Here is a 57,671-nt window from a genome sequence, read left to right on the forward strand (position 1 = left end):
AGCGCACAGGGCGTGCATCTGTGAAAGTGTTATGGCAAGGATGGCTTAAGTTACAAGCCATCCTGGAAGGCTACGATTTAGCAAAATCTCTTGAGTCAGACTTGTGATCAAGAGACAGCTTTTTAGTGCCTTTTTTTATTTATTTTTAATTTTTTAAAATTAATCTCTTGAAAACAATTTTACCGTCCATATATAGTTAAGTAGGACGCCTGATGGGTCCTAAATTAAACTTAAATAATTGAAATTTATATTATTAATTAAACTTTGCTTGAGCTTGTTCAATAGAAAAGCACATGCAAAATATCGCTTAAATATGAGGATATTATTATGCGTACAGTAGACTTATCACCACTTTATCGTTCATTTATCGGCTTCGAACATTTAGCATCACTTATGGATGCGGCAGCTAATACAGATAAGCAGCCAAGTTTTCCTCCTTACAACATAGAAGCACTCGATAAAGACAAATACAGAATCACTATGGCCGTTGCCGGTTTTAGCGATAACGAATTAACCATTGAGTCAGAAAATAACACATTAAAAGTTACAGGTACTAAAGCAAATAAAGATGAAAACGCAGAGCGTAAATTTATTCATCAAGGTATTGCTGAGCGTAACTTTGAACGTAAATTCCAGTTAGGAGATCATGTAAAAGTACTTGGCGCAGATTTAGCCAATGGCTTACTAAGTATTGACTTAGAACGTGAAATCCCTGAAGCGCTAAAACCACGTAAAATTGAAATTGGTAATAGCAATCTAATAGAAGGTAAATAATCTTCTAAAGTACATATTCCCCTGATTACTTAGCCGCCTCATTCGAGGCGGCTTTTTTGTTTACAGCGCTTCTAAATTATTAAGGTAGTAGGTTGCTTGTTGCAGCGTTTGTTCTTGGAGTGTTTTTTCTTGTTTATCCCAGTTTTTATATACCATACCAATACGAGGGTTCTTTTCTAGCCTGTCTCTGTGTTTATTCATGAAATGCCAGTACAGACTATTTAGCGGGCAAGCTTTATCACCTACTTTTTGTTTTACATCGTACTGACAGCTTTTGCAGTAATCGCTCATCTTATTAATGTAGTTACCGCTTGCAGCATAAGGTTTAGTCGCAATTATTCCATCATCGGCAAACTGGCTCATTCCTCGGGTGTTGGGCATCTCTACCCACTCTATGGCATCGATATAAACACCTAGGTACCAATTATCTACGTCATCAGGGTTTATTCCTGTAAGCATGCAAAAGTTTCCAATAACCATTAGGCGTTGAATATGGTGGGCATAAGCGGTTTCAAGGCTTTGTTTTAATGAGTGGCTTAGGCAATTCATTTTTGTAGAGCTGTTCCAAAAATAAGATGGTAGTGTGTTTTTGGCTTGTAGTTGATTTTTAACAGCGTAGTCGGGCATGTTAATCCAATAAATGGCACGTACATATTCTCTCCAACCTAATATTTGCCTAGTAAAGCCCTCTACTTGCGAGAGGGATATTTCACTGGGTCTTTGTTCGTATTCTCTTATTACACGTTTGATTACATATAACGGGTGGAGTATTTTTGCGTTTAGGGCAAACGATAATCGGCTATGGTACAAGCTGGTATTATTTTTACTTTGATCTGTCATCGCATCTTGAAAGTGACCAAAGCAACTAAGTAAATGCTCGCAAAAGTATTCTAGAGATTCAATAGCTTGTTTACGCGTTGTTGGCCACTCTAGTCTCTGATCGGCTATTTCGCCAAAGTAAACGATCTTGTGCTTATTTAAGCGAGAAATGATGCTCTTGACATTATTATTGAATAGCTTAGGTTTTGGTATACACGCTAAGTCAGCTTTGGAAAATTTATTACGATTATTACTGTCAAAATTCCATTTGCCACCGGTTGGCTTAGTATCATCAACTAATATATTAAACTGCTTACGCATAGCACGATAGAAGTGCTCCATTGTCACATGCTTGTTTTTTGTAAAGCGTGTTTTTATTTCGGTGAACGGTAATAAAAAATGTTCAGTATCTGTGGCAATTACATCAAATGAGCCATCACTTTTAAACTTAGCTAATTGAGACTTAAGCCTAAACTCATCAGGGTATTGATATTCAATAGTTCCGCATTGGTATTTATCAGCAATTCGCTTGAGTAATTCAATTAAATCTTTGTCGTCAGCGGTATCGTCAAGTGTTAAATGCAAAACATTAAAACCAGCCGTTTTTAATGCAGTCGCAAAGTTTTCCATAGCATTAAAAAAAGCACATAGTTTTTGAATGTGATGCTTAACGTAGTCGGTTTCTTGTTTTAATTCTGCGATGAGATAAAGCGTGTCGTCGTCTTTTTGTTTATACCATGAATGAGATGGGTTTAGCTGATCGCCTAATATTAATCTAAGTGTTTTATGATAGGTCATAGTAAAGCCAAATTTTTTTATACGGGCATAGTTAATTAAACGATCGTTTTAATATTTTATAACAAGTAAATAGGAGTAATTAAGTGCATAACGACAATAGTTTGCTGTTTTTAATGCTGGGGATTAGTTGTTTCTTGAGTTTAATAATGGATTAGTAAAACGAATAGAAGCGTTAAATAACACAATACAGTGTGCTGTTAGCAATAGGGCAAAAAAGTTTAACCGCATATCAAGGCGTTTTTGACCATGGTGTTAAAATGAGTCTAATTAAGGGGAGATTAAGTAAATTAAGTCACCCCCCCAAAATTGAATATCTAAATTTTATTACTTTGCTTTTGCTGCATTCTTTGTTGTAACGAAACCACATTGGTAACGTTGAAAAGAACATTGCTTGCAAAGCTTTCAAAGTATCTAAGCGCTTTTTTCCAAGCGAGCTGACTCTCAGTAGTAAAATGTTTACCAAGGTGCTCTTCAAGGGTTTCGTAAAAAGCGTTAGATAAAAGGGCAATGTCACTGTGTGAAGCGCCGCTTTTTTTTAGATACATTAAATGGTGAGCTAAAAAAGGAGCTACCGATGCTGGTTTATCTAAATGCTTAACAATTCGTTCTAATACGCAAAAGAGGGTAAAGCTCTTTTCGTTAAACTGTAAGGCCGTCGGGTAATTCATCTCAATACTAGATTGGGCTAATTTACTATGAAATTTAGCCGTAAACGCATGAAAGTTAGGCTTAATAATTGTTAAGTTATTTAATAATGCTGATTGTTGTTGATTCATTTTTATCTCGTTGCAGTGAGTAATAACTATTATTATCAAGTAGGAATAATGTTGATTATAGCGGGCAGTTCAAATTCTGCACGTTTTTTTAGTGTGAAAGTATGGCTTTTTGTTATATCTATTTACTTTCTGGTAATTAGTGAGCCTTTAAAACGTATTTTAAGAGTTATTAAACTTCAGTTTATCTGATTTTTATCCTGAAATAATAAGCTACTACATTTTATGGCTCAAGTATGGGAATTTTATAAAGTTGGCTGATTACTTATGTTACTTACATATACATTAAATTAGCATCTTGACGAATTGCAAATTTTATAAACTAATTGCGTATTATAGTTGCTAATTATCCTGTACATCCTTATAATAGCGGCCATTGTTTAGTGTGTTGTATAACAGCTAACAGCGATATTAAATTTAAGGTTTGATATCTATTGGCGCGGGATGGAGCAGTCTGGTAGCTCGTCGGGCTCATAACCCGAAGGTCGTCGGTTCAAATCCGGCTCCCGCAACCAATTCTACTAGTAGGTATTACCTTACTAATTTATATCGCGCATTCTAAGTAATGCGCGTTTTGCGTTTTAGGCTATGTAGTTTAATTAGGTCAGTTTACTGACTCGCAACCAAGCTTGGCCCTCGGCCACACAGTTTTATGCTTTATTGGTGTGACGCCCCGCTTGGTTCGGGGCGTTGTTGTATCTGCACCTTACGATTTGTGGCAATTGCTATCAAATTAAAATTTAAACTCAGTATTTTAGGGCTATAAGCCCTTTTTTTGTTTGTATGGAGGATTTTCGTGACAAAACTTGAACAAGATTTAGTAACCATGTTAACGCCTGCGGTAGAAATGTTAGGCTTTGAGTTGCATGGTCTTGAATTTGTACAAGCGGGTCGCCATTCTACCTTAAGAGTATATATTGCTCATGAGGATGGGATCTCAGTTGATAACTGTGCGGATGCCAGTCGCCAAATTAGTGCGATTTTAGACGTCGAAGACCCAATTACAAATGAATATGATTTGGAAGTATCGTCTCCTGGTGTTGATCGTCTATTATTCAAACAAGATCACTACGAGCAGGCGCAAGGAGAGGAAGTACGCGTGCGTACTAAACTTCCACAGGATGGTCGTCGTAATTTTAAAGGCGACTTAGTAGCAGTTAGCAGCGATATGATCACACTATCTAGCGATGGTGCGGAGCATCTGATCATGCTTAGTAACATCGAACGTGCGAATTTAATCGCGAAGTTTTAAATTCGAGTGCGAAGGAATAGGGCAAGCGAGGCATTACCCATGGCAAAAGAGATATTATTGGTTGCTGAAGCCGTTTCCAATGAGAAAGCGGTTCCAAAAGAAAAGATTTTTGAAGCTCTAGAGTTCGCTCTAGCGACAGCGACAAAGAAAAAACACGATGGCGAAATTGAAGTACGTGTAGCAATTGACCGTAAAACCGGTGATTACGATACGTTCCGTCGCTGGCAAATTGCCGCTGTATTAGAAGATGGTTCATTAGAGAACCCATACAGCGAAATCACTCTAGAAGCAGCACAGGTTGAAGAACCTGATTTGCAAATGGGTGATTATGTTGAAGAGCAAATCGACTCAATCAAATTTGACCGTATTACAACACAAATGGCTAAGCAAGTTATCGTACAAAAAGTACGTGAAGCTGAGCGCGCTTTAGTTGTTGAAGCATATAAAGATCAAGAAGGCGAGCTGGTAACGGGTGTTGTTAAAAAAGCAACTCGCGATGCAATCGTACTTGATTTAGGTAACAACGCAGAAGCGGTAATTTACCGTGATGACATGTTGCCACGTGAAAACTTCCGCCCGGGTGATCGAATCCGTGGTCTTTTATATGAAGTTAAACCTGAAGCACGCGGTGCACAATTATTTGTAACGCGCTCTAAACCTGAAATGCTAATGGAATTATTCCGCATTGAGGTGCCAGAAATTGGCGAAGAGATGATTGAGTTACGTGCAGCTGCACGTGATCCAGGTTCACGCGCTAAAATTGCTGTTAAATCTAACGACAAACGCATTGATCCAATTGGTGCATGTGTTGGTATGCGTGGCGCACGAGTTCAAGCTGTATCGTCTGAGCTTGGTGGTGAACGTGTTGATATCGTACTTTACGATGACAACCCAGCACAATTTGTTATCAATGCAATGGCGCCAGCAGAAGTTGCTTCAATCGTAATGGATGAAGACACTCACTCAATGGATATCGCTGTAGAAGCCGATAACCTAGCACAAGCAATTGGTCGTAATGGTCAGAATGTTCGTTTAGCAAGCCAATTAACTGGCTGGGAACTAAACGTAATGACTGTTGAAGACATGCGTACCAAAAATGAAGCTGAATCTGATAAGTTACTTAACTTATTCACTGAAAATTTAGATATAGATGATGAGTTTGCATCATTACTTATTAACGAAGGTTTCTCGACACTTGAAGAAGTGGCGTATGTACCTGCGTCTGAATTTTTAGAAATTGATGGTCTTGATGAAGAGACTGTAGATTTATTGCGTTCACGCGCAAAAGATGCATTGACAACTAAAGCACTTAAAACGGAAGAAAGCTTAGATGGCGCAGAGCCAGCTGAAGACTTACTTGCGCTTGAAGGCTTAGAGCGTCACTTAGCATTTGTTATGGCAAGCAAAGGTGTTGTTACACTTGAAGACTTGGCAGAGCAAGGTATTGACGAATTAGTTGATATCACAGAACTTTCATCTGAAAAAGCGGGTGAACTGATTATGGCTGCACGAAACATTTGTTGGTTTGCAGACGAGTAATTTATTAACGGAGGTATTACACACTATGGCAGAAGTAAATGTTGAAAAACTAGCCGGCGATATAGGTACAACTGTTGATAAATTGCTACAGCAGTTTTCACAAGCAGGTATCACTAAGCAAGCAACTGATAACGTAACAGAAGCTGAAAAAGCAACGTTACTTGATCATTTAAGCAAGCATCATGGTGGTACAGGTTCAGATGGCCCAGCGCGTATGACTTTACAACGTAAGAGCAAAAGCACATTAAGTGTGACTGGTTCTACGGGTAAAGCTAAAGATGTTCAAGTTGAAGTTCGTAAAACACGTACCTACGTGAAGAAAAGCGCAATGGAGCAAGAACAAGAGCAAGCACGCTTAGCCGCTGAAGAAAAAGCCCGTCTTGAACAGCAACAAAAAGCTGAACAAGAAGCCGCAGAATTAAAAGCGAAACAAGAGGCAGAACGTAAAGCGAAAGAAGAAGCTGACCGTAAAGCTAAAGAAGAAGCTAAACGCAAAGCTGATGCAGAGCGTAAAGCGAAACAAAAGCAGATGACCCCAGAGCAAAGTGCTAAGTCTGAGAAAGATCGCATAGAAGCTGAGCGTCTGCAAAAAGAAGCAGAAGAGGCCGCATTGAAGAAAGCTGAAGAAGAAGCGAAACGTCAAGCAGAAGAGGCAAGAAAGCTAGCTGAAGAGAATTCAGCACGCTGGAAGAAAGAAGAGGAAGAACGTAAGAAACGCGAAGAAACAGCGGATCACCATCTTACGACTTCAACTTATGCACGTGAAGCAGAAGATGTTGCCGATGCTCGTGATGAGCAAGGCACTCGCCGTGCTAAGAAAAAGAAAAAAGCGCCAGCAAAAGATAAATTTGCAGCGTCAAGAGGCCGTAACAAGTCTAAATTAAAAGCACCAGCATCGCTGCAGCATGGTTTCCAAAAACCAACTGTTGATGTTAAAAATGAAGTGCGTATTAGCGAAACAATTACAGTAGCTGAGCTTGCATCACGCATGGCTGTTAAAGGCGCTGAAGTTGTTAAAACAATGATGAAAATGGGTGACATGGTTACTATTAACCAAGTGATCGACCAAGAAGCTGCACAACTAGTTGCAGAAGAAATGGGTCACAAGGTTATCATTGTTAAAGAAAACGAATTAGAGCAAACAGTACTTAACGACCGCCATGAAGATGGTAAGTCAGAGCCTCGTGCTCCAGTAGTAACTGTAATGGGTCACGTTGACCATGGTAAAACATCGACTCTAGATTACATTCGTTCTGCGAAGGTTGCTTCTGGCGAAGCCGGTGGTATTACACAGCATATTGGTGCATACCATGTTGATGTAAACGGCAATATGATTACCTTCTTAGATACTCCAGGACATGCTGCATTTACATCAATGCGTGCTCGTGGTGCTAAAGCGACAGATATCGTAATCTTAGTGGTTGCAGCAGATGATGGTGTTATGCCACAAACTAAAGAAGCGGTACAGCACGCACGTGCAGCTGGCGTTCCTTTAATCATTGCTGTAAACAAAATGGATAAAGAAGGCGCAGATCCAGATCGCGTTAAAAACGAACTAGCTCAGCTAGACGTTATCCCTGAAGAATGGGGCGGCGATACGCAGTACGTTCATATCTCAGCTAAAACTGGTCTAGGTATTGATGACCTTCTTGAAGCCGTACTTATGCAATCTGAGCTTTTAGAGCTTTCTGCCCCTACCGAAGGTATGGCTGCAGGTGTTGTTATTGAATCTCGTCTTGATAAAGGCCGCGGTCCAGTTGCATCAGTACTTGTTCAATCTGGTACGCTTAACCAAGGTGACATTGTATTATGTGGTCTTGAGTATGGCCGTGTTCGTGCAATGCGCGATGAAAACGGTAAAGACATCAAGTCGGCAGGTCCATCTATTCCAGTGGAAATTTTAGGTCTTTCTGGTATTCCTGCTGCGGGCGACGAAGCAACTGTAGTTAAAGATGAGCGTAAAGCGCGTGAAGTTGCTTTATACCGTCAAGGTAAGTTCCGCGATGTTAAACTAGCACGTCAACAAAAAGCTAAACTTGAAAACATGTTTACTAACATGACTGAAGGTGATGTTTCTGAAGTTAACGTGGTACTTAAAGCAGACGTTCAAGGTTCTATCGAAGCAATCTCTGATTCACTAACTAAACTTTCTACTGATGAAGTAAAAGTGAAGATTGTAGGCTCTGGTGTTGGTGGTATTACTGAGACTGATGCGACACTAGCTGCAGCGTCTAACGCAATTGTAGTTGGCTTTAACGTTCGTGCTGATGCTTCTGCTCGTAAAGTGATTGATACTGAAAACTTAGACCTTCGTTATTACAGCGTAATTTATGCCTTAATCGAAGAAGTTAAGCAAGCAATGTCAGGCATGCTTGCACCTGAGTTTAAACAAGAAATCATTGGTCTTGCGCAAGTTCGTGACGTATTCAAGTCTCCAAAAATTGGCGCAATTGCTGGTTGTATGGTTACTGAAGGTGTTATTAAACGTAGCGCTCCAATCCGTGTACTACGTGAAAACGTGGTTATCTATGAAGGTGAACTTGAGTCACTTCGTCGCTTTAAAGACGATGTTGCTGATGTTCGTAACGGCATGGAATGTGGTATCGGCGTTAAGAACTACAATGACGTACGTGTTGGTGACCAAATCGAAGTATTTGAAACAGTTGAAGTACAACGTACTCTTTAATTGTTAGCTCGCTAAACTAATAAATGGGGGCTTAGCCCCCATTTGTGTATCCATTATTTAATTAGCTTATTATTAAATTTCAATAAGTTATGATTTTAGGACAAATGCAATGAGAGAATTTTCTCGCACTGATCGTGTTGCACAGCAAATCCAAAAAGAAATTGCTGTAATTTTACAACGCGAAATTAAAGATCCACGCTTAGGTATGGTGACAGTGTCAGCGGTAGAAGTATCGCGTGATTTATCTTATGCCAAAATTTTCATCACTGTGTTTAACACACAAGATGAAGATGCAGCTAAGCAAAGCGCTAAAGTACTTAACGAAGCAACGGGTTATATTCGCTCGTTACTTGGTAAGCGTATTCGTGCTCGTATAATGCCTGAGTTAAAGTTTGTAGTTGATAATTCACTGATGGAAGGTATGCGTATTTCTAATTTAGTGGATTCTATTATCCGCGAAGATAACGCAAAGCATGTCGATGAAGATGTAGAAAGTGTTGATGCTGATATTTCAGATAGTGAACAAAGTACTAAGCACGTAGAAGATACAGATAGCGAAGAAGGCACTGATACAGATGGCAAAGCGCAGTAAAGGCCGTGCAGTTGACGGTATTTTGTTGTTAAACAAACCGCAAGGCATTTCATCAAATAAAGCTCTGCAGCAAGCGAAAGGTGTTTATTTTGCACAAAAAGCTGGCCACACTGGGGCTTTAGACCCGCTTGCTACAGGTATGCTGCCAATTTGTTTTGGTGAGGCGACTAAGTTTACGCAGTTTTTACTCGATACAGATAAAACCTATATCGTTCGTGCAAAACTGGGTGAGCGTACAACAACATCAGATTCTGATGGCGAAATCGTAAGCACGAAAGATGTGAATGTGACGCGTGAGCAGTTAACAAAAGAAATTGCAGCTTTTGTTGGAGAGTCAGATCAATATCCATCAATGTACTCAGCACTTAAGTATCAAGGTAGACCATTATATAAGTACGCACGAGAGGGTATTGAAGTCCCTCGTAAATGCAGAAAAATAAATGTGTTTAGCTTATCGTTTGACGAATTTGATGAACAAAACAACGTATTACAAATGACGGCTCATGTATCAAAAGGGACGTATATTCGTACAATCGTTGATGATTTGGGCGAAAACCTAGGGTGTGGCGCACACGTTATAATGCTTCACAGAACTGCTGTTGGTCAGTATCCGGCAGATAAAATGGTTTCGCTTGATGAAATTGAAGCGTTGCTTGCTAAAGCGAAAGCAGAAGAGCTTGCGCCTTCTACTTATTTAGACTCGTTGTTATTACCTATAGACACTGCTTTAACTGATTTACCTGTTATTGAAATTTCGAAAGAGCAGGGCAAAGTATTTAGTCATGGGCAAGCAGTCGAGTTACCTGAAGCTTTACCTGAGGGGGCAATTAAAGTTGTTGCGGATGGTGTGTTTATTGGTACTGGCGAGCGCAACTCAAGTGGCCATTTAAAGGTTAAACGTGGTCTTGCTAGCCAGCAAGATGATTACGTAAAGCCTGAATAAGCAATTAGTGTGCCCAGCAGTGGCTTATTAGTTGTAGATGGGAATAATTAACTTGTAGTTATTCCCACAGTTGGTAGAATACGCCGGCTTAATCGTTTTGGCTGAATTAGTGATCGGCTAAGACACCTTTTAAATTTAATTTTTGGAGTTACTATGTCACTAAGCAATCAAGAAAAAATCGATATCATTGCTAAATTTGCACGTGCAGAAGGCGATACAGGTTCATCAGAAGTACAAGTAGCATTACTTACTTATGATATCAACAAGCTTCAAGGTCACTTTGCTGATCACAAGCATGACTTCCACTCACGTCGTGGTCTGCTTCGTAAAGTAAGCACTCGCCGTAAACTACTTGATTACCTTAAAGGTAAAGATATCACTAGTTATACTGCACTAATCAAAGAACTTGGCCTACGTCGTTAAGAACTAGATTATAGAAATGGGAGCTTTTTAGCTCCTTTTTTTGTGCCTAAAATTTGTGTTTGAAAATAAAACAAATTTATAAACTTATTGAATTATATTGTAAAACTCCTATTTCATAGCTTATCAAGCATCGTTGTATTTACCCACTCATTAGCCCAGCTTAAATCTAGTAGCTAGTGTGTGTTGACCTTTCGTGATTAATTTTGCAGCTGTATGTTTGGTCTTTAGGCAAGGCAGCGCCTATGTAGTGTGGTTATTCCCCATAAATAGACGATAACGCAGCATAAATGCCAAACATGCGCTGCCTTGCGGGTTCATCCTAGGGGCGATTAACTCTTTGTTGCTCGATTTTTACTTAGCCCACTAGGTTACAAATCTCGCGCCGTGATTAAATCGCCCCTAGATTGAACAAATTTCAATCCACAAAGATCAACACACCCTAGACTCGCATTTTGAAGTAGCTTTGGTATATACTATGCGCGTAGGTAAAAAGGTTTATCTGCAATTATTCACATCATTGCCAATTGTAGTACTTAATTGATTTCCAACTGAATACAATTATGTACTGTAATTGGTACTTTGATGACAACTTATTAGAATACATTTAAGGAATATTTTAAGTGCAAGCAATTATTAAAGAATTCAAACTAGGTCAACATACAGTGACTCTAGAAACTGGTGCAATCGCTCGTCAAGCAGACGGCGCTGTACTTGCAAGCATTGGCGACACTTCAGTTTTAGTAACTGTTGTTGGTAAGCGTGAAGCACAACCTGGTCAAGACTTTTTCCCACTAACAGTTAACTACCAAGAGCGTATGTACGCTGCTGGTCGTATCCCTGGTGGTTTCTTAAAGCGTGAAGGTCGTCCTAACGATGGCGAAACTCTTATTGCACGTCTTATTGACCGTCCAATTCGTCCACTTTTCCCAAGCGGCTTTGTAAACGAAGTACAAGTTATTGCTACTGTTGTTTCTGTTAACCCTGAAATCCAACCTGATATGGTTGCGATGATTGGTACTTCAGCAGCACTTGCTATCTCTGGTATCCCATTCAGTGGTCCAATTGGTGCATCTCGCGTTGGTTACATCAACGGCGAATACGTACTTAACCCTACATTAAAAGAGCTTGAAGAAAGCCAACTTGATTTAGTGGTAGCCGGTACTGATAAAGCGGTACTTATGGTTGAATCAGAAGCTAACGTACTTGCAGAAGACGTAATGCTTGGCGCTGTTGTATATGGTCATGAGCAATCTCAAGCGATCATTACTGCAATCGAAGAATTTAAAGCGCAAGCAGGCAAGCCTACTTGGGATTGGACTGCACCTGAGAAAGATGTTGCACTAGAAGATAAAGTAGCAACTATTGCTGCTGAAAAAGTAGGCGCAGCTTACTTAATCACTGATAAAGTAGCGCGTAAAGAAGCTCTTGGTGAAGCTAAAGATGAAGTTGTTGCAGTATTAACAGCTGAACTTGCTGAAGGCGAGTCTTTAGACAAGCAAGAAATTGGCAAAATCTTCGGTTCACTTGAGAAGAAAATCGTTCGTGGCCGTATAGCTGCTGGCGAAAAACGTATCGATGGTCGTGAACCAGATATGATTCGTGCACTAGACGTAATGACTGGCGTATTACCGCGTACTCACGGTTCTGCTATCTTTACACGTGGTGAAACTCAAGCGTTAGTAACAGCGACACTTGGTACAGAACGTGATTCACAGTTAATCGACGATTTAACTGGTACTCATAAAAACCACTTTATGCTTAACTACAACTTCCCTCCATTCTGTGTAGGTGAAACTGGTTTTGTTGGTTCTCCTAAGCGTCGTGAAATAGGTCATGGTAACCTTGCTAAGCGTGGCATTTCAGCTGTAATGCCTACACTTACTGAGTTCCCTTACTCAATCCGTGTAGTATCTGAAATTACTGAATCAAACGGTTCTTCTTCAATGGCGTCTGTTTGTGGTACTTCTCTAGCACTTATGAACGCGGGTGTACCAATTAAAGCATCTGTTGCTGGTATTGCGATGGGTCTAGTTAAAGAAGACGATAAATTCGTTGTTCTTTCTGACATTTTAGGTGATGAAGATCACTTAGGTGACATGGACTTTAAAGTTGCCGGTACTGCTGCAGGTATTACTGCACTTCAAATGGATATCAAAATCGAAGGTATCACTCAAGAAATCATGCAAATTGCGCTTAAACAAGCAAAAGCTGCACGTTTACATATCTTAGAAGTGATGGATGAAGCGATTTCTGCTCCTTCTGAAGAGCTATCAATGTTTGCTCCTCGCATATACACAATGAAAATCCCACAGAAGAAAATCGCTGAAGTTATTGGTAAAGGTGGCGCAACTATTCGTCAGCTTACTGAAGAAACTGGTACCACGATTGAAATCGGTGACGACGGTACAATTAAAATTGCCGCTACAGATGGCGAAAGTGCAGCTAATGCAATTAGCCGTATTGAGCAATTAACAGCTGAACTTGAAGTAGGTACTATCTACGAAGGTAAAGTTGTACGTATCGTAGACTTCGGTGCGTTTGTAAACATTCTTCCTGGTAAAGATGGTCTAGTACACATTTCTCAAATTAGTACTGAGCGCGTTAATAACGTGGCTGATCACCTTTCTGAAGGTCAAGAAGTTAAAGTTAAAGTACTAGAAGTAGATCGCCAAGGCCGTGTACGTCTAAGTATTAAAGAAGCAATGGAATCAGCAGCACCTGCAGCTGACGCGCCAACTGACGCGTAATTGCTAACTTATTAATCTAGTTATATTAGCTAGATAGTAAAAAAGGGGCTGTTTAGCCCCTTTTTTTATGCTTTAATGAAACCTTATTGGACAAGGTCTGTCTTATATTAATCGCGATATATCTTGGTATTAAGGATTTTAATGATACTCAAACATTTAGCTTTGGCATCTTTTGCTATTTTGTCTTTAAGCGCTTGCCAAACTACAACAGAATCAGAACCAACCCCGATTGTTAATGTGCCATTTACTGCACCTTTAGCTTCTGACTTTAGAAGTGAAATTGCTATTGCACGCTACTCAGAGCTATTAAATAGAGCCGACTTAAGCGAAGAACAACAAGCTAAGCTTTATTACGACCGTGGTGTACTTTTTGATAGTCTAGGCATGACAACTCTTTCGCGTATTGATTTTAATCGCGCAGTAAAGCTTAAGCCTGATTTAGCTGAAGTGTATAATTTTTTAGGTATTCAACATACGCTTATGCAGCAGTATGAAAAAGCCTATGAGTTTTTCGATTCTGCCCTAGAACTTGATGAAGAGCATGAATACGCCTATTTAAATCGTGGTATCGCACTGTATTACGGCGACAGAGCAGGCCTTGCTAAAAATGATTTTAATGAATTTTTAGCTCGCTCTCCAAAAGATCCGTACCGAGTTTTATGGGTTTATTTAGCACAAGCACAAGAGGATAAAGCCGTTGCGCTTGATGCACTTAAACAAAATGCCACTGCGCTTGATGAATCACAATGGGCGTACCAGTTAATTTCTCTTTATACGGGGGATATGAGTGAACATGCATTTTTATCTGGCATTAGTGATGGTGTTAGAACTGAGCAAGAATATGCGCAGCGTTTATGCGAAGCTTATTTTTATTTAGCTAAAATGCATCAAGCAGCAGGTGAGCTGTATTTAGCATCAGACTACTTTAGGCTTGCGCTAGCAACTAATGTACACGAGTTTATTGAGTACAAATATGCGCGTTTAGAGCTTGAGTTGATGCAAGGTGTTGACGCAAGTTAAGCGTTTTAAATTAATAGGTGTATTACTATGTTGTTTGTTAATTACAGGCTCGAGTAATCACCTAGGCGCTATTGGCTTTTGGCATGTTTTAAACGCAAAAGCTAATGTGCTACAAAGTTATTGGAAATCACCTGGTTATTTTTCTGATCATTTAGAGCAGTTACCAAATACCTCTTTAGCTATACTAGCCCGCAGTAAAATTTCTTCAGCCCAATATATGTATTCTCTTAAGCTTATTAAAAACAGTCAGAGCGATACTGCAAAACAATTTTGGCTCAGAGCATTAAATGATTTAACAATCCCAGAGCGTAAAATATTAGCAGCAAAGTTACTTGAGCACTCACGTTGGAGCGATTTAAAGTTACTAGCTAGTAAAAAAAAATTACCAGCTGGGGATGTGCTAAATCATCTAAAGCTTCAGTTAAAAACACCACAGAGTAAAGTATCTAGTGAGTTTATCCACGCTCTCGGTTTTTCATCTTTAATAAATATAGGTAAACCTAATAAGCAATGTATGTTTAACGTGCTGACTATGAGCGATCATCGTAGTGGCTTATATAAACTCACCGAGTTTATTAATGCTTATAATAAACAGCCAGAGCCCCGTGAAAATATATTTTGCTTTTCAAAACCTGTTTACGTTGCAGGTATGCTTGAGTGTAAAAGTAGCACTAATCAAATAGCAAAGTGTGACTGGCAATCAGCTAAACTAAATAACCAGCTTCCTAACAATTTTGATTTTATAGTAATGATGCCAAAAGATGGAACGGCTAATGTTACTAAAGGAACAATGCTAATAAACTCAAAAGCAAAATACAGTGTGTTTTTGCATGAGTTGATGCATTTTAACGGTTTTGAAGATGAATATGCTTTGCCTAAAACTAAACAAGCATGGTTGTGTGCAAAAACAGGTTTTGTGGCACCTAATTTATTTATTTCTCATGATGAGTCGCCCCCAATAGGCTGGCATAAAGCAAAGAGTTGCCAGATAGGTGGTGTTGCATATAAACCTAGTGAAAATTGGTCTATTATGCAATATCAGCAGTTAGGGCTCTCGGCGCAGTATAGAGAGATTTGGTTGAAGCATTTAGATATGACCAATGGTAATTCTTATCGCCACTCCAGCGCGCTTACATTTGCAAATAAGGCCATATTAAATTAACAATTATCACTATTAATTAATTGTTTTTGTAGGCTTAATAAATTGTTAGTTCATGTTTAAAAAACACCCATACAGAACCGCTTTTTATAGACAAAATCAGTGTTTTTCAGTATAACTATAGTCATTAATGTCGTTTAAAAACAGGCAGTAAAAGCATCCCTTAGTATTAAAAAGAGATGCCCTGATAAACTTATGATTATAAAAGGCCCTACATTATGACTTTGCTCTGGATACCCTTGTTATCCTTAATTGGCAGTGTTATTTCTGCATGCACAGGTAAGTTATCCCGCAATTTAAGCACTAGTTTAACGGCTCTTGCGCCTTTAACGGCTTTGGGAATAACTTTATACCATGCACCTGCAGTTTTAGCGGGCGAAACCATTCGTTACTCTTTCGCTTGGATCCCGTCAATAGGGCTCGACCTATCTCTGCGGTTAGACGGCCTCAGTTTATTGTTTATGTTTATGATTTTAGGCATAGGCTTGCTCGTTATCCTCTACACGCGTTACTACCTCAGTGCCAACGACTCAATGGCTAAGTTATATAGTTATTTAATGCTGTTTATGACCGCAATGCTTGGCATTGTTATGTCTAACAATGTTATTCAGCTGTGGTTGTTTTGGGAATTAACGAGCATCAGCTCATTTTTATTAATTAGTTTTTGGTGGCATAAGTCTGAAGCGCGAAAGGGTGCTCGTATGGCTCTTGCTGTAACAGGCGCGGGCGGCTTAGCGTTACTTGCAGGCTTAATGCTATTAGGTGATATTGTTGGTAGTTATGACCTAGATGTTATCCTAGCGAGTAAAGCGATAATTCAATCTCACGATTTATACGAAGTAGCATTAGTATTGGTGCTATTGGGTGCGTTTACTAAATCGGCACAATTTCCATTTCATTTTTGGCTTCCTCATGCAATGGCAGCGCCTACGCCAGTGAGCGCGTATTTACATTCTGCAACCATGGTAAAAGCCGGTATATTTTTATTAGCACGTTTTCATCCTGCTTTAGCTGGCACCGATACGTGGTTCTTACTTGTTGGGTTAACAGGTTTAGCTACGCTGTTGTTTGGTGCTTACATAGCATTATTCAAACACGATTTAAAAGGATTGTTAGCTTACTCAACAATAAGCCATTTGGGTTTAATAACGCTATTACTCGGGCTTGATACTGAGCTTGCGACTGTTGCTGCTATATTTCATATAATTAACCATGCAACGTTTAAAGCGTCGTTATTTATGGCCGTTGGTATTATCGATCATGAAACAGGCACGCGCGATATGCGTAAATTAAATGGTATGTGGCGATACTTACCATACACTGCAACGCTTGCAATGGTCGCGGCGGCTGCTATGGCAGGGGTTCCATTACTTAATGGTTTCTTGTCTAAAGAGATGTTTTTCGCAGAAACGCTGCATCAGCAAGTGCTTGGTTCTATGTCGTGGTTAATTCCAGTACTGGCAACGGTTGCAGGCGCATTAGCTGTTGCGTACTCCGCACGCTTTATTCATGACGTGTTCTTTAATGGTGAGCCAATCGATTTACCTCGCACGCCGCACGAACCGCCACGTTATATGCGTGTACCAATAGAAATATTAGTTGTGATTTGTTTACTAGTGGGTATGTTCCCACACTTTACAATTGATGGCATTTTATCTGCGGCGTCTTTAGCTGTACTTGGAAAAGAAATGCCAGTTTACGAATTGGCTATTTGGCACGGGTTTAACTTGCCTCTATTAATGAGTGCAATGGCGATTGCTGGCGGTTTATTTATTTATATTAATCGTAAATATCTATTTCAGTTTCAAGCGTCATTACCACCTTTAAATGCTAAAAAAACCTTTGAACGTGTAATTTTAAGTGTTGTTGCTTGGTGTCAGTCAAAGGTAAGCAGTATCGAAAATGGATCGCTGCAGCGCTACCTAGTAATTATGTTAGCGGTAGTCTTACTGTGTGCCGGTTGGCCATTATTTGAAATGCAACAACTTGCTGGCAGCATGCCACTTACCCCTGTTGATGTGCACAATGCAATTGGTGCGGGCTTATTGATTATTGGTGCTCTTGCTACCGTTATTTGGCATCGCTCTCGAATGGTATCGTTGTTAATGCTCTCAATCGTAGGGTTAATGGTATCGGTTGTATTCACACGCTTTTCTGCTCCTGATTTAGCACTTACACAGTTAACTGTTGAGGTTGTTACTATTATTTTACTTATGCTGGCATTGTTTTTCTTGCCCCAGCATACGCCAAAAGAATCAAGTTCATTACGCGTACTTCGAGATTTAGGAATTGCCTCTACGTTAGGTGTAGTTATAGCGAGTATCTGTTATGCATTACTTACACGTCCATTAGATTCAATCTCAGACTTCTTTATTGCTAACGCTAAAATTGGTGGCGGTGGTACTAATGTAGTTAACGTTATTTTAGTCGACTTTAGGGGCTTTGATACGCTTGGTGAAATTACCGTATTAGGCATTGCCGCATTAGGTATATTTAAAGTACTTTCTCGAATCCCATTATTTATGCCAGCAAGTGACAGCGAAGGGCGCCCATGGGCACGAGAGCGCCATCCAATCTTACTGGCGAGTATTTCACAAAGTTTATTACCGCTTGCGTTATTGGTTTCTGCATATATTTTCTTACGCGGACATAACTTACCTGGCGGTGGCTTTATTGCTGGACTGGTAACGTCAATCGCGTTTATTTTGCAATACATGGCGCATGGTACAGCATGGATAAACGGACGTTTTGATGTTAATTATCGTAAAATCATAGCTTCAGGCATTGGTATTTCACTGTTCACTGGTGTGGGTAGCTGGTTCTTTGATAAGCCATTTTTAACAACTTGGTTTGACTACTTTGATATTCCGTTTGTCGGTAAAACAGAGCTTGCCAGCGCGATTGCATTTGACCTAGGTGTTTACTTAACGGTTGTAGGCGCTACGCTAATGATTTTGGCAAGCTTAGGTAATATGACGGCAGATACCCAGAAAAAAGAGGTAAATATTTAATGGAATTATTGTACGCATCTTGCGTTGGAGTATTGGTCAGTTGCGGTGTGTTTTTACTGCTAAGAGCTCGTACGTTCCCTGTAGTACTTGGGCTTACTATGATTTCATATGCTGTTAACTTATTTTTGTTTTCAGCAGGTCGTCTTACTATTAATAAAGCGGTAGTGCTTGGTACTGGTACAGAATACGCCGATCCTCTACCTCAAGCTTTAGTGCTTACAGCTATTGTTATTGGTTTTGCGATGACCGCATTCGTGGTTATTTTGGCAATACGTGGACGCGCCGATTTAGGTAGCGACCATGTTGATGGTTATGTGCCCAACACCTCTGCAGATAATAAGGAGCAAAAATGATCCAACATTTAGCTTCGCTCCCTATTTTATTACCTATGCTGACGGCTGTTATTTTATTGCTGCCACCATGTGGTAAAAGCGTTAAAATTCGCCGCTTAGTTTCAATTGTAATGGCAATAGCTACTTTTGCCATTAGTGTGCTTTTACTTGTACATGTTAATAATACAGGTATTAACGTTTACGCTATTGGTAATTGGTCTGCACCATTTGGAATAGTCTTAGTAGCCGATATGTTGTCTACCTTATTGGTTACGTTAACTTCATTTTTAGGTTTGGGCGCTATTTTATATGGTAGTGCTGGCGATGATGAAAAAGGCAGCTTTTATCACCCACTTGTTCACTTTTTGATATTAGGTGTAAATGGCGCGTTTTTAACTGGCGATTTATTTAACCTATTTGTATTTTTTGAAGTGCTACTGATTGCATCTTATGCATTGTTAATGCACGCAGGTGATAAACAAAATACTCGCGCGGCATTGCAATATGTAATATTGAATTTAGTTGGCTCAAGCGTATTTTTAATTGGTTTGGGTATTTTGTACGGTGTGCTTGGTACGCTTAATATTGCAGACATGACGCAAAAGGTATCACTACTTACAGGTGATGATGTATATCTAGCAAAAGCAGGCGGCTTACTGCTATTAATAGTATTTGCTTTAAAAGGCGCACTATTACCTCTGCATTTATGGCTTCCAAATACTTACGCAAGTGCTAAACCTGTGGTTGCTGCATTGTTTGCGATTATGACTAAAGTAGGCGTTTACGCTATGCTTCGTGTTTATACGGTGATATTTGGTGAACAAGCCGGAGCGCTTGAACACATGGCGCAGCCTTGGCTTTGGGGCTTAGCAATTGCGACCATTATAGTAGGTGCAATTGGTGTGATGGCAGCACAAGACTTACGTAAACTCACCTCTAACTTAGTATTAGTATCGGTAGGTACGCTGGTTGCGCTAATAGCATTGCAAAATGTAAATGCCACTGCTGCACTTTTATATTATTTAGTGCATTCAACACTTGTTAGTGCCGCACTATTTTTACTAGCAGACTTAGTTTCAATCCAGCGCGGTAAAGTTGGCGATAGACTAGTAGCAGGTCGCTCTGTAAAACAGCCATTTTTATTAGGTGTGTGCTTTATTATTGCGTCTTTAACGGTAGTTGGTATGCCACCACTGTCAGGCTTTGTAGGTAAAATTTGGATACTTAAAGCGACATTAAACAGTGAGCAAGCTTTACTATTTTGGCCAGTATATTTAGTAACAAGTTTTGCGTTGTTAGTAGCGCTTTCGCGCGCTGGCACAACTTTGTTCTGGGAGCATAGAAGCAAAAGTAGCGAAAATGCCGATTGTGCAAGTGCACACCCGTTGCAGGTAACTGTAATTATAGCTTTACTTGCATGTTCGCCATTGCTAGTTATTTTGGGCGGACCAATAAGTGAATATATGCTAAATGCTGCTACTCAGTTACATGATCTAAGCGGCGGTATTAATGCTGTACTTAAAGGAGGCATGTGATGAGATTACAAGCCCGTTTTCGTTGGTTACCAACGCCATTTCGTAGCTTATTTTTGTTTATGGTTTGGTTATTGTTAAACAATAGCGTATCGGTAGGGCACTTAGTATTAGCGACTATTTTTGCGATACTTATCCCTATATTGAGTTTTTCGTTTCGAGACCCTCAGCCACTGATTTTAAAGCCAGGCTTGGCGCTTAAGCAGTTACTTATAGTGCTATACGATATTGTTGTTGCAAATTTACAAGTGGCTTTACTTATACTTGGACCATCAAAAAAATTGCGTCCGGCCTTTATAAAAGTTCCTATAGATTTAACACACGACATGCCAATTACTATATTGGCTAGTTGTGTATCGCTTACACCTGGTACTGTGAGTGCAGAGGTTTATCCAATTGCTGAGTCGTTACCTGAAGGTGAAGAGCCAACGCAACGCTACTTACTGATACATGTGCTTGATCTTAAAGATGAAGAAGCACTTATCAAACAAATAAAACAACGCTACGAAGCTCCACTAAAGGAGATATTTCAATGTTAGATACTGTATTACTCATTGTTTTTTCGATGATTGGCTTATCATTATTGCTTAATTTATGGCGATTGATCATCGGTCCGTCAGTGCCTGACCGTGTTTTAGCGCTCGATACTATGTACATTAACGTCATCGCACTGATTATTTTATACAGCATTAGTATGGATACAGGGCTTTATTTTGAAGCTGCACTGCTCATTGCCATGCTCGGCTTTATAAGTACGGTTGCAGTGTGTAAGTATTTACTACGTGGCGATATAATTGAATAAGGTGAAAACATGATCAGCGAATGGGTTGTATCAATATTATTGTTATTTGGTGGTACGTTTATTTTAATTGGCTCAATAGGTTTAATTAAACTACCTGACTTTTTTATGCGTTTGCATGGACCAACTAAAGCAACCACGTTAGGCATGGCGAGTATGTTAATTGCGGCTATGGTTTATTTTGCAAGTTCAGAGCATGGCCTAAGTGTTAAAGAAATACTCATTACTATATTTTTACTAATTACAGCACCGATTAGTGGTTACATGCTAATAAAGTCAGCTATTCATCATAAGCTAAAAGCCAAAGAAGGCACTAAAGGCCTAGATAATGTAGAAGACGACTAACGCAAAAAGTAATTTATAAAAGGCCGAATAAATTCATTTTATTCGGCCTTTTTAATGATTGCTTGTACCCTTTACAATACAAACTATTCATGTGACTATAAATCCATTATTTATATGAAAGGATATTATTATGGGTAAAGTACTACTTTTATCATTACTGATTTTTTCTAGTAGTTTATATGCTGAACAAAATACTAAGCAGCAAAAAATAGATGAACTCATTAGTGTAATGAATTTAGATTCAATGGTTGATTCTATGTACGGCCAGGTTGAAGGTATGATGAAAGGCATGTCAGACCAAATGGGTGTTAAGCCTTCTGAGCAAGCAATTTTTGATAAGTACTACGGCGACATGACGACGGTATTAAAAACTGAGATGAGTTGGGCTAAAATGCAGCCAATGATGGTCAATGTATACGACAAGCATTTTAGTGAGCAAGAAATTGCCGATATGTTAGCATTTTATAAAACAGATACAGGGCAAAAAATACTCGAAAAAATGCCTGTTGTAATGCAAGAGTCTATGCAAATGTCACAAAGCTTAATGAAAGATGCTATGCCTAAAATACAAACTTTGGCGCAGCAACTAAGCGACGAATTAGAGCAAAGCCGTAGCGAATCAAACTAGGGCAGCGCATGTTTGGTATTTATGCTGCGTTATCGCCTGTTTATGGGGGATAACCACACAACATAGGCTCTGCCTTGCCTAAAGACCAAACAGTCTGCATAAATTAAATCACCAATGATCAACACGCTCTTAGATTAATACGCGCCTTACTTAGGCGCTTCTCTGCTAAATTACATCCCCTTCAGATAATACACGGCCAATATCAGCTTAAGTTAATTATGTTTGTGTCATTATGCCAATGAGCAACAATACTTAATCAATTTGAGGGATTAAGTACGGCGCTAACTGCATAAAACATTTTTTATATACGACTGCATGAATGCAGGGGCAATTAATAATAACAACTAAATAACGAAACCTTTGTCTTGTTATCCACTCGATTTATTGTCTTTAAATAGAGCACTTAATTAAGCCAATTAGTATTATTTTGTTAGTTTTAAAATAGCCATTGACCTATGTGTTGCACCTAGGTTTATTATGAAGCTATTGAAACACGACGGAGTTAAATTATGTATGTTAAACAACTCGCCAAGTTAATGGGCGTGACTGCAGATACTGTTCGTCATTACACACGAATTGGGTTACTTCATCCAATACGCAGTGAAGAAAATGGTTATCAAGAATATACAAAGCAAGACCAGCAGCGTTTAAAGTTTATTATTAGCTCTCGTCAACTTGGTTTTTCTCTCAAAGATATTCAACACATTATAGGCGAGTCTGAGCAGGGGAATTGTCCTTGTCCGTTAACGCGTAAACTCATTACTAAACGCCTAGAAGAAACCGAAGCACTATTTCAAGAAACATTAAAATTACGAAATAGAATGCATGCAGCTCTGGCGCAATGGGATACATCAGCCGATGGTGCAAATGCCAGTGACGTGTGTAGTTTAATAGAATCTTTTGTTGATCCAATAAACGATTCTGCAAATAAGGAGCAGCGTAATGACGACTAATCCAAAAGACACCGCGCAAAACTTTATTATTGAAGGCGCTAATTGCGGCAGTTGTGTGGCTAAAATTGAAAAAGCCCTTAATAGCGTGCAAGGTGCGCAAAATGTAGAAATGAACTTTGCACAGCGTACAGTACGTGTAGAAGGTAAAGCCCGCGAAAGCACGCTTATTAAAGCAGTCGAAAACATTGGTTATTCAGCTAAGCCAATGAGTAACGAGTCTGATCAAGATGCACTTGATGAAAAAGCAAAATCGGATGAGGCACATTACAAAAAGCTAATGCGTAATATGATATTAGCGTTAGGGGTCGGTGCACCGTTAATGATATACGGGCTTATTTTTGATATGAGTGTGACCACCGACACACAACGAATAGCCTGGTTTTTAGTGGGTATAGTCACGCTTGTGGTTATGGCTATATCAGGTAAACAATTTTACAACGGTGCATGGCAGGCATTCAAAAACCATGCTGCCAATATGGATACATTAATAGCGCTTGGTACAGGTACTGCGTGGTTGTATTCAATGTTTGTGGTAATAGCACCAAACTTATTACCACAAGTCGCAAGACACGTATATTTTGAAGCATCATCGATGATCATCGGTTTAATTAGTTTAGGGCTCGCTTTTGAAGTAAAAGCACGTGGGCGCACCTCACAAGCAATTAAACGCTTAATTGGCCTGCAACCAAAAACTGCACGCGTAATTCGTGATGGTCAAGAGCAAGACATCGACATTAGTGATGTTGTAAAAAATGATGAAGTACGCGTACGCCCGGGTGAAAAAATCCCTGTGGATGGCGATGTTATTGAAGGCAGCAGTACGGTTGATGAGTCAATGCTTACTGGTGAGCCAATGGCTGTAAGCAAAAAAACGGGCGACAAAGTCGTTGCCGGAAGTATTAATAAAAGTGGCACTTTATTATTTAAAGCCACGCACATTGGTAGCGAAACCACACTTGCCAATATTATCAATATGGTAAAGCGTGCACAGAACTCAAAGCCATCAATAGGGCGCTTAGCTGATGTTATATCAGGAATATTTGTACCAACAGTCATGATTATTGCGGTGCTTGCAGGCCTTGTATGGTTAAACTTTGGACCTGAGCCATCAATTGCTTATGCCGTTGTTGCAGTTACCACTGTACTTATTATTGCTTGTCCTTGTGCGCTAGGACTCGCAACCCCTATGTCGGTTATGGTGGGTATTGGTAAAGCTGCAGAGTCAGGAATATTAATTCGAAATGGTGAGTCGCTGCAAACAACATCTAAAATCACCACCATGATTTTAGATAAAACAGGCACTATTACTCAAGGCACACCGCAAGTTACCGATGTAGTTACCTTTAATAACAGTGATGAAAATACAGTAATGCAACTTGTTGCAAGCCTTGAAAGTAGCTCAGAGCATCCACTAGCCCAAGCAATTACGGCACACGCTAAAAAGCAGGGCTTAGCTTTAAGTAAAGTAGCCGACTTTAATGCAATTACAGGTAAAGGTGTCACTGGCAGTGTTGACGGGCAAACATTGTTGTTTGGCAATAAAGCGCTAATGGATAAATACAACGTGGCCGTTGATGATGCAATCGAGCAAGCTCAAACACTTGCCAGTGATGCTAAAACGCCCATGTATTTTGCAAGTAATAATAAGCTCCACGCTATTATTGCAGTAGCCGATCCAATTAAAGAGGATTCAGTTGAAGCTATTAAACGCCTGCAAGATAAAGGTATCCACCTAGTTATGCTAACAGGTGACAACAAAGCCACTGCACAAGCCGTTGCTAAACAAGTTGGTATTGATGACTTTATTGCAGAAGTAATGCCCGATGATAAAGTAAACGAAGTAACCAAACGCCAAGCAAATGGTGAAATAGTGGGTATGACAGGTGATGGTATTAACGATGCTCCCGCACTTGCACAAGCCGACGTAGGATTTGCAATTGGTACAGGTACCGATGTTGCAATAGAAAGTGCAGACATTACCTTAATGCGTGGTTCATTACATGGCCTTGCTGATGCAATTGCAGTGAGTAATGCAACTATTTCAAATATTAAACAAAACCTATTTGGTGCCTTTATTTATAACGTGGCGGGTATTCCGATTGCAGCCGGCGTGTTGTATCCATTTTTTGGCATCCTACTTAACCCTGTTGTTGCAGGTGCAGCTATGGCACTTTCATCGCTTACAGTGGTAAGTAACGCTAATCGCTTACGTTTTTTCAAACCAAATAAATCGTAATTTAAGCTAAGGAGTACATTATGTTGATGATTAATATAGGTGGTGCACTGTTAATAGCTGCAATTATTTATTGGTTTTGGCTATACAAACCAGAGCAAACACAAAGTGATGACAACAAAGAAACGATAGTCGTTGATAACGGTGTTTATAAGCCAGGACACATTAAAGTGGCAGCCAACAAAGAGGTTGTACTTACCTTTGATAGAAAAGACAGCGCGCCGTGCGCCGAAACAGTGGTATTTCCACAGCTTGATATAAGTAAAACGCTGGCAATGGGTGATGGCAATAAGGTTAAACTACCTGCGCTTGAAGCCGGTGAGTATGACTTTCATTGCCAAATGCAAATGTACAAAGGCAAGCTAGTTGCAGAGTAGTCTGAACTAAGTAGGTGTTGGGGTCGTATAGTTGCCTTATATAAGCTATGAGTAGGAGTGGTTACATTAAATGAATAAACTAAACCCTAAAAAATTATTGAATAGTAAATGGACCGCAACACCTGCTATAAATAAAGAAAAACACTTCATTATTGTTGAGGTGGAATTTGATGAAGACGGCAATGTAATTGAATGTATTACTGAGGCTGTTATGTCAAAAAATCAATATCCAATTAGTTGGCGAGATTTAAAGGATAACCAAAAGTGGCTGCAAGGGTGGAAGTAGTTTAAATCTATATAATTTACCTTACTCCAATAGCTGGCACACGATGTAGGTTTGCTTAATTTAAGCAAACCTACATTTTACAGCGCATTAAATTATGAGTTGAATGCTACAACTTAGCTTTAGCATTGAAACCTTCCTAGATAAATTCGCCATTTGGCAACAAAACAATTAATTTCAAAATATCCTTTCAAAATTTTTATAATAAATCTCAAAAAATAATGTAACTTACTGATTAAAAATAAATTAATTATTTAGTAGCCGAAAATAAATCCGATGTAATTTCAATGTTCATATTCAGTTTATTTTGAAGGCTAACCTAAACGCCCCCTTTATTGGCTTTTTAGCCAAAGTGTGTCTTTTTAATTAAACTTAACCAATTGATTTATAATGGTTTAATATTTTTAGTTAAATGGCTGTTGCTAAATAGCAACAATAACACCTCCGCAAATTAAGCTTTTCTCGCTTTATATCATTTAGCTCATTGTTTTTAAATGATAAATAAAAAGTGGCACCGAAGTTGTAATACCTACAGTGTATTAAGCAAAACGTGATGAAAGCCAAAGGCCTTAATCGCAACAACCCAATGAAGGAATACTATTATGAAAACATTTCAATCAACATTAGTACTAATGGCGCTAGCTTCTTCATCAGCGGCTTTTGCAGCAACAGATTTTGATACGCTAGACGTAGATGGTAATGGCGCAATCAGCCAAGCCGAAGCTTCAGTAGATGCTGAGCTTTTAAGCAAATTTGAAGAACTCGATACAAACCAAGATGGTGAGCTATCTGAAGATGAGTTTTCTAAGGCCTAAAATTAAAGCCTTAAGCAGTTAATGCTCTGTGATGTTATCTAAATTCTGAGTTGCCAAAGACAACCTAAGTAGGCAAGGGAGCCTACTAAAAAGAATAACCAGGAAGTGACTAGAGAGCACTATAGAGCAAATTTATTTAGGACACCGCATACTTTTGAAGGATTAAATTATGAAAAAGCTACAATCAACATTTGTACTTATGGCTATTGTTTCTTCGTCAGTAGTATTTGCAAACACAGACTTTGAAACACGCGATGCAGACGACAACGCTTCAATTAGTCGCTCTGAAGAATCGGCGCAAGTGATACAGCAATTTGACGAGCTGAATGTTCAAAGTAGCGGTGGTCCGACAGAAAATGATTTTTTTGAATATTAATTTATAGACATTTTACTCCTAAAGGATCTTTGAAAAGGACTTCTTACCCCTAATCAGGCCCAAAGCCTAAGGAAACGATTATGAAAACATTACATAAAACTCTAGCTCTTGTAGCCCTAGCTTCTTCTTCAGCGGCGTTTGCTGCGGTAGATTTTGATTCTTTTGATACAGATGGCGACGGCGTAATTAGCAAAACAGAAGCCCAAGTAAACTCGCAACTAGTACAGCTTTTTGAACAATTAGATACAGATGGAAATGGCGAGTTATCTAAAGAAGAGTTTTCGAAGGTTCAGTAATAAGCTCTATGTAGAACCTTACCAGTCATACTCACAAAGCAGCTAAGTAATTAATACTTAGCTGCTTTTTTGTGCATTTAATTTAATATATTACTATTTAGTCACCAAAGTAGTGCAAAGCTTGAGTTTGAATAGTGTCAAGTTACTGATTATTAAGTTATTTTATTGTTGGTTTTAAACTTGCAAATCTATTTATAACTTAGGTTAATGAGTATTTAAAATGGCGCGGATGAGTTATATCAGTAGTGTTGAGCGCTACCACGAATATGAGCATGTAATACACAGTTTACTTGAATCTATTTTAATGAGTATTGAGGACGGATTAACTAAAGAACGTGATACTCGCTATCTGATTAAGCAGTACCCATTTTTAGAATTACAATATTGTTTAAATGCAGAAGGTTTGCAGCAGGGTAATAACGTCTGCTTTAAACGCGCATACAGCAAAAAATTAGGTGAAAGTGGTAATCAACAAGATTTAAGTGAGCGACCCTATTTTTTGAACGCTAAAGCAAGTGATAAAGTGTGCTTTACTGATCCCTATATTTCTATAGCGACTAACCATTTATGTATATCGGCGATTAAAGAGCTAAAAAAACCAATTAATAATCAACATTACTTGGTTGTTGATGTGAGCTTAACGCAGCTTATTGAGTTTGTAATGGGTGATACTGCGCGCGCTAATATGTCGCCTTACTTCAAGGCGGGTTACGGTATTATTGTGGCGTGCTTATTTTGCTTAGTATTATTTTTACTAAATATCGTTTTTAGTGATATATACGCTCTATTAACTCATGTAGATACCTCATCAGACCCACTTGAACCCTTTAGCATCATTATTTACATCACCCTAGCATTAGCAGTATTCGATTTAGGTAAAACAATACTCGAAGAAGAAATCCTGATGCATAAGGATATTTTTAGGCACTCGTCTACGCGGCGCACTATTACACGGTTTATCTCTACTGTGTTGATTGCTATATCAATTGAGGCGCTGTTAACTATGTTTAAAGCGGCGTTGGGGCAATCGGAATATTTAATGCCTGCCATAGCGATGATGCTGGCAGTGGTAGGGCTTTTAATTGCACTGGCTATTTATGTTTATTTAGGGGCAAAGGCCGAAACGCTATTAATGCGCGCTCGTTTAAAACAAAAATCCTCCAAGTAGGAGGATTTTTATATTACATAACTATTTAATAGCTATTTATTGCTTATCTTGCGCGCGTTTGGCTTTAAAGTCAGACTCGCTCGTCCACTTTGGCCAATCGCCATTATTTGCAAGCTGTGTGGCTATATCAACAATAAGATCTATATCTTGCTTAACACCACCTAACGACCAATCAGCTGAGTAGTCGTCTGCTTCTTTATGGTATTTATGCGCAATGTACTCAGGGTCGGTATCGCCCAGGCTCATAAATAATAAACTAGGCACGCCTTGCTTAGAAAGCGAGAAATGATCAGATCTAAAAAACAAGCCATTTTGCGGGCGAGGATCCATTTTAACAACACGGCCTTGTGATTTTGCAGCCTTTGCTAAATAGTTTTCCATTGTCGATAAATCTTTACCGTATTGTAAAATGTAGTCAGTGCCATCAAGCACGTTCATGCCATCAATATTTAATAGACCGACCATTTGTTTTGTAGGTACAACCGCACCTGATGCAAATTCTTCAGAACCAATTAACCCCGTTTCTTCTGCTGTAAAGTTAGCAAAAATAATTGAGCGTTTAAATGGTTTTTGCTTGTTCATTTTGCTCATTATACGTGCTATTTCAAGCGTGGCTGCAGTGCCTGAAGCGTTATCTACCGCGCCGTTATAAATCTTAGGGCCGGTATCAGTTTGTTTAGTACCAAAGTGGTCCCAGTGAGCGCTAATAACAACGTATTCGTCAGGTGATTCGCTACCTGTAATTTGTGCAACTACGTTATGCGATTTTGCATGTGATACTTCGTTTTTAAAGGCAAGGTTTGCTTTTAAGTTAAGTGGCGTCGCTTTAAAGTCATCATTTAATGCTGCTTGTTTTAAATCTTGGTAGTTAAGCTTTGCGGCGTTAAACATTTTCTCAGTCGCATCAAGTGTTAGCCAGCCCATAACCGGTAATTTAGACGCGTTTAAATTGTTATCCATTAACGTGTATTTAGTGCCGGTGTTTGAACTTTCAACTACGCCCCAAGGATATGCCGCAGGTGCTGTTTCATGAACAATAAATACAGCCTTTGCACCTTGGCGAGCGGCTACTTCATATTTATAAGTCCAACGACCGTAGTAGGTCATTGCATTACCAGTAAAAAGGGCGTCGTTTTGAGTAGCAAAGCCTGGATCGTTAACTAGCACAACCACAGTTTTACCAGTTACATCGATATTTTTATAGTCATTCCAGTTATATTCTGGTGCATTAATACCATAGCCAACAAATACAACGTCAGAATTGCGTACATCAATTAATGGCTGAAGTTGCTCGGTACGTGCGGTAAAGTCTTTACCTGATTCAAAGCTTAAATCACCTACCTTTAACTGCATATCCTGATTAGCTGTCACCATTGCCATTTTTACAGGCTGTAAGTATTTACCTTTATAAGCACCGGTTAAACCCAGCGCTTTATATTGCTCGCTTAAGTAGCCTACGGTTTTTACTTCACCATGAGTAAGCGGGCCTCGGCCTTCAAAGTCATCAGAGGCTAGCGTTTTAATATGCTGTTTAATATTGCTAAGGCTTACACCTGCTGTATTTTCTAATGGAGTTTGTTCGCTTGCAGGCTCTGAGCAGCCAAAGAGTGCAACTAGCAAGCTTAGGCTAGCGCTTTTTAAAAGAGTAGATGCCATAGTCTTCATATTGTTATTTAATTAGGCTTTCAATATAAAGGAAGCACCGCAGCGATGTCGAATTTTTATAGAGAACTTTTCATTCAATTGCAGATTGATATTATAAGGCGTATAAATAACGAACAATCTAAAGGAGCACATAATGGGCCAATGTAAAAAAGTGGGTATTTATAGCTAGTGGCATTGCATTTTTTGCTGCTGCAATATTAGCTGAGCAGGAGACATTTTTTGTGCTGTCTGCTTCTTTTATAATACTGGGCACTATAAGTATAAAAAAGCGATTTAATAACCGCTTAGTTTTTTTAGCTAAATATAAAGCTTAAATACAATACTTGGCACTAAAAGCAAAAAACCAGCATTAGCTGGTTTTTTTGCATAGGTTGCAGTTAGCTTTATGCGTCTGCAAGTTTTACGCGGATCTTACTTTTATCAACAGTAGATTGGTTAAGTGCAGTAATTGCGCTTTTACTTTCTATGTCGTTTGGCATTTCTACAAAGGCAAAACCTTTAGATTGGCCAGTTTCTTTATCAAGTACCAAGTTACAAGTAGTCACTTTACCGTGCTCTGCAAATAAAGTACGAAGCTCATGCTCAGTGGTAGCACGAGACAAGTTACGAACTAATAGTTTCATAATGAACCTAAATAATTATGTCAGTATTAATTATCTCAAGTAACTCAGGTTTAACCTAATTTTATTTTAAAACAAATATAAATAAACACTCTATAGAAATATTTTTATGTATCACTTTGAAAATAATAGATTTTATAATTAAATTTAAAATATCAGTAAATTGGTAATATTAATTGGTAATTGAATTGTGGTTATTTGCACAATAAATTGGTAAATTCATATTTAATTAACTTACTATTAACCACAGAACTACTCATGTCTAAATATACCCTTAAACCCTGTAATACAGTTACAGCTATACTTCTATCTTGTTTAGTTACTGGTTGTGGCAGCTCAGGCTCTGATCCTACGGTGCAAAATAATGAAGCGATTTCTTCACAAACTCCTGCAACAATTGGTGGTAACACTCTAGGTGAAGTTATTAGCGATAGTAATGATGCAATAACAGGCTCGTTAACTATTACGGATCAACAATCAGGTGAAGGTGCTTTTGTAGCACAAGAAAATAGCGCTACAAGCTATGGTTTTTTTAGCTTAAATGCTGGTGGAGATTGGTCATACACACTTGACGATTTAAACGCTTCAATAACATCTTTAAGTGAAGGTGAAACACTACAAGATACAATAACAGTAAACTCTGTAGATGGTACCAGCGCACAAATTATCATAACAATTGTAGGTGCACCAATAGCTCAAGCTGATGGCTTTGAGAAAATATCACACGTTTTATTGCGATCAGATGGCGTTAATTCGGGGCTTGACGCATACACGCTTATTGAAAATGCCTTCGGCGAAGGGTCAATTGAATCTCCAGACTTATATGCTGGCAATCATCAAAGTGTTGTCCATATTCTTGAAGATACCGATACGATAATTGGTAACCATTTTGTCTTTTTAGCTCACCGAGATGATGACCAAGATAAAGACAAAGGCGTAAGTGATAGACAACGTAACGAAATAAAAACCTACGATAAATCACCACAAGAAACACTGGCGTTTGAGGGGGAGACATTTCAATATAGCTGGAAATTTAAAGTAAGCAGCGAGCTTGAGCTTACGAGTAAGTTTAGCCATTTTTTTCAAATAAAAGCTCGAAATGACAGCAACGATAATACTAATGGTAATGACGACCAGCCTATTATCACACTCTCAGGAGCACAAAAAAACAGTACAGGCAATCAACTGCAAGTGCGATATAGTGCAGGCTTTGATGAAAACGGTAACAGCACAGGGCTTGATAAAAACCTCATTGAAACCGACTGGTCACTCATTACAGATGAATGGGTCAAGGTATTTGTACAAGCTACATTTAGTGAAAACGGTAAGTTTGATATGACGTTAACGCGCTTAAGCGATAATGCAGAGATATTTAATATAAGCGAGCAAAACATAGATATGTGGCGCGGCTTTAGTGATGCTGATTTTGCTCGTCCTAAGTGGGGAATTTACCGCTCGATTGTTGAAACCGACAGCCTTCGCGCTGATGAAGAACGTGTTAGGTTTGCTGATTTTTCTATTACAAAAGGTAAGATAGCGCAGTAAGCTATTTTATCAATTAGCATGAAAAAGCCGTTAATAATTATGCATCATTAACGGCTTTTTTAATTTTTTGATAAAAGTGATTATTTCACTTCTTTACCCGCTGCTTGTTGATCAGCATGGTAGCTTGAACGTACAAACGGGCCAGAAGCCGCGTGAGTAAAGCCAATTTCGTCTGCATACGCTTTTAAGCCGTCAAACTCTACTGGTGGCACGTAGCGCTTAACCGGTAAGTGATGCTTAGAAGGTTGTAGGTATTGGCCTACAGTTAGCATGTCAACGTTGTGAGCACGTAAATCGCGAAGTACTTCTTCAATTTCGCTAATTTCCTCACCTAAACCAACCATTAAGCCTGATTTAGTTTTTACTTCTGGGTGAGCTTCTTTAAAGCGACGAAGTAATTCTAAAGACCATTTATAGTCAGCACCTGGACGAGCTAGTTTGTATAAACGTGGCGCAGTTTCAAGATTGTGGTTAAACACATCTGGTGGCGTCTCGATTAGTATCTCTAGTGCGCGGTCCATTCGGCCACGAAAATCAGGTACTAAAATTTCGATAGTAATAGTTGGATTATGTTTACGAATCTCGCGAATACAATCGGCAAAATGCTGTGCACCACCATCACGTAAATCATCACGGTCAACTGAAGTGATTACAACGTAGCTTAGCTTCATATCTTTAATAGTAAGTGCTAGCTTTTCAGGTTCAGTGGCATCAGGTTTTAATGGGCGACCGTGAGCAACATCACAAAATGGGCAACGACGAGTACAAATAGCACCTAAAATCATAAAGGTAGCTGTACCGTGGTTAAAACATTCAGATAGGTTAGGGCACGAAGCTTCTTCACATACCGAGTGTAAGCCATGCTTACGTAGCGCTTTTTTAATACCGTCAATACGATCGGTTGATTTAGGTAAGCGAATTTTTAACCATTCTGGCTTACGCAACATTTCAGTTTTTTCTGTAGGTAAAACTTTTACTGGGATCAACGCCATTTTTTCTGCGTCGCGTAGTTTTACACCTGGTTCCATTTTGACTGGTTTATTCATTCGTTTTCAAACCCTTCAGTATGCTTAACCTGTGTTGCATTAAGCTTCTTGATCATGTGTTTCACCAATCCTTCACCCGCACTTTCTAGGTTTTGAGGACCATCTAATTCTTTAGTTTGCACCATATTCATGCCCGCATAACCACATGGGTTAATGCGTAAAAATGGACTTAGGTCCATGTTAACATTTAATGCTAAGCCATGAAACGAGCAACCACGACGAACCCTTAAACCAAGGGATGCAATTTTACTGTCATTAACGTATACACCTGGTGCATCAGCTTTAGCATAAGCTTCAATACCATACTCGGCGAGTGATTCAATAATACACTCTTCAAGCCAAGTAACCAGTTCACGTACACCAATCTTTAAACGACGTAGATTAAATAATACATACATCATTTGCTGACCTGGGCCGTGGTAAGTTACTTGCCCGCCACGGTCAACTTTAATCACCTCAATGTCGCCAGGAGCTAGTAAGTGTTCGTCCTTACCAGCCTGACCTTGGGTGAATACACTCTCGTGCTCTACAAGCCAAATTTCATCTGGCGTATTTTCATCACGGGTGTCGGTAAAGTCCTGCATTTTTTGCCAAATTGGCATATAACGCTGACGACCCAGTTGGCGTACGATCAAAGTGTTTTCGTTCACAACAAATCTCAACTATGGATTAAAGCATGTGGCGTACGTCATCAATATTGCTGATCACGTTGTAAATTTCTTCAATGTGTTTGCCACTAGTAACTGTTGCTACAAGGCTTACTGACTCGTAATTACCTTTGCTGCTTGGTTTTACTTTAGGGGCGTAATCGCCAGGTGCTATTGGTTGTAACTTAGCTAAAATTTGATCAGTTAAGTTTACGTTAGCTAAACCCATTATTCTGAATGTAAATGGGCAAGGGTACTCTAGGTACTCATCAAATTTAGTATCTTTAACAGGTTGAACCACGACGGTGACTCCTCATACAAAAGTGTGGACTCTATGCAAGCTTGAAGCTTAGTACAGATAGGCAATTAGCAGTCTTGCTTATATGGGGCGCATTCTAACATTTTTCAAGCAAAAAAAAACGCCTCACAGTGGAGACGTTTAAATTAGTTACCTAGTTAATAGGGGAGATATAAATTACTGCATGATCTGTAAGCGTAAGTAATCATAAATTTTGCTAAAGAAGCTGCCTTCTTCCACTTCTTCAAGTGTAACTAGTGGGTATTGAGCAATATCTTCGCCCTCTAGTTGTAAGAATAACGTACCTACTTTAGTACCTTTAGCAAGTGGTGCTTCAAGCGTATTATCTAGCTCAAAGTTAGCTTTAAGGTTTTTATGCTGACCACGTGGGATAGTAATTGGTGTATCTTCTAAAATACCTAAAGATACGTTCTCTTTGTTACCCATCCAAATACGTTGTTCTGCAAAGCTATCGCCTGCTTTGTACGGAGTAATTGTTTCATAAAAACGAAAACCATAGTTAAGTAGCTTTTTACTTTCTACTTTACGAGCTCGTTCGCTTGAGGTACCCATAACAACAGCAATTAAACGCATATCGTTTTTAGTTGCTGAGGTAACTAGGCTGTAACCAGCTTCTGATGTATGCCCTGTTTTAATGCCGTCAACATCTAAGCTTTCATCCCATAATAATGAGTTACGGTTGTATTGCTTAATGCCGTTATAAGTAAATGACTTTTGCTTATAAAGTGCATATTCATCTGGCACATCACGAATAAGAGCAGCACCAAGTGTCGCCATATCGCGTGGAGTTGTGAAGTGCTCGTCAGTATCAAGGCCGTGGCTGTTGATAAAGTGACTGTTGCTCATACCTAATTTAGCAGCATGGGCATTCATTAAATCAGCAAATGCGCTTTCGCTTCCAGCAATATGCTCAGCCATTGCTACACATGCATCATTACCTGATTGAATAATAATACCGTGGTTAAGCTCATCAACACTAATTTGTTTACCTACTTCAATAAACATCTTTGAAGATTCTGGAAAGTTTTTAGCCCATGCTTTTTCGCTTACCGTTACCATATCGGTAGTGGCAATATTACCTGCTTTAATTTCAGTACCAATTACATAACTGGTCATCATTTTAGTTAAACTTGCAGGTGCTAGCTGTGTATCGGCTTCACCTTCAGCAATAACTTTACCTGTTGTAAAGTCGACTAAAAAATAACCTTTCGCATTAACTTGAGGTGGTGCCGGAATAATTTGGGCGCTGGCTGAGAATACGGCGGCTGTACAAACTAGGCCGCATACACCTTTGAGGATTTTATGTTTAATAGATTTCATCATACTCATTAATGGTTAAAGTTAAAGATTCGCGTTACGCCATTTTATACCCAAACTACCCCGAGATGCGAGCATCTTGGGCTGGTTTGGGTATTAGTCTTACTGAGTGTAAAGCAAGAACGCGTTTTGAAATTGATTTTGTTTTAATTTTTTTAATACTTCGTCTGCATGAGGGGTGTCTTTTATTGGCCCTAAATGCAATCTGTAAATATCGTCTTTTTGCACAATATTTGTTGGTAATTTGTATTGCTCTCGCAATGTGCTGGCAAGTGCTTCAATATTAGCAAGTGTACTACCTGCAGCTACCTGAATATAGGTTTGACGCGCAGTTGCGCCCGCAAGCGTAACGGCCTCTAGCTTAACCTTTGCTGTACCATGGGTGTAGTAGCCAAGCTTATAAGCGGCTGCGTACGAAAGATCAATTATTCTATCGTCATGAAATGGGCCACGGTCGTTCACGCGTACGATTACCGATTTACCATTTGCTGTATTGGTTACTTTAACAAAGCTAGGTAGTGGCAGCGTTTTATGCGCTGCGGTCATGGCAAACATATCATACGTTTCACCATTTGAGGTGTGATAACCATGAAATTTACGACCATACCAAGAGGCAATGCCTTCCTCACTATAACCCGTCTCATCAAGCATGGGCGAATAGCTTTTACCAAGCACTGTGTATGGGCGGCTAGCGCTAGCACTTTTAGTGGTTTCGGTAACTATAGCGTCTTGCATCTCAAGTGTAGTTGGAGCTCTTAATGGCGCTGCATCATGACGCATACTATAACGGCTACTTGGCCCACTACTACAAGCACTTAAAAGTAAAATTAATAATGTAGTAAATATAAACTGATTCGTGTGTCGCATTATTTTAAAAGCATCCTTTTATCTGTCGCGATTGACATAATAATGCCAAATCCTGCCATTAACGTCACCATCGATGTACCACCATAACTAATCAGTGGTAAAGGTACGCCTACAACAGGTAATAAACCCGATACCATGCCTATGTTTACGAATACATATACAAAAAAGGTGAGGGTGAGTGCGCCTGCGAGCAATTTACCAAATGCATCTTGTGCATTAACAGCAATGTATAAACCACGACCAATAATAAATAAGTACAGGCTAAGTAAAACACATACGCCGAATAAGCCAAATTCTTCGCTTAAAACCGAAAATATAAAGTCGGTGTGGCGCTCTGGCAAAAACTCTAATTGCGATTGTGTACCAAGCAACCAGCCTTTACCTTCTATGCCGCCTGATCCAATAGCAATTTTCGATTGAATAATATGATAACCCGAACCAAGCGGATCGCTCTCAGGATCTAAAAAGGTGAGTACACGTTGTTTTTGATAATCGTGCATACCGTAGTGCCAAAATGGCCATGCAGCAAGCGCTACAATCGAGCTTAAAAACCCTATTAAACGCCAACTCAACCCAGACAAAAATAATACAAATATACCTGAGCTTGCAATAAGTATAGCGGTACCTAAATCGGGTTGTTCTTTAATTAATAATGTAGGGAGCATTACAATCATAAAACCAATAATTAAATGTAGCGGGCGAGGTGGTAAGTGATTTCTACCTATATACCAAGCTACCATCATCGGGACTGCCAACTTCATTAATTCTGCAGGTTGAAACCGTGTCACCCCTAAATTGAGCCAACGCTGCGCGCCTTTTGAGCTTACTCCAAATAAAAGTACACCGACTAGCATTAATAACCCAACACAATAAAGTGGGATCACTAACCGCTTTAACGTGGCAGGCGAAAACTGGGCTAAAACAATCATAGCAACAATCGCACCGCCCATGCGGGTCATATGCCTAATCATCATAGAAGACTCTTGCCCGCTTGCGCTGTAAACAACCATTATGCTGCCAGCCATCATTATAAGTAGTGCAATAAGCAGCGGTAGGTCGAGGTGCATACGCATCCAAATAGAGCGTTTATCGTGCAAAGCGGTCATGGTGTCTCGTTCCTTGCAAGATTAACAGGGTTGGCTGCAAAGTAGTAATCCATAAGTTGGCGAGCTATTTGAATGCCGCCGTGGTTGTTTTCTAATACAACAGAAACCACAATTTTAGGATCGCTATAAGGTGCAAAGCCTACATAAATTGTATTATCTCGTTGGCGCTCTTTAAGAGATTCTGCATCGTAACGCTCACCTTGGGCAATACTAACTACTTGCGCGGTACCGGTTTTACCAGCCGAGTCGTAGTTAGTCCCTTTAAATGCTTTGTGGGCTGTGCCTGATATTTTTTGTACTGTATTATGCATTGCATCTAACGATACTTGCCAATGGCGCGGATCTTTTAAAATAACAGGGGGTTTTTCTTCGTTGTTAATTTGCGTTATGTCGCTATCTTTTTTTATTACTTGCACCAAATGAGGGGGATGATTAATACCACGATTAACTAATATGTTAGTTGCATTTGCAATTTGAATTGGTGTGGCAGTCCAGTAACCTTGGCCAATGCCTACCGAAATAGTATCACCAGGCCACCAAGACTCTTTAAAGCGTCCTTCTTTCCATTCTTTTGAAGGGAGAATCGCTGTGGTTTCTTCGTGAATATCAATACCTGACAAATCACCGTAGCCAAAACGGGCCATAAAATCGCTTATTTTAGTAATGCCTAATCGATAAGCCGCATCGTAAAAATAGGTATCGCACGACTCTTCAATGGCTTTGTATACATCTACATGACCATGGCCCCAACGTTTCCAGTCACGCCATTTATGCTCTACGTTTCGTATTTCAAAAAAGCCTGGATCCCACATTGATGTTGTTTCATTTACTATATTTTCTTCAAGCGCTAATACAGCCATTAAGGGCTTTACCGTAGAGGCCGGCGCATAACGACCTTGCGTAGTACGGTTTATTAATGGCCGGTCTTGGTTAAGCAGCGCTTTATAATTTTTGCTGCTAATGCCGTGTACAAATAAGTTTGGATCGTAACTTGGGTTTGAATAAAGTGCCAGCACGCCGCCATCTTTGGCGTCCATAACTACAACAGCGCCACGCATATCTTTAAGCGCATGTTGTGCTATTTGTTGCAAGCCCACGTCTAAAGTAAGTACTAGGTCGCTACCAGGTTGCGGTTGGGTCATGCTCAGGGTGCGTATTACACGGCCACGGTTATTAACTTCTACCCGTTGTGAGCCTACTTTACCGTGCAGTGTTTCTTCGTAATATTTTTCTATGCCGAGTTTGCCAATGTCGTGCGTAGCGCGGTAATTGGTTGCACGGTCTTCTTGTTCTAATTGGTTTAGCTCTTTTCTATTAAGCTTGGCAACGTAACCGAGCGCATGCGTTAGTGTGTCGCCAAATGGGTAGTAGCGTGCAAGGCGTGCCTCAATGCTAAAACCAGGGAATTTATGTTGATTAACCGAAAATTTCGCCACTTCTGTTTCGTCTAAGCGAGCTTTTAATACTTGTGATTTAAAACGACGGGTGTGTTTTATATCTTTTAAGAAGTCTTGTTTGTCTTGCTCTGTAATCGCAATTATTTTACTTATTTGATCAAGCGATTCGTCAAGGTCGTCTACCTCTTCGGGGATGACCTCAAGGTTGTAAACAGGTTTGTTTTCAGCAAGTAGCACACCGTTACGGTCGTAAATTAAACCACGGTTGGGTGCAATAGGAATAACTTTAATACGATTATCGTTGGAGCGGGTTTGGTAGTCTTGGTGATCTTCGACCTGAATAGTATAAAGATTAGAAAGCAATACTGCGACTAATCCTAATACAAAAACAAAACCCACGAATGCTCGCCTAGCAAATAAGTTTGCTTCTGCGGAGTGGTCACGAATAGTGGGTCTATGTTTTAGCATGGCAAGGGGTTACTCGCGATGATAAGGATGGTTGTTATTTAAGCTCCAGCCTCGGTAAAGGCTCTCTGCAACAATTATACGCACCAAAGGATGCGGCAATGTTAGATTAGATAACGACCATTTTTGCTCAGACGCTGCAATACACTCTGGAGCAAGTCCTTCAGGTCCGCCAATAAGTAAACTTACATCGCGGCCATCGAGTTGCCATTTTTCCATATTTTTAGCAAGTTGGTGAGTATCGAGTGCTTTCCCTGTTACCTCTAACGTTACAATACGATTGCCTTTTGGAATAGCCGCTAATGTTTTTTCACCTTCAATGTGTAAAATACGCTTTATATCTGCATTTTTACCACGTTTACCGGCTGGAATTTCGATTAACTCTAGCGCCATATCCTTAGGGAAACGGCGCTGATATTCTGCAAATCCCGTTTCTACCCATGCTGGCATTTTAGTACCAACAGCAATCATTTGTATTTTCACGTATTACTTCCAAGCATTGTCTAAAATGAGTGAGCGTTTAGCCCCACAGTTTTTCTAGATCGTAATAGCTACGTGCTTCGTTTTGCATCACGTGTACAACCACATCACCTAAATCAACCAGTGCCCATTCGCCGTCGCCTTCACCTTCATAACCTAGTGGCTCTGAATCTGCATGACGCGCTTCTTTTGCTAAGTGATCGGCAATTGACTGTACGTGGCGTTTAGAAGTACCAGAACAAATTACCATGTAATCTGTAATATCTGATGTTTCAGTTACGTCAATATGAACGATGTCACGCGCTTTCATATCGTCAATTTTGTCCATAGCAAAGGCGAGTAGTTGTTTTGAATCCAAGGTTTTGTCTCAATTTAAAAATTTAATGGCGCGCATTTTAACACGCTAGGAGTTTTTAAGCATCAATTTGATAGAGCTGATGCACTTCTATGTAATGACTCACTGCATCGGGCAATAGTTCATTCTTTTTATTACTTTTTTTTAGCTGCTTGCGAATTGTACTTGAGGCCGCATCGAGCATTTCGCCCGGTAAAAAATAAAGTTTACCTGCAAGTGAGTGTTTAAGTGCCGCTACTTCGCCAGTATTTGCGTGTTGCATATAGCTTTTGAGCTCACCTTTTACAGTGCAATGTTGAGCTGGGCGCTGGTACACCACAATATGGCAAAGCTGTGTTATTGCCTTCCACTCAAACCACTTATCGAGATTGTTAAACGAGTCCATACCAATTAAAAATAAAATAGGTGTAGTGGGGTGCTCTTTACGAAGTTCTTGCAAACTAAGTAGCGAATACGATGGACCAGCTCGGTTAAGCTCTCTTAAATCGAGTTCAAAATGAGGATAAGGTGCAATAGCTGCGTTTAGCATATTAATACGGTGCTGCGTACTAATTCCCGGAGCTGCTTTATGTGCAGGGAGTGCACAGGGCATAAAATAAAGCGTATCTAAATTAAACGCATTAACGCATTGCTGCGCCATATTTAGATGGCCTAAATGGACGGGGTCGAAAGTGCCACCAAAAATTGCGATCATTTAACACCCATTATTTATTAATTAACCGCGTGGCACGGCATAGGAATGTTGAGCGGCTGGCAAAATTTAATACAAATATGAGAAAGCGCTTGGTAAGGTGCAATTAAATTACCTTGCTTGTAACTGGCATCAAACAACGCAACATCACTGTTTATTTGTTCCAGTGTGTGCATATTTAAACGGTTAATTGCGTTTTGAACTGGACCTTGTTGGTTTTTCCAAATTGCTTTTTGTTTAAATAAATTAGCGATTGGTTCGCCATTTAATAAACCAAGTTGCACGCTTATAAGTGTATTGAGCTCTTTGGTTATAGCCCACAAAATACTCACCACTTCGGTGTTATCGCTGGCAAGTTTGTTTAGTACTTTTATAGCTTGTTTAGCGTGGCCATTTAATAGTGCATCGCTTAAATCAAAAATATCAAACTTGGCTTGATTTAACAGCCCTTGCATAACTAGTTGCTGAGTAATTAATGCATTGCCGTGTAGTAGCGAGAGCTTTTCAAGCTCCTGAAAACAGGCTAATAAGTTGCCTTCAGTGGCATTTATTAAGCTTACTTTGGCGTCGCTTTGCATATTAAGTGATAAACGTTGGCATTGCTCATCAAGCCATCGTTTTACATGAGAGCCCGTAAGTGGGTAGCAAGGTACGAACACGCCTAGTTTATCAAGGGCTTTAAACCACGCACCACGTTGTACTTCTTGACTGGCTTTAGCGCCTTTAACAATTAAAATAGTATCGGGATTAACCAGCTCAACTACTTTTTTAAAGGTATTGCTGCCAATAACGCCTGGCTTTTGTTGGTTTAAATCAAGCTCAATAATAGTGCGGGCGCTAAACAGCGACATGCTCTGATACTGGGCTATGATTTCTTGCCAATCGAATCCTTGCATTAAAGTAAACTTAATTACTTCATCAAAACCTTGTTGCTTAGCACAGTCGCGAATTTGTTGTACGCACTGCGCTTCTTGAAAAGGCTCTTCACCAAATACTAAATAAAAGGGCTTTAGCCCTTTATTTAATTCACTCGGTAGTTGATTAGCGTAGCAGCGCATTATAGTTGCGACAGCTCTCTAACAATACGACGACTGGCTTGCTCACGAATCTCGCTAATGAGTAGCTCAAGCTCTTTTGCTTTTGCTAATGCATGATCCGGATCGTCTTGGTAATTACGGTAAAGCTCAAAACGTTTTTCTATCGCTTTTTCGCCTGGGAGTTTAACTACATACGACACGCCATAAGCAAGTTCGTATTCAGCAACCTGACCATTTTGAAACAGCGAAAGAGTTTGGCGTTCAATACTTTCTTTGCGTAAATACAATTGGGCTTTATCTTTAGCTGACGATACTAGCTCTACGTTACTCGCTTTAAGCTCTTTTTTAAGCTCAGTAAATAAAGTCGATTTTTCATCATCGCCTACAAGTGTTAGCTGTTTTAAGTTATCAGGCAAGCTAGAGGCTTTTTTTAAATGAAAGCCACAGCTTGATAACAAAAAACAGACTAGCACTAAGGCTAGTCCATTTTTAATGGCGTTAAATGCAGCCATATTAGTTAGCTACCACGTTAAGTAGTTTACCTGGAACGTAAATAATTTTACGAATAGTTGCGCCATCCGTAAATTTAGTTACGTTAGATTCTGCAAACGCAAGGGCTTCTACTTGCTCTTGAGTGGCATCAGCTGCCACTGTTAACTTAGCGCGAAGCTTGCCGTTTACTTGTACGATGATTAGTTTTTCATCTTCAACAAGAGCCGACTCGTCAACTTTTGGCCACTGCGCATCTAAAATCTCGCCTTCTTTACCAAGCTCTTTCCAAAGCTCATGTGATAAATGCGGAGTAATAGGTGCAAGCATAATAACTAATGCTTCAAGTGCTTCGTTAGCAATCGCTACATCTTGTTTGTCGCTCAGTGGTGCTTTTAATAACTTATTAGAAAGCTCCATAATGGCTGCAATAGCGGTGTTAAAGGTTTGACGACGTTCAACATCATCAGTCACTTTAGCAATTGCTTTGTGTAAGTCGCGACGTAGTACTTTTTGCGGGTTAGTGAGCGCTGATTTATCAAGTGCTTGGTAACCTACTGTTTTAACATCTACTGCGTATTTCCATACACGTTTTAAGAAGCGATGTGCGCCTTCAACACCTGAGTCTGACCATTCAAGCGTTTGCTCTGGTGGTGCTGTAAACATCATAAATAAACGCACTGTATCTGCACCGTATTGGGCAATTACTTGTTGTGGGTCTATACCGTTGTTTTTAGACTTCGACATTTTACTCATGCCTGATGAGAATACCGGCTCACCGTCTTCTTTATGCCATGCTTTAGTTACGCGGCCCTTGTCGTCGGTTTCGGTATTTACATCGCTTGGCGAAATCCATACATCGCCGCCTTTTTCATCTTTACGATAAAATGTTTCAGCAAGCACCATACCTTGACAAAGTAAGCGGTCGAACGGCTCGTCTGAATTTACTAAACCAAAGTCACGTAATAATTTATGGAAAAATCGCGAGTACAATAAGTGTAAAATAGCGTGCTCAATACCACCAATGTATTGGTTTACTGGTAACCAATAGTTAGCAGCCGCTGGATCTAGCATGCCTTCGTCGTAGCGTGGGCTACAGTAGCGTGCGTAGTACCAAGATGATTCCATAAAGGTGTCAAACGTGTCAGTTTCGTGAAACGCAGGTGCGCCATTTACTGTAGTTTTAGCCCATTCAGGGTCTGCTTTAAGAGGTGACGTTACACCATTCATTACCACATCTTCTGGTAAGCGAACTGGTAGCATATCTTCTGTTGCTGCAAGTTCTTTGCCTTCTTCGTCGCTAAGCATTGGGATTGGAGAACCCCAATAACGCTGACGGCTCACACCCCAGTCACGTAGACGGAAGTTTACTTTGCGCTCCCCAACACCGAGTGCTTCAAGCTTGTCGGCAATGGCTTTAAACGCGGCGTCAAAATCAAGACCATCAAATTCACCTGAATTTACAAGTACGCCTTTATCGGTAAATGCTTCTTGCTCAAGGTTTACTTCAAGACCTGAGCCTTCAACCGGTGCAATTACTTGTTTAATATCTAGGCCGTAAGCCGTTGCAAATTCAAAATCGCGTTGGTCGTGTGCAGGTACCGCCATAACAGCGCCTGAGCCGTAATGCATTAATACAAAGTTAGCGACCCAAATTGGTACTTGCTCGCCCGTTAATGGGTGAGTTGCGTAAAAGCCTGTTGCTATGCCTTTTTTCTCCATTGTTGCCATGTCTGCTTCGGCAATTTTGGTGTTTTTGCATTCTTCAACAAACATTGCAACAGCATCGCTATTTTTAGCGGCTTCTTGTGCAATAGGGTGACCACCAGCAACAGCAACATACGTCACACCCATAAAGGTGTCTGGACGAGTTGTGTATACACTAAAAGTTTCGTCGTTATCGGTGCGTTTAAATTCAATATCACACCCTTCAGAGCGGCCAATCCAGTTACGCTGCATTGTTTTAACTTGCTCTGGCCAATCTTCCAACTTGTCTAAATCGTCAAGTAGTTCTTGTGCGTAGTCGGTAATTTTAATAAACCACTGTGGAATTTCTTTTTGCTCAACCACAGCGCCTGAACGCCAACCGCGACCGTCAATAACTTGCTCGTTAGCTAATACTGTTTGATCCACTGGATCCCAGTTAACCGTCGACATTTTTTTATACACTAAGCCTTTTTCGTAAAGCTTAGTGAAAAACCACTGCTCCCACTTGTAGTATTCTGGATGACATGTCGCTATTTCGCGATCCCAGTCATAACCAAAACCTAATTGCTTAAGCTGTGTACGCATGTAATCAATATTTTCGTATGTCCACTTAGCAGGTGCTGTTTTGTTTTTAATAGCAGCGTTTTCTGCAGGTAAACCAAACGCATCCCAACCCATAGGTTGCATTACGTTTTTGCCTTGCAGGCGCTGGAAACGAGAAACAACATCACCAATGGTGTAGTTACGTACATGACCCATATGCAGTCGACCACTCGGATAAGGAAACATAGAAAGGCAATAATACTTTTCTTTGCTCTCATCTTCAGTGACTTTAAATACCTGGTTTTCTTCCCAGTAGCTTTGTACTTTTGACTCTATATCTTGCGGGTTATATTGCTCTTGCATCTATGGTTCCAGACTTCTTGCAAACTAATAAAAAATTGCCATTAGGATACCCCAAATAAAGTGCTATTCACAGCGTCAAAAACGCGGTTTTGATAAATTCTAACCTTCAGTTCAGGTTAACCTATACTTATCTAAGTTATAGGGTGATTTAACAGCAATTTTGAAGGAGTAAAAAATGGCAGATTATAAAGCATGGCTTGGCGATTTAACCAAATGGCTAAAAGATGTAAAAGATCATGAAGTAAAAGACGCAGTTACTCGATTTGTTGAATCTGAGCAGGCACTTAAAGATTTAGGGCAAGAAAGATACGCTTTATATAAAAGTTATTTACAGCGCGATATAGAACATGTCCAAGAAAACGAATCGCACTATAATTCGCTTGCATGGCAAGAGCTTAAAGAGTCCTTATGGTTTGAGCTTTCGCACATAGAAGATAAAACTCAGCTTGAGTGGCAATCTCTTAGTCAAGATTTTAAGCACAATGGTGTGTATCACGCAGGCGAATGGATAGCCATGGGCACATTAGTATGTAAGAATTGCACCCATAGTTACGATGTTTATCACGCGACACAAATTACACCGTGTATTGAATGTGATGGAATCTATTTTAGTCGTAAGGCGCTGCACCCTTAAATATAATTATTAAGTGGCTGCGGGCCACTTAATACGCCCAAAGGCCAGCGAATATGTTGGTAAAAAAAGAAGTTAGAATGACGAAAAAATTGCTGCCACTATCTGTTTCAAAGCTCGCACCGAGTATTTCTACTAATCACGTACATACGTGTATGAGCAATCCATACCCCGAGCAACTAACATTTATAGGCCAACAACGCGCCCAAAGTGCCTTAGATTTCTCTTTAGGGATGGAACTACCTGGTTACAACGTTTATGTAATGGGCGAGGCTGCCCATGGGCGCTTTACGCTTGTTAAAGATAAACTTAAGCAACACGCAAAAGACCGCCCAACACCAAACGAATGGTTATACGTAAATAATTACGATGATCACAGAGAGCCTATCGCGCTGTTTATGCATGCAGGTCAAAGCAAGCAACTTAGTGACGACATAGATTCATTTTTAGATGAAGTACTCGACACATTTCCTGCTGCATTTGATAACCCAGGATACCAACGCAAAAAAAAATCAATCGACCGTGAATTTAACGATGCCTACGACAGCGCTATTACTGCAGTAGAAATTGCGGCATTTGAGCAAAGTGTTGCATTAGTCGAAGAAAAAAATTCAGTTGGGTTTGCACCGCTTGTAGATGGTAAACAATTAAGCGATAGCGAATTTGGCGAACTTGAAGAAACGTTACGCGAAGAGTTTTTTGAAAAAATTGAAAAGCTAGAAGATGCATTAATAGAAGCGTTAATTGAGCTGCCACGCTGGAAGCGCGAATCAAAAGAAAAACAGCGTAATCTTAAAAAGTCGACTGCAGAGCAGGCCACAAAACCGCTTTTAAAAGACTTAGAACATAAATATGCAACTCATATTGGTGTACTGCGTTATTTAAAAGATATACGCGTTGAAATTATAGACGCGGTACTTGAGTGGCTCGATGACGAAGACGAAAGCGAAGAAAGCAAAGAAGACTTTGATCGTAAAGGCATGCTTACCGACTTTTTTGCACCTAATATTTTAGTTGAGTTTAAAGAAGACGATGCAGCACCCGTGGTGTACGAGCCCAATCCAACATTTGGTAATATATTTGGTAAAATTGAGTATTCCACATCGCAAGGGTCTTTAATTACCAGTTATCGCTCTATTCAGCCGGGAGCATTGCACCGTGCTAATGGCGGTTATTTAATTATGGATGCTGAAAAGGTAATGGCTAACCCTCAAGTGTGGGATGGTTTAAAACTTTCGCTTAAAACGCATCAAATTAAAAACGACTTACCGTATCAAGATAGCTCAGTAGGTAGTAGTTTTACACTTCGCCCGCAGCTTATACCGCTTGATGTAAAAATTATTTTATTAGGCTCGCGCGAACTGTATTACACCATAGGTGAATACGATGAAGAGTTTGCAGAGTTATTTAGAGTATTAGCTGACTTTGATTACTACTTACCAAGTAGCGATAAATTACAGTACCAATTTATAACTAAAGTTACCGAGTACTGCGAGCAAACATTAAAGTGCACTACCACACAAGCAGCTATGGTGCGTTTACTTAAGTTTAGCTACCGCCAAGCAGAGCATCACAATAAGCTTTCTGCGCGCTTTGCTGATGTACTTGAATTAGTTGCAGAGGCAAGTTACTACGCAAAACAAGATAAATTAACTGTTGTAGATGCGCATCATATTGATGAAGCCATTGAAGGTAAGCAATACCGTACCGGCCAAATTAGTGAAAATATGCTAAGCGATATAAAAGAAGGTCACACACTTATTGCAACCGACGGCCAAGCCATTGGTAAAGTAAATGGTTTAACCGTATTACACATTGGCGATACCTCATTTGGTACCCCTGCGCGTATCACGGCAACGGTTTATGCTGGCGCCGATGGCGTAATAGATGTTGAACGTGAAGCCGAGCTTGGTAAAGCAATTCACTCAAAAGGGGTAATGCTACTTACCGGTTATTTAGGTAATAAATACGCGCAGCACTTTAGCTTAACGCTTAGCGCTAATATCGCTATTGAGCAAAGCTACGGTTATATAGATGGCGATAGTGCATCTTTGGCAGAGTTGTGTGCGCTTATTTCGTCTATTACAAGCCTACCTATTAGCCAATCAATTGCACTGACAGGCTCTATTAACCAACATGGTGATGTACAGGCTATTGGTGGCGTAAACGAAAAAATAGAAGGCTTTTTCAAACTGTGTAAAATGCGTGGCTTAACAGGTTCGCAAGGCGTTATCATTCCTAAATCAAACCAAGTTAACTTAGTGCTTGATGATGAAATACTTAATGCAGTTGAAGCGGGTAAATTTAATATTTACGCAGTTGAAACCGTAGACCAAGCGCTGAACCTGTTAATGGATATAGAAGCTGGCGATATTATTGATGACCAGTATCCAGAAAACTCAGTAAACGGAATTGCGCTTGCTCGCCTTAAAGAAATTGCCGACATAGTTAATGGCGATAACGATGACGAAAAAGACGAAGAACTAGATAACGAAAAAGGTTAATAATGATCAATATAATTTTGGCGGTGGTTATCGCCATTTTTTGTTTTTTAATATTTCAAAATAGTAAAAAAGCAAAACAACAAGCAGGCATAAATGCACAAATAGGGGCCGATTACTTAGCCGCTAACGCAAAAGTAGAAGGTGTAGTAGAAACAGCTTCTGGCTTGCAGTACAAAATAGTACACAAAGGTGAGAGTGAAAACACACCAAGCCCAACAAGTATGGTTAACGTGCATTACCACGGCACACTAATCGACGGCACGGTGTTTGACAGCTCAGTAGAGCGTAAAACACCGATTAGTTTTGGCTTGCACCAAGTGATTAAAGGCTGGACTGAGGGCTTACAACTGATGAGCCCAGGTGATAAATACATTTTTTATGTACCGCACCAATTAGCATACGGCGAAAAACGTGTAGGGAGTATTCCTCCTGCCTCAGTACTTATTTTTGAAGTAGAGTTACTGGCAATTGAGTCTTAGTGATTAAATAACAAGGAAGTAAATTATGAATAAAGATGAATTACTTAAAATAGCCAAAGGTGATATTAACTTTACCTTTCAATCTATTATTTATGCATTAGCGCTATGCTTACTAGTTGCAGCTGTTTTTTTACTAGAGATGAGCGTTAACCTACAAATGGGTTTAATAGTTTGTATTATCGGTGTGTTTGGAATGACTATTTATAATAATTTAAATACTCGTCTAAATGCGGCGCTTGTACTTATTGCGCTCTCACAAGATAACCAAAGCACTGAGTAAGCAATGAGTTAGTTTAATAAATTGGTATAAGCCTTACTTTAATAAAGTGGGGCTTTTTGCTTTTAGCTAACAATAAAATTTACTCAAGGGTTTTAATACGAGGTCGATACCTATAATAGTTACAAAGCTATTTTAGGGATAAAATAATGAAGATTTCAGCGGCTTCCATTCCATACCAAGTACACAGCTCAAATACTCAACCTTTAGCGCAATCAGATAAACTACCTGTTGAAAAAGCGAGTGAAGAAAAGAGCGAGGAAGAGAATGAGGAAGAGCCAAAATATGTGTTATCAAAGTTTTTAGATACCAAAGCCGAAGAGTATAGTGAAGATAATGCAACGTTTGGCAGTCAGTATAAAAACCTAGAAAAAGTATACAAGCACTTCGCTGGGCGAGTTATTGCGCTGCAAGAGCAAATTAATAAACTTAAACAAAGCCCCGTACAACGTAGTATAACTATAAACACTTCTGTAAGTGAGCCGAATAAAAGTGATGCGAGTTTAACTTTAGATGCTGAGCACCTAGGTGTAAAACAATATAAAAACACGCAACAGCAAGAACAAATAGATATGTTAGAGCTGCAATTATGGGAGTTAAAATCAGAGCAAGCGGCAATAAAGCAACAAATGGTTGAACTGGTTATTAATGAACTAAAGAGGCGGGGCGACGACTATACTATTTAGCGCGACCAACATGCTGTTGGGTTAGCTTTTAAACTCAATTTTACCCACTTCAAGTTTAAACTTACCTTCTTGCTTACCTGCAATCATAAAGCCTAGCTGTTTTATATCGTCAAAATCAATAATCGGTTGTTGCTCAAGCACGCGGCCGCGATACGTTAAAGTAAAATCACTCGGAGCAAAGTTTATATCTACCCATTCATTTTTTACTGTTTTAAATGAGTGAGTGTACGCTGCGCCATCAAGGTAATTGGTAGTTCTGAGCCTAAGCTGATAGATTTGTCCATCACCTTTAACACGCAGCGCTATAGCTTTAGTATTTTGGCTTTGTGTACTTAGCTCTGTACGTATTGATGCAAAACCGCCGTTATTATCAAGCGAAACATTGCCTGTAAAAAGCAAACTTTCTTGAGTTTGTGTTACTTGGCTATTAGATACACCGCCCATTACTGAGTCGTTAACAACGTACCAGCGCTGATTTGCATTAGCTTGTGCACTTACAACTAATAAATTAAATACAAAAAGTGAGGATAGTTGTTTGGTGATCATGGCTTACTCCTAATTACTTTAAGCTTATCAATACGGATAAACATATTATTTGTTCACTTATTTAAAGTTAATTATTTTTACGGCTCCATTTTTTCATGATTTTTTCAAACATAATTTCTTTATCAGTTTTATCCTCAGGACAGGGTTTACCGCTACCTTGAGGCATGCCATTACTACCAAATACGGTTGAAGTATCAATTAAATAGCATTTACCGTTAAATTTTTCTAATCGTCGTGTGCCTGTTGTATTTTGGTTAATAACTTCTGAATTATCAGATTTTACTGGTGTTTTAATTGTGGGCTTATTGTTTATCTCTTCATTTTCAGAGTTTTTATCTTCACCAAAGGAGACCATTTTTTTATGAGTCATATTATTTACAGGAGAGCCAAATAGCGGCGCGTATGGATTTAGCTTTTTAAATGTTTGAGAAGCTTTTGTTGTAGGCTCTGAAGGCGCCGCTACCTGGGGGGCAACAGGTTTTACAGGGTCTTTTTTAAGCTCTGTTTGTGCCTTTGGTAACGTGATGGTTTTGGCTTGCGTTTTTTTAGTTACCCTTACTTTGGCTTTTGTAGAATCTTTTTTTATAGGTGTAGTGTTAGAGGTTGCTGAATTTGGTGCATCAGTTTTAGTGTTTACAGGTTTTATATCAGGCGCATTGGTTGTTGTAACAACTGAGCTTGGCTTAGGTAGGCTTGCTAAACTAACCGCAACATAGGCCTGTATTATTGCGTTTTTTTCCTCCTTTGGCGGCGCAACTTTAATAGATTGCGAAAACAAAAAGTACAACGCAATAGCGTGTATACACAACGAGATAACCCACGGCCATGCATTCCCTTTATTCACATCAAACCCTCAACTTAATAGTGCTGTTAAGAGTCAATAAAATACATTTAGTTCACCTAAAGTTAATGTGTTTTACTTTGTGGCTTTATTGCAGATTCAACAAAACTATTTTGCAGTTTTTGTTGTTTTTGCATGTGCTTGGTTACGTTATTATGAGCGCAATCAAACTTAGGAGGCATTATGACATTACTTTTTGAACCAATAGAACTTGCAGGTAAAACATTAAAAAACCGTATTGTTATGCCCCCAATGACTCGCTCGCGTTCAACACAGCCTGGCGATATAGCTAACGACTTAATGGCAACATATTACGCACAGCGCGCAAGTGCCGGGCTAATTGTAAGCGAAGGCACACAAATTAGTGAGCTTGGTAAAGGTTACGCTTGGACTCCGGGTATTTATTCAAATGAGCAAGTTGCAGGCTGGAGTAAAGTAACAAACGCAGTACATAGCGCTGGTGGAGTGATGTTTGCTCAGCTTTGGCATGTTGGCCGTGTTACCCACAGTGACAACACTGGTGGCGTGCAGCCTATTTCTGCATCGGCCATTGCCGCAAAAGACGTAAAAGTATTTGTAGATACAAACGGCGCACCGGGGTTTGTAGACACCCAACTCCCACGCGAAATGAGCAAACAAGATATTACGCATGTCATAGGCGAATTTCGCCAAGCAGCTAAAAATGCAGTTAATGCAGGGTTTGATGGCATAGAGCTTCATGCTGCAAATGGTTACCTTATTAATCAATTTTTAGACTCAAAATCAAATGCTCGCACCGATGAATATGGTGGCAGTGTGCAAAACCGTATACGCTTTTTAATTGAAGTGGTACATGCTGTTAGCGACGAAATTGGTAGCAGCAAAGTAGGCGTAAGACTTGCCCCGTTAACAACTCTTAATGGCACAGTAGACGAAAACCCTGAAGAAACTTACTTAGCGGTTTCTGAGGCACTAAATAAAGCCGGTGTAGGTTACATGCATATAGCCGAAGCCGATTGGGATGACGCACCCTTAATGAGTGTTGAATTTAAAAAATCGATTCGCAAAGCCTACAGTGGTGTATTAATTTACGCAGGTAAGTACACCAAAGAGCGCGCAGACAAAGCACTTAGCGAAGGCTGGGCCGACATGATTGGCTTTGGTCGCCCGTTTGTATCAAACCCAGACTTACCAGCACGCTTAAAGCAAGGCAAGCAACTTAACAGCCACAACCCCGACACTTTGTTTGGTGGCGCAGAACAAGGCTACACCGATTATCCAACGGTATAATTGCTAGTAAGTAATTAACATTGAGTAAAAACATGAAGGGCTGCATTTTATGCAGCCCTTTTTTGTGCATTGATTCTAATAGCTTTACCTTGAGCAAAAAATAAAAAACGCGTAAGTTAACCGGGTTACCTATTTTAATAACAAGAAAATAAATGAAAGCCACAGAAATAGAACAATTAGAATTATCAAATTCTGAAACCCGAGAAGTTATTACACCCTACGCTTTTAAAATTGACAGCGCTTTACTGGGCTTGCCTTTAGCTACACCTATTCAGCGTGCACTAGCGATTATTATTGATGTTGCACTGATATTTTTAGCGGCCAAGCTTAGCGCTGCTTTAATAGCGTTTGTTGCTGCAATGGCTTTTTATAAAGGTACGGCCCAGCAATACCTTCCAAAAATGTCGAATGTGTGGCGAAGAATCTTAAAAATAACGGCAGCAAGTATTTTATTTGTAAGCGCACTTACTGTGCTTTCAATTGGCATTGATTACTTAGAAGACGATAACGCTGATCAAGCTTTAGCTGTTCAGGGCCTAAAAATACAAGATGAAATTCAGCTTACTCCCACAGAAAAGCAACGGGTAAATACTTATTTAGCGCAAACAGCTGATGAAAGCTGTGAGCAACCTTGCCAACAAAACGCGTTTGATAATTTAATTGGGCAAGTTCCCAAATTAGCAGAAATGGACGACCTACAAAGCCCACAACTTGCTACCGTACTTTTACAACTATTAGTGCTCAGTGAAAATAACGAAATAAAGCCTGCACAGTTAACAGAAGAAAAACCTGCACAAACAAGCACAAATAGTATTTTGCAGTGGAGCAAAGGCATTATTCAAGACTTAGGCTTAGGTTTTGGCTGGGCTGCTGTTTACTTTACGTTGTTCTCGTTACTTTGGCGCGGCCAAACCCCGGGTAAAAAGGTTTGTAATATCCGTGTTGTAGCCCTAAGCGGCGAGCCATTAGGTTTATTAGATTGTTTTGGTCGCTACGGCGGCTACGGCGCAGGCTTTGCCACAGGCTTGTTAGGGTTTTTACAGATATATTGGGACCCAAACAGACAAGCCATTCAAGATAAAATATCAGCAACAGTGGTTATTAAAGGCAACTTGAATCAAGTTGTAAATGTTGAAACGGTAGAAGAGACTGTAAAAAGTTAAGTTTGCTCTTATTAATTACAAGGATGGTTATGAAAGCTTTATTAATGGCGTTTAGTTATCTGTATTTTATTACAGCTTCGTATGCGTCAGAAAATATTGTGTTAGCAAAAAAACATCAGTTTAAGTCTATTATTTTAGGTGAGCAGCGCAGTTATAGTGTTTATTTACCGCCAAGCTACAAGCAAAACCTCGAACGAGTATATCCTGTTATTTACTTGCTTGATGGCGACCCAACCCATTTAAAAGCCTTAGCGGGGCTTGTTGAAGCACTCAGTACTGAGCGGCTAGAAAAACAAATTCAACAAGCAATTATTGTCGCTGTTCCTAATAGTAAAAATGCGATAAGAGAGCGCGACTTTACCCCTACTAATGTCGATTGGACTTTTAACGGTAAGCTACTCGAAAAATTTGAAAACATTGGCAATGCCGCAAACTACACCGCTTTTTTTGAAAAAGAACTTATTCCCTTCATTAATAAAAATTACCGTACATCAAATAAGCGGGTATTAATTGGGGAATCTTTCGGTGGCTTGTTCGCAAGCTATGTTTTACTTACCAATCACTCTTTATTTACTGATTACTTAATTATTGATGCAACCTACCTTTGGGATAATAATTATCTCAATCGTTATTTTGACGAGCAACAGCTTATAAACAAGCAGCTTAAAGGCAATGTATATTTTACTTTTGCTAATAATGCAGCTTTTGGTGAAATTGGAGAGGCTAATTATAAATGGGGCTTAGAGCTTGCTAAAAAACTAAAAGTGCACCCGAGTAATAGTTTATATATAAATCAACGTTACTTTGAAGAAGAAACTCATGGCACGGTGGCAGCGCTTAGTTGGTATTATGGGTTGAGAAAATTATTACAGCTATGAAGTGTTAATAATCTTTAATTTATTTAAACTAAAGCCACCCTTATTATTAAACAAAAAAGATGGAGCGTAGTTAAGTGATTGAACCAGTGAAAGAGCTAAACAAAGCAATTAATGCAGATTTAAATTTAGCTCCGCCTATCGATCCTGCTTTAGCAAGTTGTAAAAAAACGCTAATAATTATTTCATCAGTGCTATTAGCGCTTACTTTCTCAGGCGCGAAGGTTACAGAGGCAAATACTTTTATTTTTAAAATTATATTTACTAACCCTACAAGTATTAATACTCTTTTACTGTTATCGATTGGATATTTATTACTCCGATATAATTCTATATCTCACTTCTATACAGATAATTATAAAAAACAATTCGCTACCAGAGTTTTGGATAATAAGTTTTTTAGACGGTATGACAGTCACAATGATGTAGTTGATGGATTTATCCCTGATTTGCTTAAACCCAAAATATATATTAATGATGATAAATACAAACACAGCAATCATAGCTATTTAGACTATGACCTTAAAGTAAGGTTATTTTTTAATGCTTATATCGACCTTACTGAATATGACGAGCAGAGCAACCCATATCTATATAGGTTTTATTTAATAGGCTCGAAAGATAAATTTCAGTATTTATTTGCACTCGGTATTATGTTTTCTCATTGGTTTCTGGAACAATTTCGTCAACGGGACTTTTTAGAGTTATATAGCCCAATGTTTATCGGATTCATAGCAGTATACAGTAGTGTATGGGTGAGGTTAGTATCATAAATTTTGAGCTTTGACTTCTAGTTTAATACTGAGAGCTGAACTTCAACAGCTATCAGTATTAACTTTTACTTTCTAAACCTAACCCCAAATCCGGCAAGCCCCATCAACAACACAAATCCCCACACAAACACATTGCCGTATTGGCTGTACACGCTGTCGCCTTTTATAAGCTTAATGTTGGCTTTCAATATGGTAGCTTCAAACTGAGGCATGGTTTGTTGTGTGTGGCTTATAGGGTCGTATACGGCGCTTACACCATTGTTAGTAACACGCACTAGAGGGCGTTGTAGTTCGAGCGCGCGCATACGGGCTATTTGCATGTGTTGCAAAGGCCCAATAGAGTCACCAAACCAGGCATCGTTACTTACTGTAAAGAGTAGGTCGGAATCGCTTTTGTAATTACCGCGTACTAAATCTGCAAAAACAATTTCGTAGCAAATAGCAGGGAGTAGGTTATAGCCATTGGCGCGCAAGTTGTTTTGCACTTTGTCGCCACGGGTAAACGATGACATAGGCAAATCGAATAATGGGGCAATAGGGCGCAAAAAGTCTTGAAACGGTACAAATTCGCCAATAGGTAGTAGCTGGTGTTTTTGATAGCGGTTTTTATCAAGGTAATGGTAATGCCCATGCTCGTCGCCACGTTCTTTATTACCGACCACAATAAGTGTGTTGAATATATTTTTGGTGTCTCGCTGGTAGTCAACAATACCGGTTACAAGGGCGGTTTGATTAAACGAGGCGGCACTGTCTAAATTGGCTAGGTAGGAATCGGCAAGCATTTCTATTTCAGGCACTGCGGCTTCTGGCCATACTATTAAGTCGGCATCCCAATGTGGACGTGTCATGTCTTGGTATTTGCTCATTGTGGTCCAAAACTCACTTGGCTCAAAGCGCAGGTGTTGCTGTATGTTCCCTTGTACGAGCAATACTGACATGTTTTTATCTGTGTAATGAATGCTGCCTGTGGTATTTGCACCTGTAAAAATAAGCGCAACAGCTGTCGCAGTAACCGCCGGGGTTTTAAAATCTTTTTGGGTAAGTCTATATAGTGCAAAGCCAATAGCCACACATGTTAGTGTTAAGCCAAACTCGCCAATATAAGGGGCGAGCAGCCTTAAAGGTCCGTCGGTTTGTGTGTAGCCAAAGCTTAACCACGGGAAACCGGTAAGTACGGTGCCACGTAAATACTCACTAATTGCAAAGCAGGCAATTAGTAATGCGCCAAAGCTTTTAGGGCCACTAGCAAAGCGTGTAGTTGCCCAAAAGGCAAGTGCGGGAAATAATGCTAAGTATGAGCACAAAAAAGCCATTAACGAGAGCGACGCTATAAGCGGCATACCGCCAAAGGTGGCAATAGAAACATGTACCCAGCTTATACCTGCACCAAACCAGCCTAGGCCAAATATAAAGCCATATTTAGCGGCGGTTTTTGCGTGTGCTTTACCGGTATTATTGGGATTAATGCAAAAAATTATGGCGCCAAGACTAATAAATACGATGGGCCAAATTTCAAAAGGGGCATAGCCAAAAGTTAAAACAAGGCCCGCAACGAGTGCGAGCCATGCTTTTTTATCTTTTGCTAATAGGGTAAGTCTAGTTAGCAGTTTCTTCACTGTCGTTATCATCAGCCTTAGGAACGGTGACTTGCAGTTGCAAAATACGACGATTGTCGGCGTTGGTTACTTTAAATTGGTAACCTTCTATGTCAATCGTTTCACCACGGCTTGGCATATGGCCAAATGCGTGCAGTACAGTTCCGCCAATAGTATCGGCTTCGTCTGTGCTGTAGCCTGTTTTAAAATGCTCGTTAAAGTCATCTACAGGTGTGAGTGCTTGCACTACGTGGACATGTTTAGCAAGTTGACGAATATCTTGATGTTCTTCTTCTTCGTCGTGCTCATCTTCGATTTCGCCAACAATTATTTCAAGAATATCTTCAATCGTTACTAAGCCCGATACGCCGCCGTATTCGTCAATAACAACAGCCATATGGTAGCGTTGCTGACGGAATTCGTTTAGCAATGTATCAACACGTTTGCTTTCAGGTACTACCATTGCTGGGCGTAAATAATCGCGTATTGATGGTAAATGCTCGTCTTTATTTAAGATCAGTGGCAATAAATCTTTAGCGAGTAAAAAACCTTCTACATGATCTTTGTCTTCAATCACAACTGGAAAACGTGAGTGAGTTGAGTCAACCATCATTGGAATTAGTTCTTCAAGCGGGCTGTCGATCTCAAGAGTGATCATTTGTGAGCGCGGAACCATTATGTCTCGCACTTTAAGCTCAGA

General features: G+C 39.7%; 56 protein-coding genes and 1 tRNA gene (1 of these 57 running past the window's edge). 36 read left to right on the top strand and 21 right to left on the bottom strand.

Translation table 11 applies throughout. From position 1 onward, the window contains the following. The first annotated feature begins 327 nt into the window (after nt 1-327). A complete protein-coding gene (locus H5160_RS07450; RefSeq protein ID WP_024595972.1) occupies nt 328-774 on the top strand; it encodes an Hsp20 family protein in 447 nt (148 codons plus the stop codon). 60 nt (nt 775-834) lie between these two features. Here H5160_RS07450 and H5160_RS07455 read toward each other — a convergent pair whose 3' ends face one another. Together H5160_RS07455 and H5160_RS07460 are read right to left on the bottom strand one after the other, a co-directional pair. After that, nucleotides 835-2,391 (bottom strand): cryptochrome/photolyase family protein, encoded by a 1,557-nt coding sequence (locus H5160_RS07455; RefSeq protein ID WP_182737171.1) that lies wholly within the window; start codon nt 2,389-2,391, stop codon nt 835-837. 314 nt (nt 2,392-2,705) lie between these two features. Then, on the bottom strand, nt 2,706-3,167 hold the full coding sequence (locus tag H5160_RS07460) for a globin domain-containing protein (protein ID WP_002958480.1): 462 nt from the start codon (nt 3,165-3,167) through the stop codon (nt 2,706-2,708). A gap of 435 nt (nt 3,168-3,602) precedes the next feature. On the opposite strand from H5160_RS07460, the gene H5160_RS07465 reads away from it, so the two are divergent. From H5160_RS07465 to H5160_RS07585, 25 genes are all read left to right on the top strand, one after another. Continuing rightward, nucleotides 3,603-3,679 (top strand) — tRNA-Met (locus H5160_RS07465). Nucleotides 3,680-3,960: 281 nt separating this feature from the next. Continuing rightward, nucleotides 3,961-4,416 (top strand): ribosome maturation factor RimP, encoded by a 456-nt coding sequence (gene rimP / locus H5160_RS07470; protein ID WP_002958482.1) that lies wholly within the window; start codon nt 3,961-3,963, stop codon nt 4,414-4,416. A 39-nt stretch (nt 4,417-4,455) separates the two neighbouring features. Then, nucleotides 4,456-5,955, top strand: a complete 1,500-nt coding sequence (gene nusA / locus H5160_RS07475) for a transcription termination factor NusA (RefSeq protein WP_002958483.1) — start codon at nt 4,456-4,458, stop codon at nt 5,953-5,955. Between the two features lie 25 nt (nt 5,956-5,980). Continuing rightward, nucleotides 5,981-8,641 (top strand): translation initiation factor IF-2, encoded by a 2,661-nt coding sequence (gene infB, locus H5160_RS07480; protein WP_002958484.1) that lies wholly within the window; start codon nt 5,981-5,983, stop codon nt 8,639-8,641. Nucleotides 8,642-8,750: 109 nt separating this feature from the next. Beyond that, nucleotides 8,751-9,233: a 30S ribosome-binding factor RbfA gene (gene rbfA, locus H5160_RS07485; protein ID WP_002958487.1), complete on the top strand. Its 483-nt coding sequence runs from the start codon at nt 8,751-8,753 to the stop codon at nt 9,231-9,233. Then, nucleotides 9,217-10,176 (top strand): tRNA pseudouridine(55) synthase TruB, encoded by a 960-nt coding sequence (gene truB, locus H5160_RS07490; protein ID WP_002958489.1) that lies wholly within the window; start codon nt 9,217-9,219, stop codon nt 10,174-10,176. Before rbfA ends, truB begins: the two co-directional genes overlap by 17 nt. Before the next feature lie 153 nt (nt 10,177-10,329). Continuing rightward, nucleotides 10,330-10,599 carry a 30S ribosomal protein S15 gene (rpsO, locus tag H5160_RS07495; RefSeq protein ID WP_002958490.1) on the top strand — a complete coding sequence of 90 codons (270 nt, stop codon included), beginning with the start codon at nt 10,330-10,332 and terminating at the stop codon, nt 10,597-10,599. A gap of 620 nt (nt 10,600-11,219) precedes the next feature. Beyond that, nucleotides 11,220-13,346, top strand: a complete 2,127-nt coding sequence (gene pnp / locus H5160_RS07500; protein WP_182715660.1) for a polyribonucleotide nucleotidyltransferase — start codon at nt 11,220-11,222, stop codon at nt 13,344-13,346. A gap of 141 nt (nt 13,347-13,487) precedes the next feature. After that, nucleotides 13,488-14,366 (top strand): lipoprotein NlpI, encoded by an 879-nt coding sequence (gene nlpI / locus H5160_RS07505; RefSeq protein WP_002958493.1) that lies wholly within the window; start codon nt 13,488-13,490, stop codon nt 14,364-14,366. Next, entirely contained in the window at nt 14,353-15,528 is a 1,176-nt protein-coding gene (locus H5160_RS07510; protein WP_182737221.1) for a hypothetical protein, read from the top strand. Before nlpI ends, H5160_RS07510 begins: the two co-directional genes overlap by 14 nt. A gap of 215 nt (nt 15,529-15,743) precedes the next feature. Further along, nucleotides 15,744-18,536 carry a monovalent cation/H+ antiporter subunit A gene (locus tag H5160_RS07515; RefSeq protein WP_024603510.1) on the top strand — a complete coding sequence of 931 codons (2,793 nt, stop codon included), beginning with the start codon at nt 15,744-15,746 and terminating at the stop codon, nt 18,534-18,536. After that, on the top strand, nt 18,536-18,889 hold the full coding sequence (locus tag H5160_RS07520; RefSeq protein WP_010554685.1) for a Na+/H+ antiporter subunit C: 354 nt from the start codon (nt 18,536-18,538) through the stop codon (nt 18,887-18,889). The genes H5160_RS07515 and H5160_RS07520 overlap by 1 nt, the downstream gene beginning before the upstream one ends. Next, complete coding sequence (locus tag H5160_RS07525; protein WP_024595965.1) at nt 18,886-20,403, top strand: monovalent cation/H+ antiporter subunit D; 1,518 nt, start codon at nt 18,886-18,888, stop codon at nt 20,401-20,403. Before H5160_RS07520 ends, H5160_RS07525 begins: the two co-directional genes overlap by 4 nt. Next, entirely contained in the window at nt 20,403-20,939 is a 537-nt protein-coding gene (locus H5160_RS07530; RefSeq protein WP_002958499.1) for a Na+/H+ antiporter subunit E, read from the top strand. The genes H5160_RS07525 and H5160_RS07530 overlap by 1 nt, the downstream gene beginning before the upstream one ends. Then, nucleotides 20,933-21,202 (top strand): K+/H+ antiporter subunit F, encoded by a 270-nt coding sequence (locus tag H5160_RS07535; RefSeq protein ID WP_007378493.1) that lies wholly within the window; start codon nt 20,933-20,935, stop codon nt 21,200-21,202. Before H5160_RS07530 ends, H5160_RS07535 begins: the two co-directional genes overlap by 7 nt. 9 nt (nt 21,203-21,211) lie before the next feature. Further along, nucleotides 21,212-21,544, top strand: coding sequence for a Na+/H+ antiporter subunit G (locus H5160_RS07540; RefSeq protein WP_002958501.1), 333 nt, complete (start codon nt 21,212-21,214; stop codon nt 21,542-21,544). A gap of 130 nt (nt 21,545-21,674) precedes the next feature. After that, the gene (locus H5160_RS07545) at nt 21,675-22,172 is read left to right on the top strand and encodes a DUF2059 domain-containing protein (protein WP_024595964.1); all 498 of its coding nucleotides are present in this window, start codon (nt 21,675-21,677) and stop codon (nt 22,170-22,172) included. 509 nt (nt 22,173-22,681) lie between these two features. Continuing rightward, nucleotides 22,682-23,125 carry a MerR family transcriptional regulator gene (locus H5160_RS07550; protein WP_024595963.1) on the top strand — a complete coding sequence of 148 codons (444 nt, stop codon included), beginning with the start codon at nt 22,682-22,684 and terminating at the stop codon, nt 23,123-23,125. Continuing rightward, nucleotides 23,115-25,361 (top strand): heavy metal translocating P-type ATPase, encoded by a 2,247-nt coding sequence (locus tag H5160_RS07555; RefSeq protein ID WP_182737172.1) that lies wholly within the window; start codon nt 23,115-23,117, stop codon nt 25,359-25,361. Before H5160_RS07550 ends, H5160_RS07555 begins: the two co-directional genes overlap by 11 nt. Nucleotides 25,362-25,381: 20 nt before the next feature. Then, a complete protein-coding gene (locus tag H5160_RS07560; protein WP_182737173.1) occupies nt 25,382-25,735 on the top strand; it encodes a cupredoxin domain-containing protein in 354 nt (117 codons plus the stop codon). A 70-nt stretch (nt 25,736-25,805) separates the two neighbouring features. Then, the gene (locus H5160_RS07565; protein ID WP_002958506.1) at nt 25,806-26,021 is read left to right on the top strand and encodes a TIGR02450 family Trp-rich protein; all 216 of its coding nucleotides are present in this window, start codon (nt 25,806-25,808) and stop codon (nt 26,019-26,021) included. A gap of 599 nt (nt 26,022-26,620) precedes the next feature. Next, nucleotides 26,621-26,833 carry a calmodulin gene (locus H5160_RS07570; protein ID WP_007585535.1) on the top strand — a complete coding sequence of 71 codons (213 nt, stop codon included), beginning with the start codon at nt 26,621-26,623 and terminating at the stop codon, nt 26,831-26,833. Between the two features lie 169 nt (nt 26,834-27,002). Next, nucleotides 27,003-27,209: a calmodulin gene (locus H5160_RS07575; protein ID WP_182737174.1), complete on the top strand. Its 207-nt coding sequence runs from the start codon at nt 27,003-27,005 to the stop codon at nt 27,207-27,209. Nucleotides 27,210-27,289: 80 nt separating this feature from the next. Further along, nucleotides 27,290-27,505, top strand: a complete 216-nt coding sequence (locus H5160_RS07580) for an EF-hand domain-containing protein (protein ID WP_182737175.1) — start codon at nt 27,290-27,292, stop codon at nt 27,503-27,505. Between the two features lie 220 nt (nt 27,506-27,725). Beyond that, on the top strand, nt 27,726-28,673 hold the full coding sequence (locus tag H5160_RS07585; RefSeq protein WP_024603579.1) for a PDC sensor domain-containing protein: 948 nt from the start codon (nt 27,726-27,728) through the stop codon (nt 28,671-28,673). A gap of 36 nt (nt 28,674-28,709) precedes the next feature. Here the strand turns inward: H5160_RS07585 and H5160_RS07590 are convergent, their stop codons facing one another. Next, nucleotides 28,710-30,329 (bottom strand): M28 family metallopeptidase, encoded by a 1,620-nt coding sequence (locus H5160_RS07590; RefSeq protein WP_182737176.1) that lies wholly within the window; start codon nt 30,327-30,329, stop codon nt 28,710-28,712. A 392-nt stretch (nt 30,330-30,721) separates the two neighbouring features. Then, nucleotides 30,722-30,961 carry an RNA-binding protein gene (locus H5160_RS07595; RefSeq protein ID WP_002958513.1) on the bottom strand — a complete coding sequence of 80 codons (240 nt, stop codon included), beginning with the start codon at nt 30,959-30,961 and terminating at the stop codon, nt 30,722-30,724. Between the two features lie 255 nt (nt 30,962-31,216). Between H5160_RS07595 and H5160_RS07600 the strand changes: the two genes are divergently transcribed. Then, nucleotides 31,217-32,503: a VCBS domain-containing protein gene (locus H5160_RS07600; RefSeq protein WP_182737177.1), complete on the top strand. Its 1,287-nt coding sequence runs from the start codon at nt 31,217-31,219 to the stop codon at nt 32,501-32,503. An 80-nt stretch (nt 32,504-32,583) separates the two neighbouring features. Here the strand turns inward: H5160_RS07600 and lipA are convergent, their stop codons facing one another. The 13 genes from lipA to leuS all read right to left on the bottom strand — a co-directional run bounded on the left by lipA (nt 32,584) and on the right by leuS (nt 45,332). Further along, nucleotides 32,584-33,549, bottom strand: a complete 966-nt coding sequence (gene lipA, locus H5160_RS07605; RefSeq protein WP_002958515.1) for a lipoyl synthase — start codon at nt 33,547-33,549, stop codon at nt 32,584-32,586. Continuing rightward, nucleotides 33,546-34,199 carry a lipoyl(octanoyl) transferase LipB gene (gene lipB, locus H5160_RS07610; protein WP_010554695.1) on the bottom strand — a complete coding sequence of 218 codons (654 nt, stop codon included), beginning with the start codon at nt 34,197-34,199 and terminating at the stop codon, nt 33,546-33,548. Before lipB ends, lipA begins: the two co-directional genes overlap by 4 nt. Before the next feature lie 19 nt (nt 34,200-34,218). Beyond that, nucleotides 34,219-34,497: a DUF493 family protein YbeD gene (gene ybeD / locus H5160_RS07615; protein ID WP_002958517.1), complete on the bottom strand. Its 279-nt coding sequence runs from the start codon at nt 34,495-34,497 to the stop codon at nt 34,219-34,221. Nucleotides 34,498-34,671: 174 nt separating this feature from the next. Beyond that, the gene (locus H5160_RS07620) at nt 34,672-35,835 is read right to left on the bottom strand and encodes a serine hydrolase (protein WP_002958518.1); all 1,164 of its coding nucleotides are present in this window, start codon (nt 35,833-35,835) and stop codon (nt 34,672-34,674) included. A 99-nt stretch (nt 35,836-35,934) separates the two neighbouring features. After that, the gene (locus H5160_RS07625) at nt 35,935-36,699 is read right to left on the bottom strand and encodes a septal ring lytic transglycosylase RlpA family protein (protein WP_182695326.1); all 765 of its coding nucleotides are present in this window, start codon (nt 36,697-36,699) and stop codon (nt 35,935-35,937) included. Then, nucleotides 36,699-37,805: a rod shape-determining protein RodA gene (gene rodA, locus H5160_RS07630; RefSeq protein WP_002958520.1), complete on the bottom strand. Its 1,107-nt coding sequence runs from the start codon at nt 37,803-37,805 to the stop codon at nt 36,699-36,701. Before rodA ends, H5160_RS07625 begins: the two co-directional genes overlap by 1 nt. Further along, nucleotides 37,802-39,670, bottom strand: coding sequence for a penicillin-binding protein 2 (gene mrdA / locus H5160_RS07635; RefSeq protein WP_154903378.1), 1,869 nt, complete (start codon nt 39,668-39,670; stop codon nt 37,802-37,804). Before mrdA ends, rodA begins: the two co-directional genes overlap by 4 nt. Before the next feature lie 9 nt (nt 39,671-39,679). After that, entirely contained in the window at nt 39,680-40,150 is a 471-nt protein-coding gene (gene rlmH / locus H5160_RS07640) for a 23S rRNA (pseudouridine(1915)-N(3))-methyltransferase RlmH (RefSeq protein ID WP_002958522.1), read from the bottom strand. A gap of 37 nt (nt 40,151-40,187) precedes the next feature. Next, nucleotides 40,188-40,505 (bottom strand): ribosome silencing factor, encoded by a 318-nt coding sequence (rsfS, locus tag H5160_RS07645; protein WP_002958523.1) that lies wholly within the window; start codon nt 40,503-40,505, stop codon nt 40,188-40,190. Nucleotides 40,506-40,560: 55 nt separating this feature from the next. After that, nucleotides 40,561-41,196 carry a nicotinate-nucleotide adenylyltransferase gene (gene nadD, locus H5160_RS07650; RefSeq protein WP_182715652.1) on the bottom strand — a complete coding sequence of 212 codons (636 nt, stop codon included), beginning with the start codon at nt 41,194-41,196 and terminating at the stop codon, nt 40,561-40,563. Between the two features lie 17 nt (nt 41,197-41,213). Next, nucleotides 41,214-42,251 carry a DNA polymerase III subunit delta gene (holA, locus tag H5160_RS07655; RefSeq protein WP_182737178.1) on the bottom strand — a complete coding sequence of 346 codons (1,038 nt, stop codon included), beginning with the start codon at nt 42,249-42,251 and terminating at the stop codon, nt 41,214-41,216. Further along, nucleotides 42,251-42,742, bottom strand: a complete 492-nt coding sequence (gene lptE, locus H5160_RS07660; protein WP_024594704.1) for an LPS assembly lipoprotein LptE — start codon at nt 42,740-42,742, stop codon at nt 42,251-42,253. The genes holA and lptE overlap by 1 nt, the downstream gene beginning before the upstream one ends. A gap of 1 nt (nt 42,743) precedes the next feature. After that, entirely contained in the window at nt 42,744-45,332 is a 2,589-nt protein-coding gene (gene leuS / locus H5160_RS07665; RefSeq protein ID WP_024594703.1) for a leucine--tRNA ligase, read from the bottom strand. 175 nt (nt 45,333-45,507) lie between these two features. Here leuS and H5160_RS07670 point away from each other — a divergent pair, with 175 nt between their 5' ends. The 5 genes from H5160_RS07670 (at nt 45,508) to H5160_RS07690 (ending at nt 49,909) form a co-directional block, all read left to right on the top strand. Next, entirely contained in the window at nt 45,508-45,966 is a 459-nt protein-coding gene (locus H5160_RS07670; protein ID WP_002958528.1) for a zinc ribbon-containing protein, read from the top strand. Nucleotides 45,967-46,043: 77 nt separating this feature from the next. Continuing rightward, nucleotides 46,044-48,467 (top strand): Lon protease family protein, encoded by a 2,424-nt coding sequence (locus tag H5160_RS07675; RefSeq protein ID WP_024594702.1) that lies wholly within the window; start codon nt 46,044-46,046, stop codon nt 48,465-48,467. 2 nt (nt 48,468-48,469) lie between these two features. Continuing rightward, nucleotides 48,470-48,946 carry an FKBP-type peptidyl-prolyl cis-trans isomerase gene (locus tag H5160_RS07680; protein WP_024594701.1) on the top strand — a complete coding sequence of 159 codons (477 nt, stop codon included), beginning with the start codon at nt 48,470-48,472 and terminating at the stop codon, nt 48,944-48,946. 25 nt (nt 48,947-48,971) lie between these two features. Beyond that, nucleotides 48,972-49,226: a hypothetical protein gene (locus H5160_RS07685; RefSeq protein ID WP_182715651.1), complete on the top strand. Its 255-nt coding sequence runs from the start codon at nt 48,972-48,974 to the stop codon at nt 49,224-49,226. Between the two features lie 146 nt (nt 49,227-49,372). Further along, nucleotides 49,373-49,909, top strand: coding sequence for a hypothetical protein (locus tag H5160_RS07690; protein WP_182737179.1), 537 nt, complete (start codon nt 49,373-49,375; stop codon nt 49,907-49,909). A 21-nt stretch (nt 49,910-49,930) separates the two neighbouring features. On the opposite strand, the gene H5160_RS07695 is transcribed toward H5160_RS07690, so the two are convergent. Next, nucleotides 49,931-50,455: a CIA30 family protein gene (locus H5160_RS07695; protein ID WP_182694060.1), complete on the bottom strand. Its 525-nt coding sequence runs from the start codon at nt 50,453-50,455 to the stop codon at nt 49,931-49,933. 67 nt (nt 50,456-50,522) lie between these two features. Continuing rightward, complete coding sequence (locus tag H5160_RS07700; RefSeq protein WP_182737180.1) at nt 50,523-51,299, bottom strand: hypothetical protein; 777 nt, start codon at nt 51,297-51,299, stop codon at nt 50,523-50,525. Between the two features lie 180 nt (nt 51,300-51,479). Between H5160_RS07700 and H5160_RS07705 the strand changes: the two genes are divergently transcribed. The 4 genes from H5160_RS07705 (at nt 51,480) to H5160_RS07720 (ending at nt 55,376) form a co-directional block, all read left to right on the top strand. Further along, complete coding sequence (locus H5160_RS07705; protein ID WP_182737181.1) at nt 51,480-52,565, top strand: alkene reductase; 1,086 nt, start codon at nt 51,480-51,482, stop codon at nt 52,563-52,565. Between the two features lie 152 nt (nt 52,566-52,717). Continuing rightward, nucleotides 52,718-53,728 carry an RDD family protein gene (locus H5160_RS07710; RefSeq protein ID WP_182737183.1) on the top strand — a complete coding sequence of 337 codons (1,011 nt, stop codon included), beginning with the start codon at nt 52,718-52,720 and terminating at the stop codon, nt 53,726-53,728. 29 nt (nt 53,729-53,757) lie between these two features. Continuing rightward, entirely contained in the window at nt 53,758-54,606 is an 849-nt protein-coding gene (locus tag H5160_RS07715; RefSeq protein ID WP_182737184.1) for an alpha/beta hydrolase, read from the top strand. A 74-nt stretch (nt 54,607-54,680) separates the two neighbouring features. Continuing rightward, on the top strand, nt 54,681-55,376 hold the full coding sequence (locus tag H5160_RS07720; RefSeq protein WP_182737185.1) for a hypothetical protein: 696 nt from the start codon (nt 54,681-54,683) through the stop codon (nt 55,374-55,376). A 65-nt stretch (nt 55,377-55,441) separates the two neighbouring features. Here H5160_RS07720 and lnt read toward each other — a convergent pair whose 3' ends face one another. After that, the gene (gene lnt, locus H5160_RS07725; RefSeq protein ID WP_182737186.1) at nt 55,442-56,992 is read right to left on the bottom strand and encodes an apolipoprotein N-acyltransferase; all 1,551 of its coding nucleotides are present in this window, start codon (nt 56,990-56,992) and stop codon (nt 55,442-55,444) included. Then, nucleotides 56,973-57,671, bottom strand: partial view of a CNNM family magnesium/cobalt transport protein CorC gene (gene corC, locus H5160_RS07730; protein ID WP_002958541.1) — the 3' portion only. It continues 186 nt past the right edge of the window; 699 of the gene's 885 nt are visible here — the last part of the coding sequence; its start codon lies off the right edge, out of view — the gene reads right to left on this strand; it ends in the stop codon at nt 56,973-56,975. The genes lnt and corC overlap by 20 nt, the downstream gene beginning before the upstream one ends.

The organism is Pseudoalteromonas sp. SG43-4, from assembly GCF_014164325.1.
GTDB classification, from domain to species: domain Bacteria; phylum Pseudomonadota; class Gammaproteobacteria; order Enterobacterales; family Alteromonadaceae; genus Pseudoalteromonas; species Pseudoalteromonas distincta.

Bases quoted from the DNA above. Each gene is read 5' to 3' on its own strand.
- H5160_RS07450 (WP_024595972.1), top strand. From the start codon at position 328: ATGCGTACAGTAGACTTATCACCACTTTATCGTTCATTTATCGGCTTC.
- H5160_RS07455 (WP_182737171.1), bottom strand. From the start codon at position 2,391: ATGACCTATCATAAAACACTTAGATTAATATTAGGCGATCAGCTAAAC.
- H5160_RS07460 (WP_002958480.1), bottom strand. From the start codon at position 3,167: ATGAATCAACAACAATCAGCATTATTAAATAACTTAACAATTATTAAG.
- nusA (WP_002958483.1), top strand. From the start codon at position 4,456: ATGGCAAAAGAGATATTATTGGTTGCTGAAGCCGTTTCCAATGAGAAA.
- infB (WP_002958484.1), top strand. From the start codon at position 5,981: ATGGCAGAAGTAAATGTTGAAAAACTAGCCGGCGATATAGGTACAACT.
- rbfA (WP_002958487.1), top strand. From the start codon at position 8,751: ATGAGAGAATTTTCTCGCACTGATCGTGTTGCACAGCAAATCCAAAAA.
- truB (WP_002958489.1), top strand. From the start codon at position 9,217: ATGGCAAAGCGCAGTAAAGGCCGTGCAGTTGACGGTATTTTGTTGTTA.
- rpsO (WP_002958490.1), top strand. From the start codon at position 10,330: ATGTCACTAAGCAATCAAGAAAAAATCGATATCATTGCTAAATTTGCA.
- nlpI (WP_002958493.1), top strand. From the start codon at position 13,488: ATGATACTCAAACATTTAGCTTTGGCATCTTTTGCTATTTTGTCTTTA.
- H5160_RS07515 (WP_024603510.1), top strand. From the start codon at position 15,744: ATGACTTTGCTCTGGATACCCTTGTTATCCTTAATTGGCAGTGTTATT.
- H5160_RS07520 (WP_010554685.1), top strand. From the start codon at position 18,536: ATGGAATTATTGTACGCATCTTGCGTTGGAGTATTGGTCAGTTGCGGT.
- H5160_RS07525 (WP_024595965.1), top strand. From the start codon at position 18,886: ATGATCCAACATTTAGCTTCGCTCCCTATTTTATTACCTATGCTGACG.
- H5160_RS07530 (WP_002958499.1), top strand. From the start codon at position 20,403: ATGAGATTACAAGCCCGTTTTCGTTGGTTACCAACGCCATTTCGTAGC.
- H5160_RS07535 (WP_007378493.1), top strand. From the start codon at position 20,933: ATGTTAGATACTGTATTACTCATTGTTTTTTCGATGATTGGCTTATCA.
- H5160_RS07540 (WP_002958501.1), top strand. From the start codon at position 21,212: ATGATCAGCGAATGGGTTGTATCAATATTATTGTTATTTGGTGGTACG.
- H5160_RS07545 (WP_024595964.1), top strand. From the start codon at position 21,675: ATGGGTAAAGTACTACTTTTATCATTACTGATTTTTTCTAGTAGTTTA.
- H5160_RS07550 (WP_024595963.1), top strand. From the start codon at position 22,682: ATGTATGTTAAACAACTCGCCAAGTTAATGGGCGTGACTGCAGATACT.
- H5160_RS07555 (WP_182737172.1), top strand. From the start codon at position 23,115: ATGACGACTAATCCAAAAGACACCGCGCAAAACTTTATTATTGAAGGC.
- H5160_RS07560 (WP_182737173.1), top strand. From the start codon at position 25,382: ATGTTGATGATTAATATAGGTGGTGCACTGTTAATAGCTGCAATTATT.
- H5160_RS07565 (WP_002958506.1), top strand. From the start codon at position 25,806: ATGAATAAACTAAACCCTAAAAAATTATTGAATAGTAAATGGACCGCA.
- H5160_RS07570 (WP_007585535.1), top strand. From the start codon at position 26,621: ATGAAAACATTTCAATCAACATTAGTACTAATGGCGCTAGCTTCTTCA.
- H5160_RS07575 (WP_182737174.1), top strand. From the start codon at position 27,003: ATGAAAAAGCTACAATCAACATTTGTACTTATGGCTATTGTTTCTTCG.
- H5160_RS07580 (WP_182737175.1), top strand. From the start codon at position 27,290: ATGAAAACATTACATAAAACTCTAGCTCTTGTAGCCCTAGCTTCTTCT.
- H5160_RS07585 (WP_024603579.1), top strand. From the start codon at position 27,726: ATGGCGCGGATGAGTTATATCAGTAGTGTTGAGCGCTACCACGAATAT.
- H5160_RS07590 (WP_182737176.1), bottom strand. From the start codon at position 30,329: ATGGCATCTACTCTTTTAAAAAGCGCTAGCCTAAGCTTGCTAGTTGCA.
- H5160_RS07595 (WP_002958513.1), bottom strand. From the start codon at position 30,961: ATGAAACTATTAGTTCGTAACTTGTCTCGTGCTACCACTGAGCATGAG.
- H5160_RS07600 (WP_182737177.1), top strand. From the start codon at position 31,217: ATGTCTAAATATACCCTTAAACCCTGTAATACAGTTACAGCTATACTT.
- lipA (WP_002958515.1), bottom strand. From the start codon at position 33,549: ATGAATAAACCAGTCAAAATGGAACCAGGTGTAAAACTACGCGACGCA.
- H5160_RS07620 (WP_002958518.1), bottom strand. From the start codon at position 35,835: ATGAAATCTATTAAACATAAAATCCTCAAAGGTGTATGCGGCCTAGTT.
- H5160_RS07625 (WP_182695326.1), bottom strand. From the start codon at position 36,699: ATGCGACACACGAATCAGTTTATATTTACTACATTATTAATTTTACTT.
- rodA (WP_002958520.1), bottom strand. From the start codon at position 37,805: ATGACCGCTTTGCACGATAAACGCTCTATTTGGATGCGTATGCACCTC.
- mrdA (WP_154903378.1), bottom strand. From the start codon at position 39,670: ATGCTAAAACATAGACCCACTATTCGTGACCACTCCGCAGAAGCAAAC.
- nadD (WP_182715652.1), bottom strand. From the start codon at position 41,196: ATGATCGCAATTTTTGGTGGCACTTTCGACCCCGTCCATTTAGGCCAT.
- holA (WP_182737178.1), bottom strand. From the start codon at position 42,251: ATGCGCTGCTACGCTAATCAACTACCGAGTGAATTAAATAAAGGGCTA.
- lptE (WP_024594704.1), bottom strand. From the start codon at position 42,742: ATGGCTGCATTTAACGCCATTAAAAATGGACTAGCCTTAGTGCTAGTC.
- leuS (WP_024594703.1), bottom strand. From the start codon at position 45,332: ATGCAAGAGCAATATAACCCGCAAGATATAGAGTCAAAAGTACAAAGC.
- H5160_RS07670 (WP_002958528.1), top strand. From the start codon at position 45,508: ATGGCAGATTATAAAGCATGGCTTGGCGATTTAACCAAATGGCTAAAA.
- H5160_RS07675 (WP_024594702.1), top strand. From the start codon at position 46,044: ATGACGAAAAAATTGCTGCCACTATCTGTTTCAAAGCTCGCACCGAGT.
- H5160_RS07680 (WP_024594701.1), top strand. From the start codon at position 48,470: ATGATCAATATAATTTTGGCGGTGGTTATCGCCATTTTTTGTTTTTTA.
- H5160_RS07685 (WP_182715651.1), top strand. From the start codon at position 48,972: ATGAATAAAGATGAATTACTTAAAATAGCCAAAGGTGATATTAACTTT.
- H5160_RS07690 (WP_182737179.1), top strand. From the start codon at position 49,373: ATGAAGATTTCAGCGGCTTCCATTCCATACCAAGTACACAGCTCAAAT.
- H5160_RS07695 (WP_182694060.1), bottom strand. From the start codon at position 50,455: ATGATCACCAAACAACTATCCTCACTTTTTGTATTTAATTTATTAGTT.
- H5160_RS07705 (WP_182737181.1), top strand. From the start codon at position 51,480: ATGACATTACTTTTTGAACCAATAGAACTTGCAGGTAAAACATTAAAA.
- H5160_RS07710 (WP_182737183.1), top strand. From the start codon at position 52,718: ATGAAAGCCACAGAAATAGAACAATTAGAATTATCAAATTCTGAAACC.
- H5160_RS07715 (WP_182737184.1), top strand. From the start codon at position 53,758: ATGAAAGCTTTATTAATGGCGTTTAGTTATCTGTATTTTATTACAGCT.